The following is a 55,814-nucleotide window of genomic DNA, read 5'->3' on the forward strand; positions in this document are numbered from 1 at the left end:
GATGATCAGCAACGGCACCGGGTTGTTGCTAGCGCGAATGCTGTCGAGCACGTCCAGTCCGTCCTTGCCGGGCAGGCCGAGGTCCAGCAGCACCAGGTCGTAATGCTGGGTGTCCAACGTGGCCAGTGCGGTGAGGCCGTTCTTCACCCAGTCGGTGGCGTAGCTGGCGTCGTTGAGGGCGCCCTGGATGGCATCGCCGATCATCGGATCGTCTTCGACCAGTAATATCCGCATGACCCGCTCTCCAAAAAAATAGCGCGACGGGCAGGGCCGTCGCGCTTGTATTGAAGCATCTGTGCCAGGGTTTGTCCGGCCCCGGATCAGGCGTTGCCCTTCAGCGAGTCGAAGGCCTTGAGCAATTCGTCCATCCGCGCCTTGCAGTCTTTCTGCTGCGGGGCGCTGGCGCGCAAGGTGTCGAGCGAGCGGTCGATGGCCTTGTCCAGCATGTGCCAGTCGCCGGCGGCACGGGGTTTGATCCCGGCTTCGGCCGAGTCCCAGGCGGTTTCCAGATCCTTGATCCGGGCCTTGGCGCCGGGCAGATCGTTTTTATCGACCAGGGCAGCGACGTCGGCGGCGATGTTGCGGAACTCGGACAGATCCCCCAGTTTGGAGGCGGCCTGGCCTTGTGTGCTGACGGCTCCTGCAGCGGCGTTTGCAGCAGGTTTGTCCGCCGGTTTCGAGCAGCCGGCAGCAATGCTCAGCAGGCAGATGGACGAGACGATGGCAACGTGACGAATGAGGTTTTGAATTTGGCGCATGATGATTCCTTGATGAAAGTCTGAAGGTTTACTGAGTGATGGCTTTGCGATTGCCGACGCTGATCTGCGCGACGGTGACCAGCAGGACGATGACGCAGAGGAAAATCGCGCTGGTCCAGGTCGCGCCCATGCCTAGGCCGCCGTAGGTCTTGGCCTGCGTCAGCAGGTCGCCGAGGGACGCGCCGAAGGGGCGCGTCAGGATGTAGGCGATCCAGAACGTCAGTACGGTGTTGGCCCCCAGACGCCAGGCGATCAGGGTGGCCGCGATCAACGCGCCGAAAATCACTGCGCCGACGGTGAAGCCCAGGCCCAGTGCTTCAGTGGCCAGGTCGCCGGCGGCGGTGCCTAGGGCAAAGGTGCAGAGCACCGTGGCCCAATAGAACAGCTCCCGGCGCGGGGTGACGATTTCGCGGATCGACAGGCTGCGTTCGGTCCGGTACCAGATCAGGAAATTCACCACCAGCAACACAGAGAACACCGCCGTGCTGGTGTAGAGGCTGACGTCCAGCATGTCGGTCAGGATGTCGGTGATCTGCGTGCCGACGATGCTCACCAGCACCACGGTCAGCCAGTAGATCCAGGGGGTGTAGGCCTTGGTACGCAACTGGGTGAACAGCGCGATGGCCAGCAGCGCGGCCATGCCGAGGCTGGTCGGGCCGGCGCCGAAACCGGCGTCGACGGCCAGAAAGTCGGCACCGGTTTCACCCACGGTCGTGGACAGGATCTTGATCACCCAGAAGGACAGCGTCACTTCGGGCACTTTGTTGAGCCAGTCGGCTATGGCGGGTTTCATGGGTGGATGGCCTCTCCTGAGCAGCGCTGAATGTGCGCAGGAGAGAAGGTATCCAGTGAAACTTAGCTGAGCCTGAGGGGCGCGCGATTGTCAGCGCAGCGGCACGTAAATATCCGTTTGCCACTGATCCTGCGGGATCTCGGGACTGATGCTCAAGTACTCGAAAAACAGCGGGTGATCGCGCAGTTCTTCGCCGCTGGCGGGCAGCCAGTCACGGTAGACCGGGTAGATGGTTTCACCGATGTGATCGGTGGAACCTGTGTGACGCACCACTGCGCAGCGGCCGGCAGGAATGTTCAGCTCGCGGACATTGAATTCATTCGACGCCACCGCTTCACGGATTTCGCCGCAGATCGCGAAATGAAAATCCTCTGGCGGCGTCGTGTCAGGGTTGCCGTAAGGAATCCCGAAGGTGCGGCTCGATGCCACCGGCGACTGCCCGCTCTGCTGTCGCCACTGGATGAAGCGTTGCACGCTTTGATTGACGAGGCCTGGTGGCCCACGGTGATCGAGCGCCGCGACCTGGACTCCGGGGAAGTCGACGATTCGTACCTGCATGGTAATGCTCCTTGAAAAGTGAGGTATGGCGAAGACCGTGTGCCAGACGCTCCAGTCCGGAGCCTTGCGAAAAGCCCCCGGCGAGGTGCCGAAGGCTCGCTTGAATGCCCTGGAAAACGCTTCGGGACTTTCGAACCCCGCGTCGAGCGTGGCTTCCATCACCGAATGGTCGGGCAGGGTGCTCAAACGGTGCGCGGCACGGCGCAGGCGCATCAACTGCACATAGCGCGAGACGGGCACGCCGACGTATCCCGTGAACTGCCGGTGAAAGTGGAACTCGGAAAAGTTCGCCACCTGGCTCAGCGTTTTCACCGACAGATCGCCTTCAAGGTTGGCGTCGATGTAGGCGAGTACGACGGTGAAGCGCTTCGCGTAGGCAGTTTGCGTCGGTGCGTCTGGCACGGAGTGAAGCTCCTGGAGTAACGGTCGGCCCTAGAATCGTCGAAAGCGGCGTACAGATACCTAGCCGGACTTGCTCAGGGTTTGACCTCTTCAGGCATTACATCCGAACCACCCTGCACGAATCAATCGCGCGCCTGAGCGACGATTGCAAAGTTGCCCGGGGCTTTCTCCAGCAATCCAAGGAATCTCACCAGGTCCACCGTGCTGCCATCGACTTTCAAGTCTTTGGAGGTGAGCGCGTCCTTGAACCCCGCCGTACCGCCCAGCAGTTGCACAAAAAGATCCTTGGTGACGCTCAACGTGGCGTTGGCATTGCTGGCCGGTGCGCCCCGGCGATAGTGCAGCACGGCGTTCTCGATCCACAGCACGAACGATTCCTTCGTATCGGTCAGTTGCAGGTTGAAGGTCCAGTTCTTGCCGTCGGCGGCCGGGCCGTTGAGGCTCGCGGCCATGGCTTCGAGGAAGCGTTCGGTGGGCGTCTGCTTCATCAGCTCGATGAGATCCGAGCGGCGCACGCCTTTTTCCGGCGGGCCGTTGCGCAGTTCCTGGGCGGCGGTCAGGTAGCTGTTGCGCCAGGTGGCCGATTCCGACTGATAACCCAGCTGTTCATAGGTCCTGGCCAGCAGTTCCTTGGCGGCCTTGTCGCCGGGCTGGTCGAGGACGGCTTGATCCAGCAGCTCGGCCACCCAGCGGTATTCGCCTTTGTCATAGGCCACGCGTGCGGCTTCGAGCACTTTGGCGCTGCCGCCCATCAACTCGACGTAGCGCCTGGCGGACTCTCTGGGAGGCAGCGGGTTCAGATGCGCCGGGTTGCCATCGTAGGCGCCGAGGTACATCTGGTAGATCGCCTTGACGTTGTGTCGCACGTCGCCGTAATAGCCGCGGGTGCCGAAGTACGAGGCTAGCGAGTCGGGCAACTGGATCTTCTCGGCGATCTCGTCGGGCGTGTAGCCGGCATTCATCAGTCGCACGGTCTGGTCGTGCATATACTTGTAGACGTCGCGGTGCTTGGTGATGAACTCGCGGATTCGCTCATTGCCCCAGATCGGCCAGTTGTGCTGGCCGAAATAGACTTCGGTGTCGCCCAGTTTATCGAGGGCGACCTGGGCGTAGTCGGACCAGAGCAACGCGTCGCGCACCTTGGCACCACGGATCGGCAACAGATTGTGCATGGTCTGCGCCAGCAGCTCGGCACCGCCGTAGGCTTTGCGTTCGGGGATGGAGAAAGTCAGCTCGGCCGGGGCTTCAGCGCCGGGAATGTTGTGGAACACGAAGGTCACTCCGTCGATCACCAGTTCCTGCGTCGGCTGATCGATGATCTGCGTCGGCGCCAGAATGCCGATGCTGCCGTAGGCGACGTTTTTGCCCAGCCCGGTATCCACCATGCCGGTGGCGCCCGGCGCCAGGTTCTTGCCGAACTGATACATCGAACGGCGCGACATCGCAGGCCCGGCCAACACGTTTTCGCTGGTGGCTTCCTCCATGAAACCGACAGGGGCCACCACGGGAATCTTGCGCTCGGCCACTTCGGCGACCGAGGTGATGCCCAGTACGCCGCCGAAGTGGTCGGCGTGGTCATGGGTGAAGATAACGGCGGTAACGGGCTTGGCGCCGAGTTGCTCGCGGGCAAAGGCGAGGGCAGCGGCGGCGGTTTCCTTCGAGGTCAGTGGATCGACCACGATCCACCCGGTCTGGCCTTCGATCAGCGTCATGTTGGCGATGTCGAAGCCGCGCAACTGGTAGATGCCGTCGGTGACTTTGAACAGACCGATCTGGGCATTGAGCATTGCGTGGCGCCAAAGGCTCGGATTGACGGTCGCGGGCGCCTTGCCTTCGACGAATCTGAACGCATCGAAATCGATCAGCACAGAGCCGTCGGAACCGAGGATCTGGCCTGTCGGGCGGGCGATGAATCCGCGCTGGGCGTCAGTCATGTCCCGAGTGTCGTTGAGGTCCAGGCCCTTGATTGATGCCTCTATCACCGCCGCAGTGGCGGGCGTCGCTTCGCCGCTGGCAACGCTGGGTGGTTTGTCACAGCCGGCGAGGGAAACCAGCGTCAGGGCAATCAGTGTGTGAAAGGTCGGTCTCATTCTTGTTGTTCTCCGATGATCGATTTATCAGAGAGTAGGGAGCCAGGCGCGATGTATCCAATGCATTGTTTACATCCGGACAATGCGTGACTAGCATCGGCCAGATGGACCTTAAACGACTGACACACCTGCTGGCCCTTGCCGATGAACGCCATTTCGGCCGCGCCGCCGAACGCGTGCACCTGAGCCAGCCGGCCCTGAGTCGCAGCATCCAGGCGCTGGAAAGCGAAACTGGTCAGCGCCTGTTCGACCGGGACAGCGGCGACGTACGCCCGACGCCGGCGGGGGAGTTTCTGATCGAGCGGGCGCGACGGTTGCTGTTCGATGCACGCTCGCTGGAGCGGGACCTGGCGCTTTACGGCGATGGCCGGCTCGGCAATCTCGCGTTCGGCGTCGGGCCGTTTCCGGCGGCGATGTTGATGCATCAGGTGGTGCCTCGGTTGCGCCGGGAATATCCGCAAGTCAGCCTGCGGGTAGAGATCAATAACTGGCAGATTCTTGAAGCCCGTTTGCGGGATGAAACGATCGAGTTTTTCGTCGCGGACATTCGCAACTTCTCGGCCGCCACCGATCTACAGATCCGTTCGCTGGGTCAGGCCTCGGCGGGGTTCTTCGTCCGGCCACAACACCCGTTGGCCGGGCGCCTGGTGACGATGAGAGACCTGGAAAAGTACGGTATCGCCACGACGCGCCTGCCGGCCGTGGTGAAGGAGGAGACTGCGCATACCCTGGGCATTTCCGCTCGCCAGGCCTTGCCGCTTGCGCTGGAGTGCGACGATGTGGCGTTGCTCAGGACGGTGGCCTGCTCGACCGATACCATCCTCGGCGTGATTCACGGCGCCGTGGCGGAAGACCTGCACAGCGGCAATCTGATCGAATTGCAGGTCGTGGACCGGCCCGGATTGCACTCCGAAATCGGTGTCGTCAGCCTGCCCAACAGAAGCCTGTCACCGACCGCTCGCTGCGTGATCGACGCCATCGTCGACGAGATGGTGCAACGCAATATCTCGACCTGACCGGCGCTCCGGTCGGCGGCCAAAACGCCAAAGCACAAGACTTCCCGCTCAAAAACCGGATAATGGCGGCCATTCTGTTCAGCTCGCTATTCTGGTAGTCCCCCATGGAAATCAAGGTCAACTTTCTCGACAACCTTCGACTTGAAGCCAAGTTCGACGACTTCACGGTGGTGGCCGACCAACCGATCCGCTACAAGGGCGATGGTTCGGCACCGGGTCCGTTCGACTACTTCCTGGCTTCGTCGGCGCTGTGCGCGGCGTACTTCGTGAAGCTGTATTGCGAAACCCGCAATATCCCGACCGATAACATCCGCCTGTCGCAGAACAACATCGTTGACCCGGAGAACCGCTACAACCAGATCTTCAAGATTCAGGTCGAGTTGCCGGCAGACATCTCCGACAAGGACCGCCAGGGCATCCTGCGCTCCATCGACCGCTGCACCGTGAAAAAGGTGGTGCAGGCCGGTCCCGAGTTCGTCATTGAAGAAGTGGAAAACCTCGACGCCGACGCCCAGGCCTTGCTGATGCCGGGCGCGAACTCCAGCGCGAGTACCTACATTCCGGGCAAGGATCTGCCGCTGGAGCAGACCATCGCCAACATGTCGGGCATCCTCGCCGACCTCGGCATGAAGATCGAAATCGCCTCGTGGCGCAACATCGTGCCGAACGTGTGGTCGCTGCACATTCGCGATGCGCACTCGCCGATGTGCTTCACCAACGGCAAAGGCTCGACCAAGGAAGGCGCGCTGGCGTCGGCATTGGGCGAGTTCATCGAGCGCCTGAACTGCAACTTCTTCTACAACGATCAGTTCTGGGGTCTGGACCTGGCCAATGCGCCGTTCGTGCACTATCCGGACGAGCGCTGGTTCAAGCCGGGCAGCAATGACGAGCTGCCGAGCGAAATCCTCGATCCGTACTGCCTGAAGATCTACAACCGCGACGGCGAGCTGCGCGGTTCGCACCTGATCGACACCAACTCGGGCAATGAAGAGCGCGGCATCGTTTCGCTGCCGTTCGTGCGTCAGTCGGACGGCGAGGTGGTGTACTTCCCGTCGAACCTGATCGAAAACCTGTACCTGAGCAACGGCATGAGCGCCGGCAACACCCTGGCCGAAGCCCAGGTGCAGTGCCTGTCGGAAATCTTCGAGCGTGCGGTGAAGCGCGAAATCATCGAAGGTGAATTCGCGTTGCCGGACGTGCCGCGGGAAGTATTGGCCAAGTACCCGGCGATCATGGCCGGCATTCAAGGCCTGGAAGCCCAGGGTTTCCCGGTGCTGGTGAAGGATGCGTCGCTGGGCGGCGAATTCCCGGTGATGTGCGTCACGCTGATGAACCCGCGCACCGGCGGTGTGTTCGCTTCGTTCGGCGCACACCCGAGCTTCGAAGTGGCGCTGGAGCGCAGCCTGACCGAGTTGTTGCAAGGCCGCAGCTTCGAAGGCCTGAACGATCTGCCGCAGCCGACCTTCGAAGGGCAGGCGGTCACTGAACCGAACAACTTCGTTGAGCATTTCATCGACTCCAGCGGCGTGGTGTCGTGGCGCTTCTTCAGTGCTCAGGCGGAATACGAGTTCGTAGAGTGGGACTTCACCGGCCAGGGTGAAAACTCCAACGTGAAAGAGGCCGAAACTCTGTTCGGCATCCTCAAGGGCATGGGCAAGGAATCGTACATGGCGGTGTACGAGCACATCGGCGCCACCGCTTGCCGCATCCTGGTGCCGGATTACTCGGAAATCTACCCGGTGGACGACCTGATCTGGGACAACACCAACAAGGCGCTGTTCTTCCGCGAAGACATCCTCAACCTGCATCGCTTGAACGAAGAGGAACTCCAGTCCCTGGTCGAGCGTCTGGTCGAAAGCGAACTGGACGACTACACCGACATCACCACGCTGATCGGCATCGAGTTCGACGACAACACCGTGTGGGGTCAACTGACGATCCTGGAACTGAAACTGCTGATCTGGCTCGCCCTGGGACAAATCGAGGAGGCTAAAGAAGCGGTGGAGATGTTCCTTCAGTACAACGACAACACCGTCGAGCGCGGTCTGTTCTATCAGGCCGTCAACGGGGTGCTGGAGATGCAACTGGACGAAGACCTGGAGCTGGCCGACTACGAAGCCAACTTCCGCCGCATGTTCGGCAACGAGCGGATGGACGCCGCGATCGGCTCGGTGGACGGCAGCGTACGCTTCTACGGCTTGACGCCGACCAGCATGAAGCTGGAAGGTCTCGACCGCCATCTGCGACTGATCGACAGCTACAAGAAACTGCACGCGGCCCGGGCCAATGTGACGGCTTCGGTTCGCTGACCGCGCTGACAACAAAAAGCACCTCCGGGTGCTTTTTTTGTTTTTAATGGGCAGCTATCAGTCAGGAGCTCTGCAATGGATCTGAAGTTCAGTCACGTTGATGTACTGGTCAACAACCTCGATGAAGCCTGCGCCTACTATGCGCAGATCCTGAAAGCCAGAATCTCCAGAACCCTCGTCTGGGAGCGGGGCGGTCTGCACGTTCGCTATGCGGTTGCGCTGATCGGCCAGGAGCGTTTCATGCTGGTCCAGCCATTGGCGGGCAACCTCAAGGAGCTGCTGGATTCGTCGGGGGAGGGGATGATCTATCGCCATTGCTATTCGACGCCGGACATCGAGAAAGCCTATGACGAACTGGTAGTCGCCGGCGTGCAGCCCGAAGACGAAAACGGACAGCCATTGGAGCGCGCCAACCTGCAATCACCGTCCGGGACACGCATCATCTGGCTGCCCAAGCGCTTCGGACATTTTTCTATCGAGATTCTTGAAGAGCAGACGCTGGAGGCGTTCATCACATCTGCATTTGCCTGAGTTTTTTAATGGGGACAGATTTATTTTCATGATGAATCTGTCCCTATTGAAGTCCGTGATGCATCCGATTGCGCGCCTGCTCCGTACATTCAGCACCCTCATTCGGAGGGGCGAAGAATTCAGGAGACACACCATGCACTCGCTCATCAAACGCATTGCCATTGCCTGCTTCACATTGCTCTGCCTTGGCGCAGGATCGAGTTTTGCCGCTGACTCCGTGATGGTCGGCGGTGCAGCCATGTACCCGAACAAGACCATCGTTGAAAACGCCGTCAACTCGAAGGATCACACGACGCTCGTTGCAGCGGTCAAGGCGGCCGGGCTGGTTGACACCCTCAACAGCAAGGGGCCGTTCACGGTCTTCGCGCCGACCAATGAAGCCTTCGCCAAGTTGCCCGCCGGCACCGTCGATACGCTCGTCAAACCGGAGTACAAGGCCGACCTGACCACGATCCTCACCTACCACGTCATTGCCGGCACTCACACGGCAAAACAACTGATGGATGACGCCAAGATGCACGGCGGCAAAGTCATGCTCAAAACCGTTCAGGGCGAATCCCTGACCGTCTTGCTGCGCGACGGCAAATTGTGGGTGGTTGACGCCAAAGGCGGGAAGGCTGCGATCACCAGTGCGGACGTGATGCAGTCCAATGGTGTGATTCATGTAGTGGATACGGTGCTGATGCCGAAGTAGTCTTTTTATTGGGGACAGATCTATTTTTAAATAAATCTGTCCCCAATAAGGGGCTTGGAATTGGCCAGTGTGCCCTCATAACAAGGGTTACCTCCAACATCCCCCGAGGGGAAGGACAGACCATGACCAGCCAAACCGAAACTGCCATCCTCGCCGGCGGCTGCTTCTGGGGCATGCAGGATCTGCTGCGGCGTTACCCCGGCGTCCTGCAGACGCGCGTCGGTTATTCCGGTGGCGATGTGCCGAATGCCACCTACCGCAATCATGGCAACCACGCCGAAGCCATCGAAATCGTCTTCGATCCTGCCGTTATCAGTTATCGGCAGATCCTGGAGTTCTTCTTTCAGATCCATGATCCCACCACGCCCAACCGTCAGGGCAATGACATTGGTCCCAGCTATCGTTCGGCGATCTATTACCTCAACGAACAGCAACGCGATGTCGCTGAAGACACTGCTGCCGATGTCGATGCTTCCCGCTTGTGGCCAGGGCGAGTGGTGACCGAAATCGAACCGGCCGGGCCGTTCTGGGAGGCGGAGCCGGAGCACCAGGATTACCTGGAGAGGATTCCGAATGGCTACACCTGCCACTTCATACGCCCGAACTGGAAGCTTCCAAAACGGGCCTGAGATTCAGTAGCAACCTTGTGAAAAAGGAAAACCGGTCTGTTTTTATGAAAAACAGACCGGTTCTTTTTTGTTCGATATGCGGCCTTATGTCGCTCAGGCGCAGAGCGTGCCGAGCGCCGGGTTTCAAGACTTTGTTCGGGAAGATACTTTCACCAAAGGCTGACGCGATCGTGTTGTCGGGCCATGACGATCTGCAGCGGTCATAAACTGAAATGTCTGCGTCAGTTGTGGATTGATTACAGGGCATTTCAAAGAGCGGTTCTGGCACAAGATAGCTATCCCGCATCTTGTCCAAAGGGGCAGTTTTCCTGCGTGCTTGCGTAAATCCCAAGGCGACGATGTTTTTCACCGCGCTGTTCCCGCAGTTCATCGACCAGGGCGCGACGCTGTTGCCACAGTTCCTGATCCTGACGTCGATTTTCATGGCGCTGTCGGTGACGTCTCTGACGCTTTACGCTGCGCTCGCATCCCGGGCCAAAGGCGTGTTGACCCGTCCGGCTTTTTCCCGTTGGGTCAGCCGGGTGGTGGGGTCGACGTTCATCGGCTTCGGCGCAGCGATCCTGACCATGCGCCGGCAGGCTGCCTGAGGGGCAGCCTCTATCTCTAACGTCAGCGGGTCATAAAGCTTCGAATCGCCTGAGTGGTTTCCACCGGTGCTTCTTCCATCAGCCAGTGGCCCGCTTTGGCAATCACCACTTCGGTGACGTTGTCGGCGGCGTTGCGCATCACGATCGCTTCGTTGTTGCCGAAGGACTTTTCACCACCGACGGCCAGGACCGGCATCGTCAGCCTGTTCTTTGACGACGCTTCGTTGTCTACCGCGTCCTGGCGAATGGCGCGGAACTGAGCGAAGGCAGCGTGCATCGCGCCGGGGCGGGCATAGAGTTTGGCGTAATGCTGGCGTGTGGCTTCGTCGACTTTTTTCGGGTCGCCGGCGAACTCGTTCCAGAAACGATCCAGGTAAATGCGCTCACGGCCGGCGACCAGTCGCTCCATGTCCGGGCCTCCAAAATCGAAGTGCCAGAGCATCGGCGAGCGAACGATGTCGTTCCACGGTGCAATGCCCGGAACGGGCGCATCCATCACTACCAGGCGATCGGTCTGTTGCGGATACCGCGAGGCATAGGCGAACGCGACCATAGTGCCGATGTCGTGACCGATGACGACCGAGTGTTCAATGCCCAGCGAAGCGAGCACGGCGCGGATGTCTCCCGCCTGGTTCTTCTTTTCATAGCCACCGTCGGGAATCGACGACAACCCCATCCCGCGCAGATCAGGGATCACCACGGTGTGATCCTTCGCCAGATCGGTGGCAAGTGGCACCCACATGTCCCCGGTATCACCAAAACCATGCAACAACACCACGGCCGGACCTTTGCCGCCGATGCGCGTGTGGATCTTCGCGCCGTCCACGGCAATGTCTTGTGTGCGGAACGAAGCGGGGAACGGTTTTACGTCAGCATGTGCCGGAGCACTCAGGGCCACCAGCAAGGAGGCGGTCAGCAAGGCGCGGATCATCACGGAGACTCCAGAGGAGGTAGTGGATGGAGCGTAGACCGCTTTTAGAACCCCGTCTTTTAGCGTTGAGTGTTTTGCACGGGAGTCTGCCTCTGGCTGACTTGAGGCGTGGTGCAAAGCCTGTCGAGAAAGGTCGAAATCTGCCGTTTGTCACGCAATTGCACCACCGGAATTTCTGGCCCGATTGACTGGCGCACGTTGTCGATACCCGGGCGGTAATCCCGGTCAAAGGTCCATACGAACTTCAGAAACGTCAGGAATTTTCGATCGATTTTTTTCTCTGCAGCCTGTCGCGAGATCCGGGCGAGGGTGGATTTGCCGCTGCCTGCGTTGCCCAGAATCACAATCCGTTGCATGGGGACGTCCTGTCAAAAAAAGCCGGTAATTGTGCAGGTTCCGGATGTTCAATCAATGCGGATTCAGTCGTATTTCTTGCCTGACCCGCCGATATCAGGGAAGCTCCCGCGAATCTGTCTCGGGCAAGTCGGCTGGACGATCGAATCGTTAGGGAAGCGTTGCATGGCGTTCAAGGTGTTGGTGGTCGGTGGGTATGGAAACTTCGGCAGCATCGTCTGCCGGCATCTGGCGTCGATGCCCGATGTTGATCTGGCGATCTCGGGTCGCGATCCTCACAAGTTGCTGCGCAAGGTCGGGGCGTTGCAAGCCGCTTCAGGAAAATCCTGCGCCAGTTGGTGCGGCGATGCCATGGTGCCCGGGTTCCAGTCTGCATTGGGCTCGATGGGGATTGAGTTGGTCATCCACACCGGCGGCCCGTTTCAGGGGCAGTCCTATGCGGTTGCCGAAAGCTGCATCGAGGCCGGGGTTAACTATTGCGACCTGTCCGACTGCCGAACCTTCGTCAACGGTATCGCTGTACTCGATGCGCGCGCGAAAGAGGCGGGCGTGGCGATTCTCAGTGGTTGCAGTTCGGTGCCGACCCTGTCTTCGGCCATCATCGATCAGCAGCGCAATCGCTTTCAGCGCATCGATTCAATCGAACATGGCATTTCCTCTTCCGCGAAGATGCCGGGGCTGTCTACCGTCGAAGGTGTGCTTGCCTACGCGGGCAAGCCGATCAAGCAACTCAAGGATGGTCGGGTTCACGAGGTGCCGGGCTGGCAGGATCTGACGTTGCGCAAAATGCCGCACCTGGGCACTCGCTTGCTGGCCAATGTCGACGTGCCGGATATGGATATTTTCGCCGGCCGTTATGGCGCCCGGACACTCAGCTTCAAGGCCGGTGCTGGTCTCAAGCTTGGCGGTGTCGCCAATGCCTTGTTTGCCCAGGCCCAGAAGAAGGGGCTGATTCGCGACCATACCCCTTGGGCCGCACGACTGCATCGCCTGGGCACCTGGTTCGAGCGGCTCGGCGATGGCAAAAGCGCGATGTACATCGACGTTCAAGGTAGTGGGGTTGAAGGGCAACCGCTGTCCATGACCGCTCAGCTGACGGCATGGAATGACAAGGGCCCGGAAATCCCGAGCTGCGCCGCTGTTGCCCTGGCCGCCAAAATGGCCCAAGGCTATGTGCCTGAATCCGGCGCCCGGCCCTGCGTCGGCGAAATCACCGTCGACGAATACATGGCCGCGATCAACGACCCTGAAAACCTCAGCCTGTCTGTGCGTTTCTCTGACGGGCAGAACTGACCATGCTTTATCTGTGCCTCAAGTACATTCATGTGATCGCCGCGGTTTTCCTGTTCGGATTCGGCATGGGCTCCTACCTTTACCTGATCGCCGCCAGCCGCACCGCCAACCCTCAGGTGATCGCTCACGTGGCGAAAATGGTCGTGCGCTTCGACGCCTGGATCACCACCCCGGCAGGCTTCATTCAGATCGCATCGGGCTATGGGCTGATCAAGCTGGCCGGCCTTCCGTTGACCACGGAATGGGTGCTGACGTCGTTGATCATCTTTCTTTGCGTAGGATCGCTCTGGCTGCCGGTGCTGGTGCTGCAGAAGCGCTTGTACGTGATGGCTTCGAATGCGGTCGAGACCGGAGGAGGGCTCGCGGATGAGTACCGGTCGGTCTACCGGAAATGGTTCTGGATGGGGGTGGCCGGTTTTCTGGGGATGTTCGTGATCGTCTTGATGATGGTGACGAAGACGACGCCCATGCAGGTAGCCGGACTGCTGCTGTAGCGGGGCGGTGGCATATAGGCCGGCGGCCCGACGCGATGCATCGGGCCGCGGCGACATCGTGATTTAAACAGTCACGACAATCTTTCCGACCTGCTGGTTGGCCTCAAGAAAGCGATGCGCCTCTTGAATGTCCTCGAGGGCGAACGTCTTCGCGATGATCGGTTGCAGCGCGCCCGATGCGAGACCGTCGCCGATGAACGCCTTCGCCCGGGCCAGCGCCGCAGGATCCGCGACGACCTCCGCGTAAAGGTAGCCCTTGAGAGTCAGGCATTTACCCAGCACGGTGAACAGCGGGAACGGCGTGGGTTCCGGGCTCAAAGCGCCGTACTCAAGCAGAATGCCGCCCCTGGCCATGCTCTGGGTGAGCTGTTCAAAAGCGGGGCCGCCGATCGGATCGAACACCACGCGTGCGCCCTGGCCATCGGTCAGGGCCATGACGGCGGCGACGATATCCTCTTCATCGCTGACGATGACGTGCGCGGCGCCGGCATCCAGCAAGGCCTGCTTCTTGGCGCGGGTGCGGGTCACGGCGATCGAAGTCGCGCCCACCATTCGGGCAATCTGGAAGGCCGCCAGGCCAACGCTGCTGGAGGCGGCGGTGACCAGCACGAAATCGTTCTTCGTCAGTCTGGCCTGTTCGACCAGCGCGCCCCACGCGGTGACGTATTGCATCCAGGAAGCTGCAGCCTGCTCGAAGGACAGGTTCGACGGGTGTTTGACCGTCAGCTCGGCGGGCACGTTGGCCAGTTCGCCGTAGGTGCCCCATTTGGCGATGTCCAGCGGCGGAATCAGGCTGACTGCATCGCCGACCTTGAACTCGCTGACACCTGCGCCGACGGCAGCCACCACACCGGCGGCTTCATAACCGAGGCGGCTGGGAAATTGCGCTTCCTGCAGATAAGCGTGATTGCGGAACATGACCTCGGCCCGATTCAACCCGAAGGCCTTGACCTCGATTTGCACCTCGCCGGGTGCCGGAGCCGGAATATCGACCGATTCCAGTTTCAAAACGCTTGCGTCGCCGTATTCATGAATCCTGACAATGCGTGCCATGGTTACCTCTTCTGTGATCAATGAGGCCGGTGTGGCCGGCCTGAATTCGCGCCTGTTGCAGTTGCGCGCGTCGTTGCCATGGCCGTCAATTTAGGCTTTGGCTCGGGTCGGATAAAGACCTACGATAGCGCAACACTAGAAACACAGGGTTTCCAATGGATCGCCTCACATTGATGGCCGTCTTCGTCAAAGCGGTGGAGCTTGGCTCCTTCAGCGCGGTGGCCGATGAGCTCAATCTGTCTCCGCAACTGGTCGGCAAACAGGTCAAGATGCTTGAGCAGCATCTGGGTGTCTCGCTGCTCAATCGCACCACCCGCAAACAGAGCCTGACCGACTTCGGCCGCACCTTCTATCAAAGGGCGAAGCTGATCCTGGCCGACATGGACGCCGCCGAAGAAATGGCCGCGATGACCCGAGGCGTGCCCAGTGGCCGGCTCAGAATCAACGCACCTGTCACCTTTGGCGTCAGCACGCTGGCGCCTCGACTGCTGGAGTACATGGTCAGGTATCCGCAGGTGTCGGTGGACCTGACCCTGTCCAACGAACTCGTTGACCTGCTGGAGGGCGGGTATGACGTGGTGTTTCGAATCGGTGAGCTGTCTGACAGCGGTCTGAAGGCATTGCCTTTGAAGCCATATCAAATGGTGCTGTGCGCGGCGCCTGCCTATCTGGCCAGGCGTCCACCGATTACGACCCCGCTGGATTTGCAGGAACATGAATGCCTGGCGTTCGCCTATTCCGACGGTCGCTCCCACATTCGCCTCGAAGGGCCGGACGGTTGCATCGACGTGCCGATTAAAAGCAGATTGACGATCAATCAGGCCGACCCGTTGCTGTCGGCGGTGGTGGCCGGGCTGGGTGTGGTGGTGCTGCCGCTGGAGCTGGTCAAGGATGCGCTGAGAAGCGGAACGCTGGTGAGGTTGCTGCCGGATTACAACGTCCCGGTCTCCCCGATGAATCTTCTTTACGCACCGGACCCTCGGTTGACGCCCAAGCTGCGAAGCTTCGTGGATTTTGCGAGGGCTGTGTTTGGCGCGGGTGCGTGAAGGAAGATTGTGGCCGTCATTTCTGATTTTCTGGCTGGCTTGTAGCCCATTGCTCCCTGGTCAGCCCGTAACACTTGCACCAGGCCGGTGTCGTGGACAGCGTCAGTTCGGCATCATACAAGTGCACCGCACCGATCTTCATGGCGGCTTTTTGTGAGCGGATGTTCGACGGGGCGATGTGGAGATAGACCGTGTCGTATGCCTTGAAGGCGTGTTCCAGCATCAGTTGCTTCAGTTCGCGATTGGTCTCGCCACCCCATTTCGCCCGCACCAGAAAGGTGTACCCGATGGCGATACTGTCCGGCAGGTCGGGCGGTGTGTAATAACTCGACATGCCCACGATCAGCCCCGTGTCGATATCGATGACGGCCAGGGTTTTACCGGTGGCCAGCCGTGCGGCGAAGTACGTTTCGAATATCGGCCGCTCATGGCGGTCGCTGGCGGGGTGGCCCGCCCAGATCTGCGGGTCCGAGGCCGCCAGAAACAGACCTTCAAAATCGTTTTCGGTCAGAGGCCTGAGCCTCAGCGTGCTCCCGCATACGTGATAAGGGGACTGATTTATTTCAGGAACCGATCCGAAAACCCTCTGGCCAGCCTCACCACAGCAACGCTTCAACTTCATCAAATTTACCGGCGACCCTCAAAAAGGTATCCGCCCATCCGCTGCTCATGCCGAGTTCCTGCAACGGTCCGGTCGGTGCGAACAACACGGCGACCTTCAACCGCTCCGGCAAGGTGCCAGCCTTTAAGGAGTGAATCAGGGCTTGCAGTTCTGTTTTCGCATCGAGCTCATCAGCCCAGGACGACCAGCAGAAGTCGTTATCCGGAATCGACACCAACTCGATAACGGCCTCAAGTATGAGGATGAGTGATTCGATATCGGACTCACACTGGGTGGGTCCTTGGAGTAAACGACGCAGGTGACGGGTTTCCATGGGGCATTCCAGATACGGTTTCTAAGTTAAATGAGGCAGGTATTGATTGTGCGAGCCGCACATCCTGTGTCGACTCAACGCCCGAATCAAACCAGATTGGGCCGCAACTCGTGCACCAGATCAATCAGCGCACGCAACCGCGCCGGCACGAAGCGATGGCCCGAGTAATAAAGCCTCAACCCGCCAAACGACGGACACCACGGCATCAGCACCGGCACCAGTGCGCCGCTGGCCAGTTCTTCCTGGATGAACCACTCGGAAATGAAACCGATGCCCAGGCCCAGCACCACGGCCTGTTTGATCGCCAGCAACTCGTTGAACACGAAACGCGTCGGCAGATCCATTTGCAATTTCTCGCCGTCGCGCTCCAGCTCCCAGTGATAGAGGCCGCCGTGGGCCATGCGCATGCCGATGCTCTGGTGGGTGAGCAGATCCCGTGGGTGTTCGGGCACGCCGTGGCGTTCGAGGTACACCGGCGTTGCCACCATGAGCATGCGGATGTCGCCTGACAGCGCCACCGCAATCATGTCTTGCGGCACGGACTCTGCCAGGCGGATCCCGGCGTCGAAGCCCCCGGCGACAATGTCGACCATGCTGGCCTCGCTGACGACGTCGATGCGCACTTCGGGATAACGTCTTGCGTACTGATTGAGCAGCGGCTCCAGCAGCAGGTACGCCGCGCCGTGCGGTGCGTTGATGCGCAGTGTGCCGCTGGGTTCATCGAGACCGACGCTGGCCTCTTCGCCGGCACTCTTGATCTGCGCTAGTGCTGGGGCGATGCGCTCCACATAGCGCTGCCCGATATCGGTGAGGGCAACGCTGCGCGTAGAGCGGTTGAACAGGCGTACCTTCAGGCGCGCTTCGAGGCCGGCCACCGCGCTGCTCACGGCGGTAGTGGACATACCCAGTTCCTGTGCCGCGCCGCGAAAACTGTTGCGTCGGGCGACGGCCAGTACCACTTCCAGCTCGGTCATTCCTGTTCTGTGCATTGATTGTCCTGAAAATAGGGATGTTTCATCAGCCAAAGGATAGCTTATCGGAACAATCAACCCTTCTTAGACTTCGCTTCATCGAGGCTCGCTTCAAGCGGGTCATTTTCAGCGAGGAGTTGTCATGCAGCGCATTGAACACATCTACATCAACGGCGAGTACGTCCTCCCACACGGTCAGGAGTGGTTCGACCTCCATAACCCCAGCACCGAAGAAGTCATCGGTCAGGTTCGATTGGGCGATGCACTGGACGCCCAGCGCGCCATCGCCGCCGCCAAGGCTGCGTTCCCGGCCTGGTCTCGCACAACGCGTGAGGAACGCATTGCCGTCCTGCAACGCATGCATAAGGCCGTGGCGGTCAGAGAGGAAGAACTGCTGGAAGCCATCCTTGAGGAGTATGGCTCGCCTGCGGTTCGCGGGCGCTGGATGGCGACGTACCCGGCGGATGTGATTGTGCAAGCGATCGAAGCGCTGGAGGCGTTCGACTTCGAAGAGCAGGCCGGTATGGCCAAGGTCATTCTGACGCCCGTGGGCGTGACCGGGCTGATCACGCCGTGGAACAGCAATGCCGGCTTCATCTGCAACAAGCTGGCCACCGCACTGGCGGCGGGCTGCACCGCCGTCATCAAGCCCAGCGAGATGAGCGCGTTGCAGACGCAGGTCGTGATCCGGGCGTTGCACGAAGCGGGGCTGCCACCGGGTGTCTTCAACATCGTCAATGGCCGAGGCGACGTGGTTGGCGAGGAGATCGCCCGGCATCCCGACGTGGCCAAAATCTCGTTCACCGGGTCGTCCGCGGTCGGTCAGCATCTGGTCAGAACCGGTGCCGACACCCTGAAACGCGTGACCCTGGAATTGGGCGGCAAGTCGCCCACCGTGGTACTCGATGACGCGGACTTCCAGGCGGTCATGCCGTTGGCACTGCACGCCGGATTCCTCAACAGCGGCCAGGCCTGCATCGCGGGCACGCGCATTCTGGTACCGCGTTCACGGCTCGCCGAGTTCGAACAGGCTGCGAAGGAGGGCGTCGCACAGTTTCAATCGGGCGATCCGCGCAACGCCGACACCGATATCGGCCCGATGGTCAGCCAGAAACAATGGGAGCGGGTGCAGCGCTACATCCGTATCGGTCAGGAGGAGGGCGCGAGGTTGCTGGCGGGTGGCGAAGGTCGTCCTGAAGGCCTGCGCGCCGGATGGTTCGTCAAACCTACGATTTTCACGGACGCCAACAACCAGATGCGCATCGCGCGAGAAGAAATCTTCGGGCCAGTGCTGACGATCATCCCTTACGAAGACGACGCCGATGCGATCCGCATCGCCAACGATACGGATTATGGGCTGAGCGCCCTGGTGCTGGGCCAGAACCCCGAACGCTGTGTGAATATCGCCCGTCAGATCGACTCGGGACGCGTACTCATCAACACCCTGGCCCACGAACCGCGCGCTCCTTTTGGCGGATTCAAACACTCGGGCCTGGGGCGCGAAATGGGCAAGTGGGGGATGAGTGCGTATTTGGAGCCGAAGACGTTGATCACCCATGACGCGGTGAAGTGACCGGATCGCGGGGATCGGAAACCGGGCGAAATTCATTCCTGGTTTCCAGCAGCGCTACGCATGATCGCCCGGGTTTGAAGTTGACCGTCCATGCTGCCCTATCGCAGCATGGCTTCTCCCGAATTCCATGCCTGGAAACTCATGTCTGAACCTTTGGATCTTGATGAATTGTTGGAACATGTCAGTGATGAAGCCTCGTTCATTCGCTTCATCAGGGCGCTGGGGGCTGATTTTGCCCACGAGCGATCATTGGAAGACCTGTCACCTTCAGCGCCCTATGGGGCAGGCGCTTCAGGGTGGGAAAACGGATCCGTTGACTCGTTCCTTGATGCGGCGGCCGCGTGGGCGGACTCGAGCAGCCGATCCTCTTCATACGAAGGTGCGGTATCGAACGTATGGCAGCGTTGCGCAGCCATTCTGCTGGCCGGAAAGTTTTATGAGTGAGCTGCCCGCGACCTTCGCGTCTGACCGGAAGAACCCCATGCCCAGAGTGTTACCGGACAACGAACTCAACGCGTTATTGGTGGAAGCCGAAGCCAACGGTTTAACGCTCAGTGAGCTTGCCGCCACTTGCACGCAGTTCTCTATTGCACCGCGAGATCTGCTGAACGAACTCTCCATAACCATTGCCGAGGGCTATCTGGAGAGATCGCTGGACTATGAGTTTTGCGATGGTGTGATGAACGGAATCATCAATGCCGTGGTTGAGGTCGCCATGACTGAAGAAATGCCTGAGCCCGCCTTCTCGCTCTATCAGGCGTTCGATCTGGGTGAGTGGATCCGCAGTGAAGACCCGCCGGGAACTGATCCCGGTGAGAAATACGCGAGGCCAGTGGTTGAGGACATAATGCGTGCGTTGAGGGGCTGAGGTTCAGTGTCGATTCTGACGGACGACTGACGTGGAATCGGGCTTGCGCTTGCTGTCATCAGTCACACTGACTCCTCCGCCGAACACCAACGATTGCGCCCCAGCCGCTTCGCCTGATACAGGCAGGTATCTGCCGACTTCAGCAACATGGCCGGGGTCACGGCGTCGTCAACTGCATGACGGGTCGCAATGCCGGCGCTGGCGGTGACGTACCCGAGAGGATGCCCGGTGTGTTCCAGTTCCAGCAAGCGGATGGCTTGCAGGATGTCCTCGGCGACTTGAATGGCGCCGGCGTTTTCGGTGTTGGGCAGCAGCACAGTGAATTCTTCGCCGCCGTAGCGCACGGCGAGATCGCCGGGGCGTTTGACCGCTTGCTGGATTACGCGTCCGACGGCGTTCAGGCAGTCGTCGCCGGCGGCGTGGCCATAACGGTCGTTGTAGCGTTTGAAGTGGTCGACATCGAGCATGATCAACGACAGCGACGAGCCCTGACGGCGGGCCAGACGAATCTCGTCCGCCAGCGCATTGTCCAGGCGCCGACGGTTGCCGAGGCCGGTGAGGCTGTCGGTCAGTGCCATGTCGCGCATGGCCTGGTGGGCGGAACGGATTTCCCGTTCCATCGCGATCCGCTGACGCAGTTGGCTCAGTACGATCAGCCCGAAACCGGCGAGGAGCAGAATCAGGAAAATCAGCACGAAGCCGTTTTTCAGCAAATCCCGACGCCACGGCGCGGTGATGGAATCTTTCGACAGGCCGGCCTCCACCACCAGCGGATAGGTGGTCAGGGCGCGATAGCCGTACAGGCGCTCGGTGTCATCGACCACTGCCCGGATCTGGGCAATGCCTTCGTTGGAACTGGGCAGGTAAGTCTTGAAGATCTCGCTGTTCGCCAGGCTTTTGCCCACCACGGAGGCGATGAAAGGACGGCGAACCAGAATCGTGCCGTTACGCATGGCCAGCACCAGTGCGCCTTTATCATCGATCCGGAAATCGCCGTAATAGTCGACGAAGTAACTGACCTTGACCGTCCCCAGCAGCACGCCGGCGAACGAGCCATCGGGGTTGTTCAAACGGCGGGAGATGGGAATGATCAGGTCATGGGTGGAGCGGCTCTCGACCACCTGGCCGATGCGCACTTGCCGATCCTCATGGGTGCGGTGGTACTGGAAATAATCGCGGTCGGCGTTGTTGGCCATTTCCGGGGTGACTTCTTTGTCGGTCACGATCCAGTGGCCGTCCGGCCCGTAGATGAACAGACCGTGCAACTGCGGCATGATTTTCGATTGCTGCACCAGCAGCTTGTGAATGCGCGGGACATCGAGGTTCTGCAAACCGTCACCTTCGACACGCTCGGCCAGCCCGGCGGTGACCACATCGACCTGGCGAATCGTATCTTCGGCGTGCTGGGCCGTGGCGCGGGCCAGGTTGGTCACCGAATCGCGCGCGGACGCAAAAACCGAACGATAGTCACGCCACGTCCGCCAGCTCTCGACCGCCAGAAACGCCACGACCACCACCAGCATGAAGCTTACGGTCAGTCGAAAGGTCGAACCGGCCTTCATCGCTTTGCCGGCGGGGCGCCGCGTGTCGTTCGCAGTGGGCGCTTGTGTGTTGCGTCCGAGCATCAACTTTTCCCTGGATGTCGTTCTGAACGTGTTGCTGGCGAACATTATGACAAGGATCGGCGGGAAGATCGGGACCGCAGCGTGATTGAGCCTCGCTTTGATCGGATTGTCTCGTTTGGGGTGACGGTTAAACGCTTTGCAGGTGATTTATCGCTTTCAGGCGAGTCATTAATCTGTGCCCATCTTGAACGCAAGCGAACTTCCACAACTAAAAAGGGATTCAAAATGAGCACTGCAACCTACAACCGCCTGAACAAAGACGACGCTGTGGTTCTGCTGGTCGATCACCAGACCGGTCTGATTTCGCTGGTACAGGACTTCTCGCCGAACGAGTTCAAGAACAACGTGCTGGCACTGGCCGACCTGGCAAAATTCTTCGAGTTGCCGACCATTCTCACCACCAGTTTCGAACAAGGCCCGAACGGCCCGCTGGTGCCGGAGCTCAAGGAAATGTTCCCGGATGCGCCGTACATTGCCCGCCCGGGCCAGATCAACGCCTGGGATAACGAAGACTTCGTCAAGGCGATCAAGGCTACCGGCCGCAAGCAGATCATCATTGCCGGTGTCGTGACCGACGTATGCGTAGCGTTCCCGACCTTGTCGGCACTGGCGGAAGGGTTTGACGTGTTCGTGGTGACTGATGCCTCCGGCACCTTCAACACCACCGTGCAGCAAGCTGCGTGGAACCGCATGACCCAGGCCGGCGCACAGATGATGAACTGGTTCTCCGTGGCCTGTGAGCTGCACCGCGACTGGCGCAACGATATTGAAGGGCTGGGCAATCTGCTGTCCCAGCGGATTCCGAACTATCGCAATTTGATGAATGGGTATGCGGCGCTGACGGCGCGTCAGGGTTGATCGAGACACTGCAATAAATACAAAAGGCCTGCCCTCAAAAGCAGGCCTTTCGCTTTTTCAGAAACGATCCAGCCTGTAAGGCTCGACACTCGGCAGCTCCACCCCCCGAGTCGCAGCCAGCGGCGATACCATCCGCTCAACCATCTCCGCCGTCACCGCCGCCTGCGTCAGCCCCAGATGCTGATGCCCGAACGCGAGCAGCACCTTGCCGTCGTCTGTCTGATCGATGATCGGCAACGAGTCCGGCAGCGAAGGCCTGAACCCCATCCACGGTGTGGCCGCCTCAACATTCAACTCCTCACGAAACAAGCCCTTGCTCAATCGATGCAGCTGCCAGGCCCGTGCCATGGTTGGCGGTGCTTCAAGCCCGGCGAACTCGACGGTGCCCGCCAGACGCAAGCCTTCGGACATCGGCGTCATGATGAACTTGCGTTCCAGTGACGTGACGGGGAAGGGCAGCCGGTTGTGCTCCTGAGGCAGCATCAGGTGATAACCGCGCTCGGTGTCCAGCGGCACTTTCTTGCCCGTCAGCGCTTTAGTCAGCGTGGCCGAGTGAGCACCGCAGGCGATCAATACCCGACGGGCACCCAGGCTGCCTGTTCCGGTATTGAGCGAAACGCCCTGGGTATGCAGCTGCCCGCCCTCGACCCGTTGCTTCACAAACTGTACGCCGCAGGCCTTGGCGGCGCTGACCAGTTCGCACACCACCCGGTAAGGATCGATGAAGTGCCCGGTACTCGGGAAAAACAGTCCGCCCTGAAGATGTTCGCTCAGTTGCGGTGCGCTGTCCCGCACCGCAGCCGCTTGCCATAAATCGACTGGGACCTGTTGCTGACGCAAGCGCGCCTGCAACGCTTCAATGGCCGGGCGCGAATCGGGACGTTCGAACACCAGCAGCGAACCCTCCACCTTCAGCAGATCAGGTCGCTGGATGTCACCGAGCAACCGGTGCCAGGCCTCCAGCGAACTCTCATTGAGCGCTCGCAGACCTGCCACCGTGCGCTGGAACGGCGCCGAGCGCAGATTCAGCAACAAGCGAGTGAACCAGGGCAGGGCGCAGGGCAGGTATTTCCAGTCCAGGCGCAACGGCCCCATCGGGTCCATGAGCATGGCCGGCAAGCGCTTGAGGATCGACAGGTCGGCAATCGGAAAAACCTGCTCGGTGGCCAGGTGCCCGGCATTACCGAACGATGCGCCGTGGCCGGGTTCCTGCGGGTCGATCACGACCACCTGCAATCCCTGCCGCGCCAGACGCAGTGCGCAGGCAACGCCGATGATGCCCGCGCCGACCACGGCGATGTCATGGGTGAGGTTCGACATGGTTTCAGGCTTCCCTTTGGCCATCGAACAGGCGTCGCAGCGCCAGTGGATTGGCCTGTTTAAGCGCAGTTGGCAGCAAGGCGTCGGGGAAATCCTGATAGCAGACCGGGCGCAGGAAACGCAGGATCGCCGCCGTGCCGACCGACGTGGTGCGCGGGTCGGACGTGGCTGGGAACGGCCCGCCATGTACCATCGCATCGCAGACTTCGACCCCGGTCGGCCAGCCGTTTACCAGCAAGCGTCCGGCCTTGCGCTCCAGCGTCGGCAGCAGTGAACGGGCCTGATCCAGATCCTCGTCATCCAGATGCAGGGTGGCGGTCAGTTGACCTTCCAGCTGTTCCAGAACCTGGCGGATTTCATCATGGCTGGCACATTGCACGACCAGCGACGCTGCGCCAAAAGCTTCGGCGTGCAGCGCGTGATCGGCGAGAAAGTCCGCAGCATCGGCGACAAAGACATGGGCCTGACCCTGGTTCGGACCGGTCCCTCTCTGGCCGACCACTGCAAGACGTGCGCGTGGATTCTCCGCCAGGGTATTCACGCTGGACTCGTAGGCATTGAAGATGCCGGGCGTGAGCATAGTCTGGGCCGGACTGCGCTGAATGAACTCGGCGGCAGCGCCAATGAAGGTGTCCAGCGCCGGTCCCTTGAGGGCGATCACCAGGCCGGGATTGGTGCAGAACTGTCCGGCACCCAGCGTGAGCGAGGCAACAAAACCTTCGGCCAGTACTTGCGGGCGATTGTGCAACGCAGCGGGAAACAACAGCACCGGGTTGATCGAACTCATTTCCGCATACACCGGAATCGGTTCGGGGCGAGCCTGAGCCGCTTTGATCAACGCGAGTCCGCCGCTGCGCGAACCAGTGAAGCCGACGGCTTTGATGCGTGGATCGCTGACCAGCGCAATGCCGACTTCGCGTCCGGAACCATACAACAACGAGAACACACCCTCAGGCAGACCGCAGGCCTTGACGGCCCGAGCCACGGCGCGGCCGACCAATTCGCTGGTGCCGGGATGGGCGCCGTGGGCCTTGACGATTACCGGGCATCCGGCGGCCAGTGCTGAAGCGGTATCGCCGCCAGCGACGGAGAAGGCGAGGGGGAAATTGCTCGCGCCGAACACCGCCACCGGCCCCAGCGCAATCTGGCGTTGACGCAGATCCGAGCGCGGCATCGGCTGGCGCTGCGGCTGAGCGCTGTCGACCCGCACATCCAGCCATTCGCCGGCCCGTACGGTGCGGGCGAAAAGGCGCAATTGCTGGCAGGTACGTCCGCGTTCGCCCAACAGGCGAGGGCGCGGCAGACCGGTTTCGGCCATGGCGCGTTCGATCAACTCATCGCCGAGGGCTTCGATTTCGTTGGCAATGGTTTCGATAAATTCGGCGCGTGCGTCCAGCGCGGTTTCGCGATAACGGTCGAACGCGGCCCAGGCCAGTGCGCAGGCTTTCTCGACATGTTCGGCGGAGCCGCCGGCGTAAGCGGGCTCCAGCGGCGCGTCGGTGGCCGGGTTGATTCCCTGAATGACCTCGCGATTGCCCGAGAGGTTTTGCTGACCGATCAGCAGTTTGCCCGTAAGAGACATGGCATGTTCCTGAAAAGAAAGAAGGCCCGCCGCCGGTAATCACGGCGGGCTGAAACGAGGCTGCGGGTCAGGCGAAGTTCTGTTCCGCCGACCAGTTTTCGTACCAGTGACGGAACAGCACGTACTGGGCTTCCGCGTAACGACGCTGCGAGTCGCTGAGCACATCGGTCTCGTTGAAATGCAGGGTGTATTCCTTGTCGCCGTTGAGCACCATCAGGTGTTTGTAATACAGCACCAGATCCGTGCCTTCGTCGAAGGACGACAGCACTGCCAGCGCCGATTCCAGCTCCCGGGCCTGACGTCGGGCCTTGGCATCCCCCTTGGCGGCTTGCTTGCTCAGAGCCACCAGTTGCAGCACTTCGCGGGGCAGGGCGTTGCCGATGCCGGTGATCGCGCCGGTGGCGTTGCAGTTGACGAAACCGTGTACGACTTGGGTGTCAACGCCGACCATCAGGGTTACGTCATCGTCCTTGGAGGTGATGTTTTCAGCGGCGTAGCGCAGGTCGGCGCCACCACCGAACTCCTTGAAGCCGATCAGGTTCGGGTACTCACGGCGCAGTTCGAAGAACAGGTCGGCACGGGTCGCGAAGCCGTAGTAAGGGCTGTTGTAGATCACTGCCGGCAGGTTCGGTGCGGCTTGCAGAATCGCGGAGAAGTGCGCCTTTTGCGCGGCGAGCGAAGCGCCACGGGACAGCACCCGTGGAATCACCATCAAACCCTGAGCACCGACTTTGGCCGCATGGGCCGCGTGGGACACCGCTTCACGAGTGTTGATGGCGCCAGTACCGACGATCGTTGGAATCCCTGCAGCCACCAGTCGCGCCACGCCTTCCTGGCGCTCGGCCTCGGTGAGCAGCGGCCAGTCACCCATGGAGCCGCAATACACGACAGCGCTCATGCCGATATCGATCAGCTCGCGACCCTTGGCCACCAACGCATCGAAGTCCGGTTTGCGTGCGGCGGTGCACGGTGTCATCAGGGCGGGCATGCAGCCGGTGAAGATGTTGTCGCTCATTATTGTTCTCCTTGGAACGGTCATTCAGATGGGTTTGGGAAAGCAGCGCAGCGGCTCAGATGCCCCACGCGAACGGATCGTCTTCGTCGATCAGCAGCGTGCTGTCGGCGGTCATGTAGGCGCGGCCGGTGATGAACGGGCGCACGCGTTCACCTTCCCGTTCGAAGCGACCTTCGAACTGGCTGCCTGTGATGCTGGCCTGCACCCAGCGCTGGCCGGGCTGAAGTTTTTCATCGGCGGCCAGGCAGGCGAGTTTGGCGCTGGTGCCGGTGCCGCACGGGGAGCGGTCGTAGGCTTTGCCGGGACACATGACGAAGTTGCGGCTGTCGGCGTGGTCGTCATCGGCGAACAGTTCGACGTGGTCGATGACAGCGCCATCCTCGCCATGAATGCCTTGGTCTTCGAGAGCCTTGAGCATTTTCCAGGTGAAGTCGGTCAGGGTTTCGACGTTGTCCATCGTCAGCGTCTGGCCGTGCTCCGACACCAGGAAAAACCAGTTGCCGCCATAGGCGATATCGCCGAGGAAGCGTCCGTAGCCCGGCACCTCGACCGCCACTTGTTTGCGCAATCGATAAGCCGGCACGTTGCCCAAGGTCACGGCGCCGTCCTCATGCAACGTCGCGCTGACGGGGCCGACCGGTGTGTCGATCTTGTGCACGCCTGGAGCGATCAGCCCCAGGTGCTGCAAGGAGGCGATCAGGCCGATGGTGCCGTGGCCGCACATGCCCAGATAACCGGCGTTGTTGAAGAAGATCACCCCGCAGGTGGCGTCCGGCGACACCGGCTCGCAATACAGCGCGCCCACCAGCACATCGTTGCCACGTGGTTCCAGCAGGCAGGCCCGGCGCCAGCGGTCGTGCTGGTTGCGCAGGGCATCGCGCTTTTCGGCCATGGTGTTGCCCGGCAGATCGGGGAAACCCTTCATCACCAGACGCGTGGGTTCACCGCCGGTGTGGGAATCAATGACGTGTACGCGATTCATGTTCGTGTCCCTTCAAGAGGTTTCAATAAGCGCCGGCAGCGCGCGGGTTGGCAGCGGAGGCCGGGGACGGCGAAGCGACTTCGCTTTCATCCTCTTCGGACTCCAGGCGCAGCAGGTGCGCCGGTACGCCAGTGGCGGCGCCCCAGTAATAAATGCCGGTGGCGAAAGCGGCGACGACCAGCGTGTCGAAAGGGTGGGCGAGGATGCCCAGACCACCGAAAGTGCCGAGTTTCGACAGGACGATGGTTACGGTGTAGAAGGCGATCAGCCACGCGGATGAGCGCACTTGATGGGCAAGGCTCAGATGTCTGGTCGGAACGAAACGGCCACACAGCAGGTACACGACAAACATCAGGATTTGCAGGCCGAGCAGCCAGGACACGGTGTCCCAGCCCGACCAGTAGACGATCAGCGCCGCGATGATGAACGACACCGGCCCCAGCACGCCCATGCACTTGACTCGAAACGGGCGCGGCATGTCTGGCGCATTGCGACGCAGCGCGGCGACGGTCACCGGGGCTACGGCGTAGCTCAACACCAGTGCGGCGGATACCACGTTGATCAGCGCTTCCCAGGACGGGAACGGCAGGGTCCAGAACACCGACAGGGCAAAGGTCAGCCACAGTGCCGGGCGCGGGATGCCGGATTTCTCATCGATGCGGGTGAAGACTTTGAAGAAGGTGCCGGTCTGCGCCCAGCCGTAGATCACTCGTGGCGTGGCATTCATGTAGATGTTGCCGCAGCCGCTGGGCGAGATCACCGCGTCGGCAACCACCAGATAGGCCAGCCAGCCCACGCCGAGCGCCAGGGCGATATCGCGATACGGCAGGGCGAATTCCTTGGAAACCCCGGCCCAGCCATTGGCGAGCAGTTCAGTCGGGATGCCGCCAAGGAACGCCGTTTGCAGCAACACGTATATTGCAGTCGACAGCAGCACCGAAAGGATCAGCGCAATGGGAATCGTGCGTTGTGGATTCTTCACTTCGCTGGCCACCGAGATGATCGGGGTCAGGCCGAGATAGGCAAAGATCACGCCGCCGGCAGAAACCGCCATCTCGATGCCCGAGAGCCCGAAAGGTGCGAAACCCTGAACCTGAAAGTTCTCCGGTTTGAAGAAGGTGAACAGCACACCGATCACCAGCAGCGGCACGATGAACTTGAACACGCTCACCAGGTTGTTGGCCTTGGCGAAGGTCTTCACGCTGCGGTAGTTGAGCAGGAAGAACACGCAGAGCAGCGCGAACTGCACTAGCCAGCCCAGCACTGTTGGATCACCGCTGCCGGCTTTGGTCAGGCCGGGAAACCACGCCGCCGCGTACTGGCGAGAGGCAACCACCTCGATCGCCACCAGGCTGGAAAACGCGATCAGCGTGATGAAACCCATCAGATAACCAAGCAGCGGGCCGTGGCTGTAGACCGGATAACGCACCACTCCGCCGGCCCGGGGCAGCGCGGCGCCCAGTTCGCAGTAGACGATGCCCAACAGCAATACGGCGAAACCGCCCAGCAGCCAGGAAAAAATCCCCGCCGGCCCGGCAATCGCAGAGACGTGACTGGCCGCGAACAGCCACCCCGAACCGAAGATCGCTCCGAGCCCGATAAAAGTGAGGTCGATCAATGAAAGCTGTTTTTTGAACTTGCCTTGGCCTGACATGGCGTCGCCTTCTTGTGAGTTATTGGATAGGCAGGTGTATGTCACTGGGACGGGCCAACATTGAACTCATCGGCCGTCGCGTGATTGATGTTTTGCGCAGGGATGGATGACGAAATCAGCACAATTGCACTGAACGACGGCAGGCCTCGACAGGCTGCTGACGTTGCTGCACTCTGCACGCGAACGCCGTTTGGCGGGCCGTTGGCCGATTCACCCGCGAAGGAAAACACCGACGATGCAGAACGCATTTGCGCGCCTGTGCGAGGGCGATGAGCACAATCGCCCCCAGACCCTCGAAGCCTTGGTGGCGGGCGTTGCTGCGCTGTTGCCGATGCTCGACGTGATCCCGAATGCGGTGATTTTCATCAAGGATCCGGACGCGCGTTACGTCCTGGCCAACCGTACACTGGTGCAGCGCTGCGGGTTGAAAGACCTGAAGCCGCTGCTCGGCAAAACCAGTGCGCAGGTATTTCCCGCGCAACTGGGACCGGGCTACACCGAGCAGGATCGGCGGGTGCTGGAAGAAGGGTGGATGCTGGAGGATCAGCTGGAATTGCACCTCTACGGCAGCCGCGAACCGGGTTGGTGCCTGACCCATAAGCGACCGTTGTACAACCGCGATGGCGCGATCATCGGTCTGGCGGGGATTTCGGTGGATCTGCAATCGGCCAGCGAAACCCACCCGGCCTTCGAGCGGCTGGCCGCCGTCGACGAGCACATTCGAACGCATTTCAATCGGCGGGTGACACTGGGCGAGCTGACGCGGATCGCCGGTATTTCGGTGGCGCAACTGGAGCGCTACTGCAAACGCGTGTTCCACCTGACGCCCCGGCAGATGATCCAGAAGGTACGGCTGGAACATGCCCATCGCTTGCTGCACACCGACCTGCCGATCACCGAAGTCGCCCTGCAGTGCGGCTACACCGACCACAGCGCCTTCACTCGCCAATTCAAGGCCTCGACCGGATTCACACCGCGTCAGTACCGGCAGGCGACGGAGCAATGAACGGTTCCCGGGTCATTGCGGATAAACTGAGCCCGTCAGTCCCAAGTTGCGCAGGTAAAACGAGATGAACCGGATACAGATACGCCATTGCGCGTATTTTCTTTGCGCGATCATGCTGACGTTGACGACAGGCTGCTCCAGCAAGGCTCGCTATGCGACCGTGGGTGATCGCTGCTATGCCAAAGCCGTGCCGACGATGGGCGAGGGTGGCCTGGCCTGGGGACAGACCCTGGGCCAGGCACAGAAAAAGTCCATGGATAACTGCATGCGCTACGCAAGCCGCTCCGGCGGTACGCCCGGTACTTGTCAGGTGGTGTTGGCCAAGTGCAAGAATTAACAGGGCGCTATAGCCACCCACATCACATCGACCGAAAAGGACTTCAGTGAATCTTCATCTTGAAATCGAGCGGATTTTTACCGAACAGGCCTTCGCAAGGCCCCTGTTTTATTCCTGCCCGGGAGGACTGCGTTTCGAACTCTCCGAAACCGGAGGAATGATCGAACAGTTCCTGTTGGCCTTGCGAAAATCGACCGAGATCTGTACCGACATTTTCAGTGACGAGCCCACGCTGGTGACGTGCCTGCGCTTTCACTCCGGCGGCCAGCGATTTGCCCATCGAGCGTTGCTTCAGTCCGTTCGATCTGCAGGTATCGAGATACCTGCAGAACGCTCGATCTGGAGTGAACGCACCGATCCGGATGACTGGTTCTGCAAAAGCGAGCCCGAGTACTGGATCAACCTCGCGTTCGAAGTGCCCGCAAGGATGCTTCAGGCATTGCTCTGGTGCGCACTGGCCACGGATTTTGGTGCGATTGCGCCGAATCCACGCTGCGCGATCTACCTGTTCAACCTGAAGGCCGGAGTGATGGTTTTTCCTTACGACGACCGAGGGATGGACGTGGTCGGGCCCAACAAGGATCTGCTTTCAAGGCTGTATCGCCGGCATCATGCATATCTTCTCGATTACGACCGGCCCGCGATGGACGCTGACTTCGCGGGCTTCTTCTGAGCCTGGGTCCAACCCGGGCATTCAGGCCCGGGCCTGATCAGCGTGCGCGTTTCAACGATTGCGAAAGAGCCTGTTTGGCGATCAGTGAGGCAACGTCCTTCGCACCGAAACAGCGGAATCTGACGCTGTACGCGTCGGTGTCGAGACGGACGATCTTCGTCACGAAACCACCTTCGACGGTGACCTTGCGGATCGATGTCATCGGTAGTTCGACGTCGAGTGTCCCGTCCTGAGCCATGCGGTTCATGGCATTGGCGTTCAAGTGAACAGCGTTCTGGGTCACGGTTACTTTGCCGCCCAGAACCCGCCGTAGTGATTTCTGAACCCCTCGAGCACGCCGGCCAACACGCCGACATTGCCGCTGCCGACGACCTCGTAGAACTCGCCCACATCCTCGTAGTTCACTTCGGCGTCGGTCACCAGAAAATTGGCCATCTTCGACTTCAATACTGTTTCGGCCATCCCTGCATCTCCTTTGTTTGATTACAGTCCAGAAACTCAGACGCCTGTTTACCTGACAAAAAACAAAATCACCATGTGTTTACTTCGTTCATTCATACGTCGCAGTTCTCACTGCCCGTAACTGTCTGTCTGGAGTTCTCTCGATGCCCTCGCTCAAAACACTGCCCGCCGCATTGCTGGGGCTGGCCCTTGCCTGTCCGGTCGAAGCCGAGTCTCAGGGCATGGAGTTGGGGCAGGTGCTGATCGGGGCTGAAGAACAGACTGGCGAAGACCTTTCGCTGGAGGAGGCCAAGGCCCGGTTGGCACAGGTTCCCGGTGGCACCAACGTGGTCGATATGCGCCGCCCGATGCAGGGGCGGGTGGCAAGCAATCAGGATGTGCTGGCGTATCAGCCGGGCGTATATGCGCAGTCGGCGGGCAACGAAGGGGTGAAGATCTCGATTCGCGGCTCGGGCATCAATCGGGCTCCCGGTGCTCACGCGTCGGGGTTGTACACGATGCTCGACGGTCTGCCGCTGAGCGGGCCCGGCGGTACGCCCTACGAGTTGCTGGAGCCGCTGTGGCTTGACCATGTGGAAGTGTTGCGCGGTGCCAATGGTTTTGATCGTGGTGCGCTGGCGTTGGGTGGGGCGGTCGATTACATCAGCCACACCGGCTACAACGCGCCGTTGCTGAATGTGCGTTACGTCATGGGCAGCCACGGCTATGCGCAACGGCAAGTCAGCTCGGGCCAGGTGCTGGGCGATTTCGATTACTACCTGTCGATGACCGATGCACACTCCGATGGTTATCAGGATCACACCACCAGCAAGAGCCAGGGTGTGATCGCCAACTTCGGTTATCGCTTCAATCCGAATCTGGAAACGCGCTTCTACATCCGTCACCGTGAGACTGACAACGACCTCGCCGGGCGGGTGACCAAGCATTCCATCGAACATGATCCGCGTGCGGCCAACCCGGCCTACGTGACGCGCAACGACAGCCGCGATCAGCCGGGCAGCACCTTCATCGGTAACAAGACCACGTACTACATCGATGACGATTCGAGCATCCAGACCGGTCTGGTTTATCACGATTACCCGATGGACCTGCGCGAAGGCCCGAACCGCTTGAAGGTCGCGTACACCGATGTCAGCGGCACGTTCGACTACAAGCGCCGCGACACGCTCTGGGGCATGGAGAGCAACAGCACCATGGGCCTGCGGGTGACCAAACACCTGCCCAACGACGGGGCCAGCGAACGGGTGCGAATTCCTACCGGCAACACCGCCCGCTATGCGCCGGGCACGCCTATGCGCAACTTCACTTATCAGGGTTCGGACTCTGTCCTGCACGTGGGCAACGATCTGGAAATCGCCGACGACCTGTGGCTGACCACCGGCCTCGCAGCGATCTACACCCGCCGCGAAAGCGCCGTGACCTATCCCGAAGGTGGCGGCAAGACCAGCCTCGGTGACTGGGACTATGCACCACGTCTGGGCCTGCGTTATCAGGTGACGCCGGATCTGCAACTGTTCGGCAACCTCAGCCGCTCGGTCGAAGCGCCGCATCCGTGGTCATTGATCTACAGCTCCAACGTACGGTTCCCGGCGGGCAGCGGCGCCGCCACCGGTACCCAGCGTGATCCGGTCAAACTGCAGAACCAGACCGCGACGACGCTGGAACTCGGCGGCCGTGGCGACAGCGCACTCGGCGAATGGAGCCTGGCGTGGTACTACGCCCAGGTGCGCCACGAATTGCTCTCGGTATTGCCGGACGCCAACGCCACTATACCTTACGAACTCAACGCCAGCCCGACCGTGCACCAAGGTGTCGAAGCCAGCCTGAACAGCAACCTGTGGTCAGCGAACGATGGTGGCAAGTTGAGCCTGCGCCAAGCCTACACCTTCAGCGACTTCCACTACCGCGACGACGACCGCTTCGGTGATAACCGCCTGCCAGGACTGCCGATGCATTATTACCAAGGTGAACTGCGCTACGACTTCCCGAAGGGTTTCTTCGCGGCAGTCAACACGCAACTGGTGTCGAAAGTCGCGGTGGATTACGCCAACAGCTACTACGCCGACCCTTACGCCACCTTCGGCGCGACCCTCGGTTACAACGCACCGAAGGGCGACTGGCAGACCTGGCTGGATATGCGCAACCTGACCGACAAGCACTACGCCGCTACCGTTACGCCGGGCTACGACGATAAAGGCCTGGACGCCGCACGCTCCACGCCGGGCGAGGGCATGGCGATGTATGTCGGAGTGTCGTGGAGTCTGCTTTGATCCGACGAAAGCGCGGTGATTGAAACCGTTCGATCACCGGACACCCGAACCTTCGTCCAATTGCCCGATCCTGCTCGCCGGCGTACTGTGACCGGTGGTAAGGAGTGACAACATGAAAGACGCAATCCGCCTCGGCGACTCTACCACCCACGGTGGCAAGGTCCTCGAAGCCTTCTCCCAGACCGATCTCAACGGCAAGCCGATTGCCGCGATCGGTCCTGAGGTCAGTTGAGCCCCCGATAGACTGGCCTAAGCTAATGCAAAAAAGATATTTGTTCGGATCTTTATATATCGTTTAGTTTTGATTCACAGATGAATCAAAAGCATCAAACCGACAGACCCCCGATTGCCATGACGGCACACGCTGAATCGATCACAGGCTCTTCAGGTTTGATTCACACGGGAGTGAATCATGCCGCATACCTTGGACATCACCGCATTACCGACCCTTGACCTGTCGCAGCTCGACGGTACGCCGCAGCAGCGCCAGGCCTTTCTCGATGAGTTGCGTCACGCCGCACGGGACGTCGGGTTTTTCTACCTGACCGGCCATGGCATCGACGCCAATCTTCTCAAGCAGGTTCAGGATCACGCCCGCCAGTTTTTCGCCTTGCCCGACAGTGAAAAAGCCGCTGTCGGGATGATCAATTCGCCGCATTTTCGCGGTTACAACCGCGCAGCTTCGGAGATCACTCGCGGCCAGCCGGATCAACGTGAACAGTTCGATCTGGGTGCCGAGCGTGAGGTATTGCCGCTGACGGCCGACAGTCCGCTGTGGGCGCGTCTGCAAGGGCCCAATCAATGGCCCGAAGCGTTGCCGCAACTCAAACCATTGCTGCTCGATTGGCAGCAAGCAATGACCCAAATGTCTTTGCGCCTGCTGCGCGCTTTCGCCCAGGCACTCGCGCTGCCGGAGAACGCCTTCGACCGGTTGTACGGCGACAAACCCAACGAACACATCAAGCTGATGCGCTATCCGGGGCAGTCCTCGACGGCGAGCAACCAGGGCGTCGGCGCGCACAAGGATTCGGGTTTTCTCAGCTTTCTGCTGCAAGACCAGCAGGCCGGACTGCAAGTGGAAATCGAAGAGGGGCGCTGGATCGATGCGTTACCTCGGGACAACACCCTGGTGGTCAACATCGGCGAATTGCTGGAACTGGCCACCAACGGTTACCTGCGCGCCACGGTGCATCGGGTGGTCTCGCCGCCGGCGGGTAGCGAGCGCTTGTCCATCGCGTTTTTCCTTGGCGCACAACTCGACGCGGTGGTGCCGCTGTACCCGCTGCCGACGGTGTTGCTGCGCGAAGCGCGGGGGCCGGCGAGCGATCCGCTCAATCCGCTGTTCCGCGATGTCGGCTGGAATTACCTCAAGGGCCGGCTGCGTTCGCACCCTGATGTGGCGCGTCGCTTCTATGCCGACGCCTTGCTGCCCGAACCAGCGGCTCGCAAGACCGCCAACGCCTGATCCATCACTCGCTAAAGGATTCTCCTCATGTTGAAAACAGCAGGCTTGACCCTGGCCGTCCTCGGCGCGCTGGTGACTTCGTTTGGCGCTCAAGCGCTAGAGCCGTTGCGCGTTGCTGCCGATCCGGTGCCCCACGCGCAGATTCTGGCCTACATCCAGAAGATCGATCCGCAACTGAACCTCAAGGTGATCGAAATCCCGCAGGGCGTGAACTCCAACGAACTGCTGGTGCACGGCGATGTGGACGCCAACTACTTCCAGCATCTGCCGTACCTGCAATCCCAGGAAAAGGCCCTTGGCGAGAAACTCGCAGTGGCCGCGACGGTGCACATCGAACCGTTGGGCATCTACTCCCATCGCCACAAAACCGTCGCCCAGGTACCGGACAAGGGCACGGTCGCGGTGCCCAATAACGTCACTAACTTGAGCCGTGCGCTTTACCTGTTGCAGGACAACGGCCTGATCAAACTCAAACCCGGGTTCAATGACCCGGCGGCCGATCAGGCAACGCCCAAGGACATCGCCGAAAACCCGAAACACCTGAAGATCCTTGAAATCGAATCGCCGCAACTGCCCCGCGCACTGGATGACGTGGACCTGGCGGTGATCAACGGCAACTACGCGCTGGAAGCCGGGCTGGTGCCGGCCAGGGATGCGCTGGGGCTGGAGAAGGCTGAGCACAACCCTTATGCCAACATTCTGGTGACGACGCCGAAACTGGAGAGCGATCCGCGTATCCAGCAACTGGCCAAGGACCTGACTTCGCCGCAAGTGGCCAAGTACATCGCCGAGAACTTCAAGGGCTCGGTGATTCCGGTAGCGGACGCCAAGCCGTGATCGTCGTCGAGCAGTTGAGCAAAACCTATCTGTCATCGCCAACACCGGCGTTGGATCGGGTGTCGCTGAGTATTCCCGATGGCGCGATCTACGGGATTCTCGGGCGTAGCGGCGCGGGGAAATCGACGCTGCTTCGCTGCCTCAATCTGCTCGAACGCCCGGACTCCGGGCGGATAATGCTGGACGGCGAAGACCTCACCGCGCTGTCCGATAGCGAACTGCGTCGTCAGCGTCAGCGCATCGGCATGATCTTCCAGGGTTTCAACCTGCTGCATTCGCGCGATGTGTTCGACAACGTCGCGGTGCCGCTGGAAATTGCCAAAGTCGCCAAACCACAGCGTCATGAACGGGTTCGGGAACTGCTGGATCTGGTAGGCCTGAGCGACAAGGCTGAAGCCTTTCCTTCGCAACTGTCCGGCGGGCAGAAGCAGCGGGTCGGGATCGCCCGGGCCCTGGCGGCGCGGCCGGCGTATCTGTTGTCGGATGAAGCCACCAGCGCCCTCGACCCGGAAACCACCGCGTCGATTCTGGAGCTGCTGCGCGACATCAATCGTCAGCTCGGACTGACCATCGTGCTGATCACTCATGAACTGGACGTGGTGCGATCGATCTGCGATCACGTCGCTTCCATGGCCAACGGAAGGCTGGTGGAGGCGGGGCCGGTCGCCAGATTGCTGGCCACTCCGGATTCCGCGCTCGGTGCCTCGCTGAGGCCCAGTTGCGGTTTGCCGCTGGGTCACGACGCGCCGGGGCTGAGTTTTCTGCGGCAATACGGCGTGCGGGCGGCCCACTCATGAACCGTACCGTCGACTGGATTGAAATCCTGCAACTGGTGCTCAACGCAACCGGTGAAACCCTGTACATGGTGCTGCTCGCCGGGCTGTTCACGCTGTTGATCGGCCTGCCGCTGGGGGTGTTGCTTTTCATCAGTCGCCGTCAGGGTCTGTACCCGTTGCCCCGGATCAATCAGGCACTGGGCGCGATCATCAACCTCGGTCGTTCGCTGCCGTTCGTGGTGATGCTGATTGCCCTGATTCCGCTGACCCGGATGGTGGTCGGTACCACGCTGGGCAGCACGGCCGCCGTGGTACCGATCACCATCGGTGCCTTTCCGTTTTTTGCGCGGATCGTCGAAAACGCCCTGGACGAAGTCGAAAAGGGCCGGATCGAAGCGATCCTCGCTATGGGCGGTGACATCCGCCACGTGATTTTTAAAGTGCTGTTGCCCGAAGCGCTGCCGGCCTTGCTAGCGGGTATCACCCTGACGCTGGTGATGCTGATCGGTTTTTCCTCCATGGCCGGGGTTATCGGTGGCGGCGGGCTCGGCGATCTGGCCATCCGTTACGGCTATCAGCGGTTCAACAATGAAGTGATGGTCGCCACTGTGGTGGTGCTGGTCATCCTCGTCCAGGGCGTGCAGAGCCTGGGCGATCGGCTGGTGCGATCGCTGGCTCATCGACGCTGAGTGTCGGTTGCTGGTTTACTTTTTGAGGGGCGTGACGAGCACCGTTTCGTCGGTGTCGAGCACGAACACCGCCAGCAGGCGCGCGGGCTGGGTGTCGCTGGCGTTGGCACTCACCAGATGCACGGAGCCCGGCTCCTCGACGAAGTTTTCGCCGACGTGGTAGATCTTCTCCGGCTCGCCTTTTACTTTTATGCGGAATGAGCCTTCCAGAACCGTGGCGTAGATGAAGGCGGTTTTCGGATGGGTGTGGGACGGTGATGCCGCTCCCGGCCCGTATTCGACGACCACGCCTCTCATGCTTTTGCCGGGGATGTTGGGAATCGGCCGATCAAAGACTACCGAGACCTTGCCGGCGGGTGGCTCGGCGGCCGACACGGCGCTGATCGACAGCGCTGCGAATAGGGCAGTCAGCAAAAATCGGATAACCATGATTTGTCTCCTTGGCAGACAGGGAAGGGAATGGCGCGAATGACTATCGCGCGGTCGACCGAGCAATCCAGTCTTCAAAACGGATGGCCCCCAGACGCGAGTGCTTGCCGGTGACCAGCGATTGATCGTCGAGCAACGTCCCGTAGTAGCGCGCGTGCACGTCCGGCACGACCTTGCGGTTATCCTGGCTCGCTTGCAGAAAGCGTCGGACCAGTTCGTCCAGCGGCAGCGCTTCAGGCCCGCCGACATCCACTGAGCCGTTGAGCGGAGCGGCCAGGACGATGTCTACCAGCGCCGCCACCACGTCATCAGAAGCAATCGGCTGAATTAGCGCTGGTGGCACATGAAGTTCATCGGCGACAGCAAAGGACTCAGCGATGCCGCCGACAAACTCGAAAAACTGCGTGGCCCGCAGGATCGAGTAAGGCATGCCGGACGCCTTGATCAGGTTTTCCTGGGCTACCTTGGCGCGCATATAGCCGGCCTCGGGCAAGCGCTCACACCCGACAATCGACAGTGCAACATGATGACGCACCCCGGCAGCCGCCTCGGCCGCCAGCAGGTTACGGCTCGAGGTCTCGAAAAAATCGAGGACGGCTTGATCCTCCCACGACGGAGCATTGGCCACGTCGACCACCACATCGGTACCGTCCATGGCGGCTGCCAGTCCTTCGCGGGTGATGCTGTTGACGCCCGTGCTGGGGCTGGCGGCGAGTACGTCATGGCCGCGCTCGCGAAGAAGGGGCACCAGTTTCGAGCCGATGAGGCCGGAGCCTCCGATAACGACGATCTTCATGGGTCTCTCTCCTCGATGACGCCAACTATTGGCGTCGGTGGGATAGAGATTGCCGATGCGAAGGAGCGAAGTCCTTGCGGCGACCTTGGGTTTGCCTTGTCGACCCCTTGCATTTTTGTCCAGCCAGCACCCCGCAATGGACGCAGTGGCGTGTTCAAGTCAGGCGTATTATCGTTCTCGACTTCTCACCACCTGCCGCCGGGAACACGGAGTTGAAGGCGCGTCGCAAAGGGACGTTCGCTGTGCCATTCACGTTTGAAGACTATGTACTTGATCAGGAGCGTCGCGAGCTGACCTTGCGCGGGCAGGTCGTGTCCGTCGGCCCGCAGGTCTTCGATCTGTTGCTGCTGTTCGTCAGCAACCCCGAACGCGTGTTGAGCAAGGACGAGTTGCTCGGCACGGTATGGAGCGGGCGCATCGTTTCCGAATCGACGATCACCAGCCACATCAACGCCGTGCGCAAGGCCATCGGTGATACCGGCGATGAGCAGCGTCTGCTGCGCACGGTCGCCCGCAAGGGCTATCGTTTCATTGGCCGGGTCAGTGCCGATATGACCGAGCCGGTGCCTGAAACCGACGAGGGCTCAACTGCAGCGCCCCACGCACTGGTGCTGCCGGACAAACCCTCGATCACCGTCCTGCCTTTCTATAATCTGAGCGGCGATCCCGAACAGGACTACTTTGCCGACGGCGTCGTGGAGGACATCATCGCGGCCTTGTCGCGTTTGCGCTGGTTGTTCGTCATCGCACGCAATTCGAGCTTCACGTTCAAGGGGCGCACGGTGGATGCCCAGGGGGTCGGGCAGGAACTGGGCGTGCGCTATGTGCTGGAAGGCAGTGTGCGCAAATGCGGAAACCGGGTGCGCATCACCGGGCAACTGATCGACGCCACGAACGGCGCGCACATCTGGGCCGAGCGTTTCGAAGGCACCCTCGACGACATCTTCAAGCTACAGGATCAAATCACCGAAAGTGTCGTCGGGGCCATTGCGCCACAACTGGAACGCGCGGAGATCGAGCGCGCCAAACGCAAGCCGACGGAAAGCCTGGATGCCTACGATTACTACCTGCGCGCCATGGCAAAGCTTCACAGCGGTACCCAGGAGGCCATCGAGCAAGCGCTGCCGATGTTCTACAAGACCCTCGAACTCGATCCGGAATTCGCATCGGCCTATGGCATGGCCGCCTGGTGTCACTTCTGGCGCAAGCTCAATGGCTGGATGACGGATCGGCCGGCCGAGATCGCCGAAGGCATTCGTCTGGCGCGTCTGGCGGTCACGCTGGGGCGCGATGACGCGGTGGCGTTGACGCGCGGCGGACATGCGCTTGCGCACCTGGCCGGTGATGTGGACGCCGGCATCGCCTTGCTCGACCGCGCGCGCCTGCTCAATCCCAATCTCGCACCCGCGTGGTTTCTTGGTGGAATCCTGCGTGCGCTTCGCGGTGAAACCGCGTCCGCCATCAAGGACTTGAACCATGCCGCTCGCTTGAGCCCGCTGGATCCGGAAATGTTCAGAATGCACGTCGGCATGGCCCTGGCGCATTACTTCGCCGGGGACTTCGAGGCCTCGGCAGATTTCGCCGAAAAAGCCTTGGGCAACCTGCCGACGCTGTTGGTGGGGGCGGCGCTGGTGGCGGCCAGCCACGCGCTGGGCGGGCGTCCGGATAAAGCCCGCTGGGCGATGCAGCGCTTGCAGACGCTGAACCCGGCGTTGCGCCTGGGCCACCTCAAGGACTGGCTGCCGATTCAACGGCCCGAGGATTTTGTCCGGTTCATTGAAGGGCTTCGACTGGCGGGGTTGCCGGAGTGATTGCTTGATTGCACCTATTCCGATCCCGCGGACAGCACGGCTGTACCGGGCCTAAGCTAATACCAAAACGGTATTTGTTTGTCGTTTTTAAGATCGTTTAGCTTTTACTGACTCACCAATCAGACTTTCAAATAATAGAACCCTCGATTGCCATGACGGCACGCGCTGAATCGATCAAAGGCTCTGCAGAATTTTCTTGCTGATGGGCGCCACAATCTGGCCCATCGACTTTAAGGATTTGTATGAGTGCGCCTGTCGCCGTGGCCTGCGAGCCGCTGATTCGTGTACGTGACCTGAGCAAGACCTTTGGCTCGAACCGCGCGCTGGATCGGGTCAGCCTGGAGATTTTTCCCGCCGAAGTGGTGGCGCTGCTCGGCGCCAACGGTGCGGGCAAATCGACGCTGGTGAAGATCCTCGCCGGCAGCCAGACCCACGATGGCGGCGAGATCTGGATCGATGGACAGCCCCGGCACTTCAGTTCACCGCTGTCGGCGCGCCGCTTCGGCATCGTCGCGGTTCATCAGCAGATCAACGAGGGCATCGCACCCGGATTGAGCGTTGCGGAGAACCTGCTGCTCGACGAGCTGTGCCGCCCCGACGCCGACTTCTGGCTCAATCGCAAACGCCTGCTGGAGCGCGCCGCGAGCATCGCCGCCAGGCTCGGTCTGGTGCTGCCGCTGGAGCAACCGATCGAACACCTCGGCCAGGCCGAACGGCAACTGGTGGTGCTGGCCCGCGCCTTTGCCCTGCAGCCACGGTTGCTGATTCTCGATGAGCCCACGGCGGCGCTCTCGGATGCCGAAGCGCAGCGCCTGTTCGGCCTGATCGACACGCTGCGCAGCGGGGGCGTGGCGATCATTTATATCTCCCATCGCCTGTCGGATCTGCAACGGGTGGCGGATCGCGCCATCGTCCTGCGTGACGGGCAACTGGCCGGCGAATTCAGTGCCCGGCAATTGCCTCAGGCGCTGGAAGCCATGTTCGGTCAGGCGCTGGAGGCGCATGTTTACACGTCGCGAGCAGCGGGACGCGAAGTGCTGAAGCTGCGCGACGTGAAGCTGCTGCCGCGCACCCGTGCTTTTAACCTGACCCTTCATGATGGCGAAGTAGTGGTGCTGACTGGATTGCTCGGCGCCGGCAAAAGCGAAATCGCCGAAGTGCTGTTCGGTCTGCGCAATCCGTTGTCCGGCTCTCTGCAACTGGACGGCCTCGACTGGCAACCGGGCTCGCCCCGACAGGCGATCCAGAGCGGCGTGTTCTTCGTCGCCGAAGACCGCGCCAGTCAATCGTTGGTGCCGGATTTTTCATTGCGCCGAACCCTGACCTTGCCGTTTCTCGAACGCTTCACCCGTGGCGGTTTCATCCGCAACCGAGCCGAGGCGACGGCGGTGGAGGCGCAAGTCGCGGCGCTGGGAATCAAGACCGCCGGCATCGATGTGCCGATGAGTGCGTTGTCCGGCGGCAATCAACAGAAGGTCGTGCTCGGTCGCTGGCTACTCGGCGAGGGCAGGGTGTTGATTCTCGATGAGCCGTTTCAGGGCGTTGATGTCCGTGCCCGACGCGAGATCTGTCAGTTGCTGCGCGATAGCGCCAACGTTCGCGCGACGCTGGTGATCTGTTCGGATGTCGATGAAGCCCTGGAGATCGCTGACCGGATTCTGCTGGTACGCGATCACGCGGTGGTCGCCGAATACCCGCGTGCCGGCCTGGATCGCTCCACCCTGGTTGCCGCGTTAGCCGGCACCGATCCGCAAAGTTCTTTTGTTCAAGCCGCGCCAAGGAGTAGAGCGAGTGCCTGATTCGAGTTCCCTTTTGTCATCCGTCCCGGCGACATCCGAGCGCTTCGTGCAGGCGCTGATTCGCTACGGCCTGCTGTGGGTGCTGGCATTGATCGTGGTGTTTTTCAGTGTCGCGGAACCGGCGTTTCTGCGGGTCGGCAACCTGTTCAGCATCCTGCAGTCGGTGTCGATTGTTGCGCTGCTGGCGTTGGGCGTGACGCTGACCATGGCTGTCGGCGGGCTGGATCTGTCGATCGGTGCGGTGGCGGCCATGAGTCTGATGATTGCCAGTTACGTGATGGTGGTGCTCGGCTGGGGCGCGGTGCCGGCAGTGCTGATCAGCCTCGCGGGCGGTGCGCTGGTCGGGCTGCTCAACGGCTGGCTGATCGTGAAGATGCGCGTGCCGGACATTCTCGCGACGCTCGGCAGCATGTTTCTGGTGATCGGTGTGCAACTGATTCCCACGGGCGGACGCTCGATTGCGGTGGGCATGACCCTGCCCAATGGCGATGAAGCCGAGGGCGCGTTCAGTGCGCTGTTTCTCGCGCTTGGGCGCGGGCGGCTTTGGGACGTTGTGCCGATTCCGGTGTTGATAACGGCGGTTGTCGCGGTAGCGGTGTGGCTGTTTCTCGAACGCACGCGTATCGGTCGGTTGTTCTATGCGATTGGCGGTAACGAGCAGGCGGCGCGTCTGGCTGGTGCGCCGGTGCAACGCTTCAAGTTGCTCGCTTACTTGCTCTCGGCGCTGCTGGCATCGCTCGGTGGTTTGCTGCTGGCGGCGCGGTTGGGACGCGGTGACGTCAGCTCCGGCAATGGCCTGGTACTCGACGCGCTGGGCGCTGCGCTGATCGGTTTTGCCGTGCTCGGGGCGAAGAAGCCCAACGCGTTCGGCACGCTGGTCGGCGCATTGCTGGTGGCCTCGTTGCTCAACGGCCTGACCATGCTCAACGCGCCGTATTACGCGCAGGATTTCGTCAAGGGACTGGTACTGGTGCTGGCCCTGATGTTCACCTTCGGCCTCGCGCATCGGGCGCGCTGAGCCGGTTCATTGATGCTTCAAGGAAAGATCCATGCACGGTTCAATCAAGCAGTTCGCACGTCATTGCCTCGCGGGGGCGTTGCTCTCGCCCCTGGCCCTCAATGCGCAGGCCAAGGCCTTGCCGGGGGCACCGGCACCGTTCGACAAGGGGCAGGTCCAGATCGCGCTGGTGGGCTATTTATTTTCCGGGGATTTCCCTGAAGCCTATCTGCGCGGCGTGGAGAAACAGACCGAAGCGCTGGGCGCCAACCTGCGGGTGTTCGACGCGCGGCAACAGGCAGCCAGTCAGGGTGAAATGATCGATCAGGCCGCCGACCTTGGCGTCGACGGCATCATCGTCCAGTTGGGGCTAGCGGAAACCCTCAAAGGCCCGATCGACCGGGCACTCGCCAAAGGCATCAAGGTCGTTGCCTTCGACGTCGATCTGAACACGCCGCAGGTAACTCAGGTCGAGCAGGACCACCACGCACTGGCGCGTCTGGCACTCGATCAAGCGGTGAAGGACAACGGCACCCGCTTCGACGCCGGGTATGTCTACATCAGCGGCTTCACACCTATGGAGCGCCGCGACGAGATCTGGCGCCAGGTCAAGACGAGTAATCCGGGGATCATCGAAAAGGCGCGCTTCGGCACGCTCAATCCGCCGATTGCCAATTCGGTGGCCGATCAGGCCAGCGCCGTGCTGCGGGCCAATCCGGGGATCAGCGTGATCTTCGCGCCGTTCGACGAGTTCGCCAAAGGCGCGAAGATCGCCGTGGACGAGGCCGGTCTGAGCCGCAAGGTGAAGATCTACAGCGCCGATATTTCCACCGCCGACATCCAGATCATGAAAGAGCCGGACAGCGCCTGGGCCGCCACCGCCGCGGTCAATCCACAAGTGGCCGGGGCGATCAGTGTGCGCAGTCTGGCGATGCTGATCGCCGGGGAAAATCCGGGGCACAAGGTGCTGGTGCCGCCGACCCTGATCACCCGTCAGCAGCTGCTGGATCTGGACGTGAAAAACGTGCGGGACCTGGGGCAGAAGCTGCCGGCGTTCGGTGACTCCGCCAATGTCGCGCGGGCACCGTGGATTCCCGTGGCGAACTGAGGAGCCGACATGCAAGACAAGGCTGCGCGCCTGCGCAAGAGCCGTTCGCCAAAAGCCGATGTGGCGCTGGGCGAACGGCTGCCACCGGGGCAGGTGCTGACGGAGCGTTTTCCGATCCTGCACGAAGGCGAGGTGCCAGCGTATGACCTGGCGACGTGGTCGCTGCGTCTGTTCGGCGCCATGGCCAACCCGGTCGAGCTGAGCTACGCCGGTCTGCAAGCGCTGCCACAACGCTCGTTGCAATGCGACATTCATTGCGTGACACGCTGGTCGAAGTTCGACACCCGCTGGAGCGGGGTGCACCTGCAAGACCTGTTGCAGACCCTGGACATCCGCCCGACGTCGACCTTCGTCATGGCTCATGCCGATCACGATTACCAGACCAACCTGCGTCTCGATGACCTGTTGCACCCGGAGAGCTTGCTGGCCACCCATTACGACGGTCAGCCGCTGACCGCGCAACATGGTTGGCCACTGCGTCTGGTAGTGGCGGGGCGGTACTTCTGGAAGAGCGCGAAATGGCTGCGCGGGCTCGAATTCGTCGATCAGGAACACCCGGGCTTCTGGGAGCGCAGCGGCTTTCATTTGCACGCCGATCCATTCATTGAACAGCGTTTCAGCGGCGATGCGTTGGACATTGCCGAAGATGCCTGGCGGGAAAAGGACTTCGACTGACGACATTTAACTTCGCACCGGAAAAACACAGATAAATAACGTTCTCTACAACAACGTGGAGTGCGTTTTTTTGTGCGTGATTAGTTATTCGTTAGTTGGGTGATCATGTTGTTTGGTCAACACAAGTGTTGCTCGGACAACACTCCGTTCGTCGGGTATAACCTAAGCGTTATTGGTTCTTTTGCGGCAGGCGACCGCTCGTCTAGCATCGGTAAACAGGGGGTTCTACTAACTTTGGAGTTCTTGCGTTCTAACAGTCGATAGTTGTTCAACGCACTTCGATACCTTTCTGTATATCAAAACTACAGCAGAAATTGCCGTGCACTGATTGCCGACACTTCATGATTCGGCAGCGGCCGGTTATTAACTGCGATTCAAGGAGCTGTCGCATGATTCACCGTTCGCGTTCATTACTCGCCATCGCTGTTGTCAGTGCAATCTGGCAACTTCCTGCGCAAGCCGAAGAGACTTCCGCGCGCGTCGACGATGACACACGGCTGGGTACCGTGCTGGTCACCGGGACCCGGGGCACCGCGCGCACGGTGCTGGATTCGCCGGTGCCGGTGGATGTGTTGACCGCCGAGGACCTGAAGACCGCCGGCGCCAGTGGCGGCGAGCTGGGCCAGGCATTGCAGACGCTGTTGCCGTCGTTCAGTTTTCCGCGTCAGTCCAACTCCGGCGGTGCCGACCACGTGCGCGCCGCTCAACTGCGTGGCATGAGCCCGGATCAGGTGCTGGTGCTGGTCAACGGCAAGCGCCGCCACACCTCGGCAGTGGTCAATGACTCGTCGAAAATCGGTCGCGGCACAGCGCCGGTGGATTTCAACTCGATCCCGATCAGCGCGATCAAACGCATTGAAGTACTGCGCGACGGCGCGGGGGCGCAGTACGGCTCGGACGCGATTGCCGGGGTCATCAATATCATCCTCGACGACGCGCCGGAAGGCGGCGAAGTCTCCACCAGCTACGGCGCCTACCACACCCATCAGGACGCCATTGGCAAAACCACCACCGATGGCCAGAACAGCGTGACCACCGCCAAGATCGGTACGCGGCTGGGCGAGGAGGGCGGTTTCATTCGCGGCGGCACCGAGTACAAGGATCGCAATCCGACCAACCGTGCCGGGTTCGACGGTTTCGCCGATACCCCGGGCCAGCGCAACTACGTGATGGGCGATGGCGTGGCGCGAGACGTCAACGCCTGGTTCAACGGCGAATTGCCGCTGGCCGGGGGCAAGGCCTACAGCTTCGGCACCTACAACCAGCGCCACACCACCGGCGCCGAGTTCTATCGTTACCCGTCCGAGCAACCGCAGTTCTACCCCAATGGCTACCTGCCACAATCCCTTGGCGACAACACCGACATTTCTGCCACCGCCGGTTTCAAAGGCCTGATCGGTGAGGACTGGGACTTCGACAGCAGCCTGACCCATGGTCGCAACCGTTTCGAATCAGCGACCCGTCGCACCCTCAACGTCAGCCTCGGCGCGGACTCGCCGACTCGCTTCGACACGGGTGATTATGAGTTGCGCCAGACCACGGCCAACCTGGATTTCAGTCGCGAACTGCGCCTCGGCGGTCGCTCGTTTGTGCTGGCGGTGGGCGGTGAGTATCGCTACGAGAACTACCTGACGTTTGCCGGGGACGAGGCCTCCTGGATTGGCTCCGGGGCCGATGGCGCCAACGGTCTGCGCCCGAGTGAAGAGTCGGATCTGGATCGCAACGTGTTCGGCACCTACGCCGAATTGTCCGGTGATCTCACCGACCGCTTCTTCGTCGACGCCGCCACGCGCTGGGAACATTACGACGACGCCGGCAGTAAACTCACCGGCAAGCTCAGCGGTCGCTACAAGTTGACCGATCAATGGGCGTTGCGCGGTGCGGTGTCGAACAACTTCCGCGCGCCATCGCTGGCTCAGAGCGGTTTCCAGCACACCACCAGCAACTTCGGCGACGGCGGCACGCTCACCGACATCCGTGTGCTGTCGGTCAATGACCCGATTGCCCGCGCATTGGGCGCGGAGAAACTCGATCCGGAGACCTCGAAGAACTTCAGCCTCGGCCTGACGTTCCAGTTGAACGAACGCTTCGATGCGTCGCTCGACGTGTTCCGCATCGACGTCAAAGACCGCATCACTCTGTCCCAGCGCATCGGCAGCGACGCGCTGGAAAACTACATCAACGACAATTTCGGCGTGCCGGGCGTCCACGACGTCAACTTTTTCACCAACGCCGCCGACACCCGCACCGACGGTGCCGAACTGGTGCTCAACTATCATCAGCCGTTCTACGAAGGGCAACTGGGCCTGACCACCGCGTACACCTACAACCACACCAAGGTCACCAGTACCAAAGGCACGCCGTCGCAACTGACCGCACTGGGGATCGGCAACGACGCGCTGGTCGGCGTCGAGGAGCGCAATACCCTGACCGACGCCGCGCCCAAGGATCGCTTCGTGTTCTCCGCCAACTGGACCAGCGAGCACTGGGGCCTGCTCGGCCGTCTGACCCGTCAGGGCGAGACCACTCGGGTGTTCGATTTTGGCGACTCGCAGCCTGAACAAACCTACGGCGCGGTGTGGCAACTGGACGCCGAGGTGACCTACAAAATCACCCCGAAATTCAGCATCGCCCTGGGCGGCAACAACCTGACCGACAACTACCCGGAACGCTCCGGCTCGGCCATCAACTACGGTGGCAACCTGCCGTACGACGTGCTGTCGCCGATCGGCACCAACGGCGCTTATTACTACGCCACCGCCACTTACGGCTTCTGAGCCTTGCCGCCATGGATGGCGGACCCCTATGCAGGATTGAAGCATGCAGGATGAACCATGAGCAAAACCAACGGCCCCCAACGCCATCTGCCGGTGTTTCAGGCGTTGCTGATCACGCTCGGCATGGTCATCACCACCGACATTCTCAAAACCGCGCCGACCGTTGCCTTGAATGTCGGGCCGGAACTTTTCTATTGGGTCTGGGTACTCGGCGCACTGGCGTCGATGGCCGGGGCCTTGTGCTTTGCCGAGATGGCGACCGCGTTTCCGCATCCGGGCGGTGACTATCATTTCCTACGCACCGCTTATGGAGAACGCATGGGTTTCCTGTTTGCCTGGTCGCGATTTTCGGTGATGCACACTGGGTGGATCGCGTTGTCGGCATTCATGTTTGCCGACTACTTCAATGCGGTCGTACCGTTGGGGCATTACGGATCGGGGGTGTTTGCCGGTGCGATCATCGCCGCGTTGATGCTGCTGAATCTGACGGGCAAACACATTGGTTTCATTACTCAGTCTGTGTTGGTCGGGCTGCTTTCCGTAGGCTTTCTGAGCATCGCCAGTGCCGGGGTCTGGCTGGCGTGGCAAGGGATCGAACCAACGCTGTCCGGCGATCCGGTCGTGCCCGAACGCACGGGCGCGACAGGGTTTTCTGCGGCGATGATCTTCGTGTTTCTGGCGTTCGGCGGCTGGAGCGATGCGGCGACTTTGTCCGCCGAAGTGCGCGATGGTCGACGCGGCATTTTCATCGCCATGCTCGGTGCACTGACGGTGCTGATGGCGATCTATCTGGCGCTGAATTGGGCGTTCGTCCAAGGTCTTGGATTCGAAGGCCTGGCAGCAAGCAATGCGCCGGCGGTGGAACTGTTGAACCGCGCCTTTGGGGCCCCCGGCGTGCTACTGATTCTGCTGATGGTCGGTATCGCGGCTATCGCTACCATCAACTCGACCTTGCTGGTCGGCGCCCGCACTACCTACGCCGCCGCCCGCGATGTGCCGCAATTGCACCGCTTCGGTGAATGGGACGAGCGTGATGGCGTACCGCGCAAGGCGTTGCTGGCGGAAGGGGCGGTGGCGTTGTTGCTGGTGCTGTTCGGCAGTTTTACTCAAAGCGGTTTCAATACCATGGTCGAGTACCTGACGCCGGTGTACTGGTTGTTCCTGAGTTTGAGCAGCCTGGCGTTGATTATTCTGCGGCGGCGCTTTCCCGAGGTGCCCCGGCCGGTCAGGGTGCCGCTTTATCCGCTGCTGCCGCTGCTGTTTTTTGGGTTGTGCTTGTTCATGCTGTATTCCAGCGTGACGGTGGTGGGGGTGGGGGCATTTTTGGGGATCGGGGTGTTGGTGGTTGGCGCGTTGTTGCTGGCCGGATTGAGCCGCCTGGTGTCGACACCTCGGCAGGCTCTTCAACACACCACCGATTAGAACGATACCGCCGCCGGCTGAGACAAACGCAATACCGACAAATCACCCGTAATGCGCTTGTACGCCAAGCGAATCGCCTCGATGTCGCTCTCACGCTTCGGGCTGCTTTCGTGCAGGATAACGATGACCTTGGTCGCAAGCCGTTCGGGCACTTTCGCGCCGTGATCCTTCCACTGTCCATAAGCGTCGAACACGGTGAAGCCGTCCGGGAACCGCGACGTCACTTCCTGATCGAGAAACTCACGCCAGCGCGCCGGGCTCACCACACTGTCCTTGCCTTCCAGCGGCCCCACCGAGAAGTACAACTCGGTGCGCACCCACTGCGCCTGCGCCGGCCGCGTGGCGTCGCCTTGCAGGGTGGAACTGACGGGATCTTTGGTATGCACGGAAACCGGAGAAGGGCTGGCACACCCGGCGATCGCCAGAAACAGTGCTGCCAATAGAAAACGTTGCGGCATGGAACTTCCTTATTGTTAAGAACTGTCCCGAATTATAGAGGGGGCGGTTAATAGCGATAAAAGATTAAAAAGTGAATCGCTGTTGCACTAATGGAATAAGCAGGCAAGGTAAAAATAATGCCCGCTGGTTAGAACGATTATTTCTTTGAGTTATTTGCTTGGTGTTGGATCGAATATCTATGACATGCAAAAAACTGCTGACGCATTTTCCGGATCTGTCATTGCTTCTGATCTGATGCTGCAACGGTTCAAGTCGCACGGAACGCTGCACTTGAAGCGTTTGAACAGCTCTTTTTGCTGTTCGATGGACAGCTTGTTGCGGATTTTCCAACCCTTAGAATCCGTTCCATCAACTTCTCATTCAGTTCTTGAATCCTCAGGGAGCTTCACCATGATGAACGCCATGCAGATGCCAATGCCGATGAATGCCAACATGCCAATGATGCCGATGACAGGCATGCCGATGATGATGGCAACCATGTCCTGCGAAATGAAGGACGACGGCATGATGTGCAAGATGATGCCGGCCGCTGGCATGGACATGGCCATGTTCAAGAACAGCGCTGAAATGATGCAGATGATGATGGACTGCGGCATGCCGATGATGATGCATTGCGGCAACATGAGCATGATGTGCATGTCCCCGGCGGCCATGGCCATGCCGATGATGAACATGATGATGCCAATGCCGATGATGGGCATGCCGATGCCATCGATGAAGTGCGTGATGGAATGCACCATGATGGCTGACAGCATGATGTGCAAGATCATGCCGATGCCGGGCATGAACATGGACATGATGAAAAACTGCTGTGCCTTGATGATGAAAATGATGAACGATTGCAGCATGCCCATGATGATGAGCTGCAACGGCATGCCGATGATGTGCTGCACCTGCTGATTCTTTAGGCATGAAAAAGCCCGACCGGGATGATCCCGGTCGGGCTTTTTGCTGTCTGTCTGTTTGTCAGTCCAGGCGTTCGGGGTAGGTCACCACCAGATACGCCACTGCTTCACTGTCGGCAGGGTTGCGATAACGGTGGGGCTGGTCGGCGTAAAACAGGATCGAGTCGCCAGTCGAAAGCAGATAGCGCTCGTCGTTGACGCTGATTTCCAGTACGCCCTGGGCCACCACCAGATTTTCCTGCACACCGGGGGCGTGGCCGTCGCAGTGGTCCTCGCCCAGCGGGCTCAGACGCAATTCGTAGAATTCCGATTGGCGCGCCATGTCGAAGGGGAACAGTGCACGACTGACGAACGCACCATTGGCACTGACCAGTCGCTTGCTCTGCCTCGCCGACAAAACGGCCACACCTTCGAATGCGCGGTGCTCCAGAAACGCTGCTACCGACACCTTCAAGCCTTTGGCAATTTTGCACAGAACCTTGATCGACGGCACGCTGCGGCCGGACTCGATCTGCGCCAGCATCGCCCGGCTCACGCCGCACTGGCGGGCGAGGGCATCCAGCGACAGATGCCGCTTGCCACGCAGGCGTTGCAGGTTCTGCGCGACGCGCTCGCAGATCGGGTCTTCTTCCAGTGATTCGAGGTTGTTCAGATCCAGCACGGGTTCGTCGGCGCTCGCCAGAAAGCGCGAGGGTTCACGTGCGTTCACGCTTGACGCGGCTCGTCGGAACGAGCGGCCTGCACCCACTGAAAAGCCTGGTAGCCGGCGTTGCGCGCATACATTTCCCACATGGCCCGAGCCCGTTGCTGGGCTTGACGGCGTTTGCGGTAGGCGGCGAAGTCGATCAGGTTGTCGGTTGGATTCATGGCGCACTTCACTGTGATCAATGACGGGATGAACTGAGAGTACGCCGATATTTTTATAACGATAAATACTGATTTTGTATTTATTAATTCTTTTAAGTTATTTAATCAGCGCCCCTCATGCTGTTTGCGATAAGCCCCCGGTTGCACCCCCACCGACTTGGCAAACGCCCGTGTGAACGCGGCAATCGATTGATAGCCCACGGCAGCGCAAGCCTGCTCGACCGTGTGATTGTTCTTCAGCAACTGGCAGGCATGGCGGATGCGCAGTGCCAGCAATACCTGTCCTGGCGACTGGCCTGCGAGTTCGTTGAAGCGTTTGAAAAACGCCGAGCGTGAGAGTCCGATGCAGGCCGCCATGCTTTCCAGTGACCACGGCAGTTGCGGTTGCTCGATCAGTCGGTCCAGCAGCGGCGCGAATTGCGGATTGCGCGCCAGCGCTACCAGACCGCCGAGTGACGGGTTGTCGGCCATCTGCTGGCGCAGCACATACAGAAACAGCAGATGACTCAGCCGCTCCAGCAGCGCCGAAGAGGGCGTCGGCTGGCGTTCGCATTCTTCCAGGATCAACTCGAACAAGGCCCGCGCCGCACTGGAAGAAGGATCTCCCGCTCGCAGGACGATCCAGTGCGGTAGGCCTTCGATGATCAGCGACGACAGCCCCGACTTGAAGTGGAAGAACCCGCAGACCAGCCCGACGCCATCCACTGCCTGTCTGTCCAGAGCCGTCATGGTCATGCGCGGCAAGGTCCGCGCGATGCCTGAGTCTTCAGCGCTGGATAGCCGATAGTTGAGGTCGCGCAGCAGGAACAACGCATCGCCGGCATTCAGGCGTAAGGCCTGAGTCTCGCCCTCGATGTGTAGCCAGCAATGGCCCTGAACGATGAGGTGAAAACTGGCCCGCGCCAGGCCATGCGTGCTGGCGTGCCAGGCGCCGCAATAGCGTCCGACGTGAAACAGGCTGGCGTCGAGTTCGAGGCTCTCTAATAACCAATCAACCAGTGGGCTGGGCGAAATCATCTAATGGAAACACTCAGGAGCAAGTAATCGCTACTTTAGAATATGGATCGGAATTCTTATAACCAACAGACTGGCCAGACACCCCGACTACAGGAGTCCAGCCCATGTCACGCGTCACACTACACACCTTGCAAAGCGCGCCCGAAGCGGCCCGGCCGTTTCTTGAGAATGCGCAGAAGAATTCCGGTTTCATTCCGAACCTGCTGGCCGTTCTGGCCAACGCGCCGGCCGCGCTGGAAACCTACGTTACGGTATCGGTGCTCAATGGCAAAGCCGAGCTGAGCCTGGCCGAGCGCGAAGTGGTGCAGTTGATCGCAGCGACTAACCATGGTTGCGATTTCTGTGTCGCAGGTCATACCGCCGTTGCACTCAACAAGGCAAAACTGCCGCAGGAAGTGGTCAGCGCCTTGCGCGAGCGGGTGACCGTTCCCGAGCAAAAGCTTGAGACGCTGGCGGCGTTCACCCGTGAAGTTATCGCCACCCGTGGCAACGTCAGTGAGCAGACCTACAACCAGTTCAAGGCCGCCGGTTACACCGAAGGCAACGCGCTGGAAGTGATTCTCGGCGTGAGCCTGGCGACCCTGTGCAACTTCGCCAACGTGTTCGCCGATACGCCGCTCAACCCGGAGCTGGCGCCGTACCGCGCGTGACCGGCGGATCGATTCAGGCAGCGTGGTCTATGGTTGACGCTGCGTACAAGGAGAGAAACGACATGCTCGATCCGGCATTGAGTCAATGGCTGGACACTCACGCCCAGGCCCTGGACCTGGGCGAAAGCGATCCGCAGCAAGTGCTGACACAACTGGCGGCGGCCGATGTGCTGCGAGTCGGTATCAGTCCGTCATTGGGCGGCAGCGGCGGCGACATCAGCGACGCCGTGGAAGTGCTGGCCGAAGTGGCCAGCCATTCGCTGGCAGCGGCTTTTGTGTTCTGGGGCCAGCGGGCGTTTATCGAATACCTGCTGCAGAGCCCGAACGTGGCACTGCGCGAGCGGCTGTTGCCCTCGTTGATCAGCGGAGAACTGGCCGGCGCGACCGGGCTGTCGAACGCGATGAAATTCCTCGCAGGCATCGAAGCCCTGCAAGTGCGCGCTCGCACCGAAGGCAACGGCTGGAGCCTCGACGGTCGGTTGCATTGGGTGACCAATCTGCGCAAAAGCGGGTTTGTCGTCGCCGCTGCGATTGAGCACGAGGAGGGCGGCTCACCGTTTGTCCTGGCGATTCCCGGCGAGGCCTCAGGCGTGTTGCGTTCGGCGGATCTGCAACTGATGGGCTTGCAGTCGAGCAACACCGCGGCCATCGATTTTGCCCAGGTGCAGGTCGGTCGCGAGTGGTTGTTGCATGACGATGCGCGGGCGTTTCTGCCGGCGGTGCGTCCGGCGTTTCTCGGCTTGCAATGTGGTCTGGCCATTGGTCTGGCACGGCGCGCCTTGAGCGAAGTGCAAAGCCATTTGCAGGACGGTCGCTCGATCCTGCTGGAGCCGCTGCACGAACAGCGCGAACAGTTGCAACAAACGGTGGAGCAACTCAAACAGGGCCTGCTCGATGGCCGCTTCCTGGCAAGGCCCGCTGCGTTGTTTCAACTGCGCATTGCCCTTGCCGAATCGGCGGCCAGCGCTGTGCAACTGGAGTTGCAGGCCAGTGGCGGCAAAGCCTATCTGACCGAACATGGCAGCGGGTTCGCCCGGCGCTGGCGCGAGTCGGCGTTCGTGCCGATCGTCACGCCGAGCCTGGTGCAATTGCGCGCCGAACTGCAACGGCAGAAACGGGAAGCGGCGGTATGACTCAGCCGTTGCTGCATGCCCGCGACATCAGTCTCGGCTATCCGCGCGCCGAAGGCTGGCACACGGTGCTGGAGGCGTTCGACTTGCAGTTGCAGCCGGGTGAAGTGGTGTCGATCCTCGGCCCCAGCGGCGTCGGCAAGTCCAGTCTGTTGCGGGTGCTGGCGGGGTTGCAACCGGCGCAGCACGGCAGCGTCAGCGTGCTCGGTGAACCGCTGAGCGGTCCGCATCCACGGGTGGCGGTGGCGTTTCAAGACCCGAGCCTGTTGCCCTGGCTGACGCTGGAAAAGAACGTGGCGTTCGGCCTCGACTTCGCCCGTCAACCGCACCTGAGTGCCGAGCAACGCAAGGCACGGGTCGACCACGCCATCGCCGCTGTCGGCCTGGAACATGTCCGGCAGTTTCACCCGGCGCAGTTGTCCGGCGGCATGGCCCAGCGCACCGCACTGGCCCGGTGCCTGGCACGGCAGCCGCAAGTTCTGTTGCTCGACGAACCGTTCGGTGCGCTGGATGAAATCACCCGCGCCGACATGCAACAGCTGTTGCTGCAACTGATCGCCGAGCACAACACTGCAGCGCTGCTGATCACTCACGACATTGACGAAGCCCTGCTGCTTTCCGGGCGGATTCTGCTACTGGGTAACAGCCCGGCGCGGATCCTCGGCGAATGGCGCGTCGACCTGCCTCAGCCCCGCGCCGAGCTGGTGGACGAACTGGGTGCACTGCGTATCGATATCCTCAAAACCCTTCGGCGGGCGAGCCGCAATCCACTTACCCAACCTTTGCCCGAACCGTCGGAGATTGATCATGTGCCTGGACGACTTCACTCACACACGTCGTGACTTCCTCAAACTCAGCGCCTTACTGACCGCAGGCGGCGCACTGCCGCTGCTCAACAGCCTCAATGCCCGGGCTGCGTCGGAGCCGAATGCGCCGGTGCGCATCGGCTACCTGCCGATCACGGACGCCACGCCATTGCTGGTGGCGCACAACAATGGGCTGTTCGAAGCCGAAGGCATCCAGGCCGAGCGCCCGGTGCTGTTGCGCAGTTGGGCGCAGGTGATCGAGGCGTTCCTGTCGGGGCAGGTCAACGTAATTCACCTGCTGTCGCCAATGACAGTCTGGGCCCGTTACGGCAGTAAGGTGCCGGCCAAGGTTGTGGCCTGGAACCATGTCGGCGGCTCCGGCCTGACCGTGGCCCCGGGCATCACCGAAGTCAGGCAACTGGGCGGGCAGTCGGTGGCGATTCCGTTCTGGTACTCGATCCACAACGTGGTGGTACAGCAACTGTTCCGCGATCACGGGTTGCAGCCAGTGAGCAAACCGGCGAACGCTGTGCTGGCCGCCAACGAGGTCAACCTGCTGGTATTGCCACCTTCGGACATGCCGCCGGCACTCGCCAGCAAACGCATCGCCGGGTACATCGTCGCCGAGCCGTTCAATGCGCTGGCCGAAGAACTCAAGGTCGGGCGGGTGCAGCGTTTCACCGGCGATGTCTGGCGCAATCACGCCTGCTGCGTGGTGTTCATGCACGAG

At 60.8% G+C, this 55,814-nt stretch carries 57 protein-coding genes and 2 pseudogenes (2 of these 59 cut by a window edge); 34 read left to right on the top strand and 25 right to left on the bottom strand.

Annotated features, from left to right (window positions below):
• The 5 genes from NH234_RS13160 to NH234_RS13180 all read right to left on the bottom strand — a co-directional run.
• Positions 1 to 234, bottom strand: the beginning of a protein-coding gene (locus NH234_RS13160; RefSeq protein WP_085733959.1) for a response regulator transcription factor. The gene continues 432 nt to the left of window position 1, outside the view; the window shows 234 of its 666 coding nt (coding positions 1-234); it begins with the start codon at positions 232 to 234; its stop codon lies beyond the left edge, outside the window.
• Between the two features lie 86 nt (positions 235 to 320).
• Positions 321 to 758 (bottom strand): hypothetical protein, encoded by a 438-nt coding sequence (locus tag NH234_RS13165; protein WP_085733960.1) that lies wholly within the window; start codon positions 756 to 758, stop codon positions 321 to 323.
• 28 nt (positions 759 to 786) lie between these two features.
• On the bottom strand, positions 787 to 1,551 hold the full coding sequence (locus NH234_RS13170; protein WP_085708503.1) for a hypothetical protein: 765 nt from the start codon (positions 1,549 to 1,551) through the stop codon (positions 787 to 789).
• A gap of 90 nt (positions 1,552 to 1,641) precedes the next feature.
• Positions 1,642 to 2,511, bottom strand: a complete 870-nt coding sequence (locus NH234_RS13175; protein ID WP_367256886.1) for a GyrI-like domain-containing protein — start codon at positions 2,509 to 2,511, stop codon at positions 1,642 to 1,644.
• 122 nt (positions 2,512 to 2,633) lie between these two features.
• Positions 2,634 to 4,601 (bottom strand): alkyl/aryl-sulfatase, encoded by a 1,968-nt coding sequence (locus NH234_RS13180; RefSeq protein ID WP_367256887.1) that lies wholly within the window; start codon positions 4,599 to 4,601, stop codon positions 2,634 to 2,636.
• Between the two features lie 86 nt (positions 4,602 to 4,687).
• Here NH234_RS13180 and NH234_RS13185 point away from each other — a divergent pair, with 86 nt between their 5' ends.
• The 6 genes and pseudogenes from NH234_RS13185 to NH234_RS13210 form a co-directional block, all read left to right on the top strand.
• A complete protein-coding gene (locus tag NH234_RS13185; protein WP_367256889.1) occupies positions 4,688 to 5,617 on the top strand; it encodes a LysR family transcriptional regulator in 930 nt (309 codons plus the stop codon).
• Between the two features lie 104 nt (positions 5,618 to 5,721).
• The gene (locus tag NH234_RS13190; RefSeq protein WP_367256891.1) at positions 5,722 to 7,926 is read left to right on the top strand and encodes an OsmC domain/YcaO domain-containing protein; all 2,205 of its coding nucleotides are present in this window, start codon (positions 5,722 to 5,724) and stop codon (positions 7,924 to 7,926) included.
• A gap of 75 nt (positions 7,927 to 8,001) precedes the next feature.
• Positions 8,002 to 8,457, top strand: a complete 456-nt coding sequence (locus tag NH234_RS13195) for a VOC family protein (RefSeq protein ID WP_367256893.1) — start codon at positions 8,002 to 8,004, stop codon at positions 8,455 to 8,457.
• Positions 8,458 to 8,590: 133 nt separating this feature from the next.
• Positions 8,591 to 9,151 (top strand): fasciclin domain-containing protein, encoded by a 561-nt coding sequence (locus NH234_RS13200; protein WP_367256895.1) that lies wholly within the window; start codon positions 8,591 to 8,593, stop codon positions 9,149 to 9,151.
• 122 nt (positions 9,152 to 9,273) lie between these two features.
• Positions 9,274 to 9,780, top strand: coding sequence for a peptide-methionine (S)-S-oxide reductase MsrA (gene msrA / locus NH234_RS13205; protein WP_367256897.1), 507 nt, complete (start codon positions 9,274 to 9,276; stop codon positions 9,778 to 9,780).
• Between the two features lie 323 nt (positions 9,781 to 10,103).
• Positions 10,104 to 10,367: pseudogene (locus NH234_RS13210) on the top strand (LysE family translocator); the annotation flags it as partial.
• A gap of 22 nt (positions 10,368 to 10,389) precedes the next feature.
• On the opposite strand, the gene NH234_RS13215 reads toward NH234_RS13210, so the two are convergent.
• Together NH234_RS13215 and NH234_RS13220 are read right to left on the bottom strand one after the other, a co-directional pair.
• A complete protein-coding gene (locus NH234_RS13215) occupies positions 10,390 to 11,298 on the bottom strand; it encodes an alpha/beta hydrolase (RefSeq protein WP_085733969.1) in 909 nt (302 codons plus the stop codon).
• Between the two features lie 59 nt (positions 11,299 to 11,357).
• Positions 11,358 to 11,654 (bottom strand): hypothetical protein, encoded by a 297-nt coding sequence (locus NH234_RS13220; protein WP_367256899.1) that lies wholly within the window; start codon positions 11,652 to 11,654, stop codon positions 11,358 to 11,360.
• Positions 11,655 to 11,817: 163 nt separating this feature from the next.
• Between NH234_RS13220 and NH234_RS13225 the strand changes: the two genes are divergently transcribed.
• The gene (locus NH234_RS13225; protein ID WP_367256901.1) at positions 11,818 to 12,945 is read left to right on the top strand and encodes a saccharopine dehydrogenase NADP-binding domain-containing protein; all 1,128 of its coding nucleotides are present in this window, start codon (positions 11,818 to 11,820) and stop codon (positions 12,943 to 12,945) included.
• Positions 12,946 to 12,947: 2 nt separating this feature from the next.
• Positions 12,948 to 13,439, top strand: coding sequence for a DUF2269 family protein (locus NH234_RS13230; protein WP_367256902.1), 492 nt, complete (start codon positions 12,948 to 12,950; stop codon positions 13,437 to 13,439).
• Positions 13,440 to 13,502: 63 nt separating this feature from the next.
• Here NH234_RS13230 and NH234_RS13235 read toward each other — a convergent pair whose 3' ends face one another.
• Positions 13,503 to 14,492 carry a zinc-dependent alcohol dehydrogenase family protein gene (locus NH234_RS13235; RefSeq protein ID WP_367256904.1) on the bottom strand — a complete coding sequence of 330 codons (990 nt, stop codon included), beginning with the start codon at positions 14,490 to 14,492 and terminating at the stop codon, positions 13,503 to 13,505.
• 155 nt (positions 14,493 to 14,647) lie between these two features.
• On the opposite strand from NH234_RS13235, the gene NH234_RS13240 reads away from it, so the two are divergent.
• Positions 14,648 to 15,538: a LysR substrate-binding domain-containing protein gene (locus NH234_RS13240; protein ID WP_367256906.1), complete on the top strand. Its 891-nt coding sequence runs from the start codon at positions 14,648 to 14,650 to the stop codon at positions 15,536 to 15,538.
• A gap of 16 nt (positions 15,539 to 15,554) precedes the next feature.
• Here the strand turns inward: NH234_RS13240 and NH234_RS13245 are convergent, their stop codons facing one another.
• From NH234_RS13245 to NH234_RS13255, 3 genes are all read right to left on the bottom strand, one after another.
• Positions 15,555 to 16,160 (bottom strand): GNAT family N-acetyltransferase, encoded by a 606-nt coding sequence (locus NH234_RS13245; protein ID WP_367256908.1) that lies wholly within the window; start codon positions 16,158 to 16,160, stop codon positions 15,555 to 15,557.
• A complete protein-coding gene (locus NH234_RS13250) occupies positions 16,135 to 16,473 on the bottom strand; it encodes a hypothetical protein (protein ID WP_085733975.1) in 339 nt (112 codons plus the stop codon). The genes NH234_RS13245 and NH234_RS13250 overlap by 26 nt, the downstream gene beginning before the upstream one ends.
• A gap of 86 nt (positions 16,474 to 16,559) precedes the next feature.
• Positions 16,560 to 17,462 (bottom strand): LysR family transcriptional regulator, encoded by a 903-nt coding sequence (locus NH234_RS13255; protein ID WP_367256910.1) that lies wholly within the window; start codon positions 17,460 to 17,462, stop codon positions 16,560 to 16,562.
• A gap of 124 nt (positions 17,463 to 17,586) precedes the next feature.
• Here NH234_RS13255 and NH234_RS13260 point away from each other — a divergent pair, with 124 nt between their 5' ends.
• The 3 genes from NH234_RS13260 to NH234_RS13270 all read left to right on the top strand — a co-directional run bounded on the left by NH234_RS13260 (position 17,587) and on the right by NH234_RS13270 (position 19,885).
• Positions 17,587 to 19,017 (top strand): aldehyde dehydrogenase family protein, encoded by a 1,431-nt coding sequence (locus NH234_RS13260; RefSeq protein WP_367256912.1) that lies wholly within the window; start codon positions 17,587 to 17,589, stop codon positions 19,015 to 19,017.
• Positions 19,018 to 19,107: 90 nt separating this feature from the next.
• Positions 19,108 to 19,461 carry a hypothetical protein gene (locus NH234_RS13265; RefSeq protein ID WP_170929557.1) on the top strand — a complete coding sequence of 118 codons (354 nt, stop codon included), beginning with the start codon at positions 19,108 to 19,110 and terminating at the stop codon, positions 19,459 to 19,461.
• The gene (locus tag NH234_RS13270; protein WP_367256914.1) at positions 19,454 to 19,885 is read left to right on the top strand and encodes a hypothetical protein; all 432 of its coding nucleotides are present in this window, start codon (positions 19,454 to 19,456) and stop codon (positions 19,883 to 19,885) included. Before NH234_RS13265 ends, NH234_RS13270 begins: the two co-directional genes overlap by 8 nt.
• A gap of 62 nt (positions 19,886 to 19,947) precedes the next feature.
• On the opposite strand, the gene NH234_RS13275 is transcribed toward NH234_RS13270, so the two are convergent.
• Complete coding sequence (locus tag NH234_RS13275; protein ID WP_367256916.1) at positions 19,948 to 21,510, bottom strand: diguanylate cyclase; 1,563 nt, start codon at positions 21,508 to 21,510, stop codon at positions 19,948 to 19,950.
• Positions 21,511 to 21,735: 225 nt separating this feature from the next.
• Between NH234_RS13275 and ycaC the strand changes: the two genes are divergently transcribed.
• Positions 21,736 to 22,368: an isochorismate family cysteine hydrolase YcaC gene (gene ycaC / locus NH234_RS13280; RefSeq protein WP_085708478.1), complete on the top strand. Its 633-nt coding sequence runs from the start codon at positions 21,736 to 21,738 to the stop codon at positions 22,366 to 22,368.
• 57 nt (positions 22,369 to 22,425) lie between these two features.
• Here the strand turns inward: ycaC and NH234_RS13285 are convergent, their stop codons facing one another.
• The 5 genes from NH234_RS13285 to NH234_RS13305 all read right to left on the bottom strand — a co-directional run bounded on the left by NH234_RS13285 (position 22,426) and on the right by NH234_RS13305 (position 28,921).
• Positions 22,426 to 23,688 carry an NAD(P)/FAD-dependent oxidoreductase gene (locus NH234_RS13285; protein WP_367256918.1) on the bottom strand — a complete coding sequence of 421 codons (1,263 nt, stop codon included), beginning with the start codon at positions 23,686 to 23,688 and terminating at the stop codon, positions 22,426 to 22,428.
• Between the two features lie 4 nt (positions 23,689 to 23,692).
• Positions 23,693 to 25,270: an aldehyde dehydrogenase (NADP(+)) gene (locus NH234_RS13290; RefSeq protein ID WP_367256920.1), complete on the bottom strand. Its 1,578-nt coding sequence runs from the start codon at positions 25,268 to 25,270 to the stop codon at positions 23,693 to 23,695.
• Positions 25,271 to 25,337: 67 nt separating this feature from the next.
• Positions 25,338 to 26,285 carry a dihydrodipicolinate synthase family protein gene (locus NH234_RS13295; protein WP_367256922.1) on the bottom strand — a complete coding sequence of 316 codons (948 nt, stop codon included), beginning with the start codon at positions 26,283 to 26,285 and terminating at the stop codon, positions 25,338 to 25,340.
• Between the two features lie 55 nt (positions 26,286 to 26,340).
• Complete coding sequence (locus NH234_RS13300) at positions 26,341 to 27,267, bottom strand: 4-hydroxyproline epimerase (RefSeq protein ID WP_367256924.1); 927 nt, start codon at positions 27,265 to 27,267, stop codon at positions 26,341 to 26,343.
• Between the two features lie 22 nt (positions 27,268 to 27,289).
• Positions 27,290 to 28,921: an APC family permease gene (locus NH234_RS13305; RefSeq protein ID WP_367256926.1), complete on the bottom strand. Its 1,632-nt coding sequence runs from the start codon at positions 28,919 to 28,921 to the stop codon at positions 27,290 to 27,292.
• Positions 28,922 to 29,156: 235 nt separating this feature from the next.
• On the opposite strand from NH234_RS13305, the gene NH234_RS13310 reads away from it, so the two are divergent.
• From NH234_RS13310 to NH234_RS13320, 3 genes are all read left to right on the top strand, one after another.
• A complete protein-coding gene (locus NH234_RS13310; RefSeq protein WP_367256928.1) occupies positions 29,157 to 29,927 on the top strand; it encodes a helix-turn-helix domain-containing protein in 771 nt (256 codons plus the stop codon).
• A 64-nt stretch (positions 29,928 to 29,991) separates the two neighbouring features.
• Entirely contained in the window at positions 29,992 to 30,264 is a 273-nt protein-coding gene (locus NH234_RS13315) for a hypothetical protein (RefSeq protein WP_085733988.1), read from the top strand.
• Between the two features lie 46 nt (positions 30,265 to 30,310).
• Complete coding sequence (locus NH234_RS13320) at positions 30,311 to 30,937, top strand: DUF3885 domain-containing protein (RefSeq protein ID WP_367256930.1); 627 nt, start codon at positions 30,311 to 30,313, stop codon at positions 30,935 to 30,937.
• 37 nt (positions 30,938 to 30,974) lie between these two features.
• Here NH234_RS13320 and NH234_RS13325 read toward each other — a convergent pair whose 3' ends face one another.
• Entirely contained in the window at positions 30,975 to 31,220 is a 246-nt protein-coding gene (locus tag NH234_RS13325; RefSeq protein WP_367256931.1) for a hypothetical protein, read from the bottom strand.
• A 2-nt stretch (positions 31,221 to 31,222) separates the two neighbouring features.
• Positions 31,223 to 31,399, bottom strand: a complete 177-nt coding sequence (locus tag NH234_RS13330; protein ID WP_367256933.1) for a hypothetical protein — start codon at positions 31,397 to 31,399, stop codon at positions 31,223 to 31,225.
• Positions 31,400 to 31,542: 143 nt separating this feature from the next.
• On the opposite strand from NH234_RS13330, the gene NH234_RS13335 reads away from it, so the two are divergent.
• The 6 genes and pseudogenes from NH234_RS13335 (at position 31,543) to NH234_RS13360 (ending at position 37,436) form a co-directional block, all read left to right on the top strand.
• The gene (locus tag NH234_RS13335) at positions 31,543 to 33,669 is read left to right on the top strand and encodes a TonB-dependent receptor family protein (protein ID WP_367256934.1); all 2,127 of its coding nucleotides are present in this window, start codon (positions 31,543 to 31,545) and stop codon (positions 33,667 to 33,669) included.
• 112 nt (positions 33,670 to 33,781) lie between these two features.
• Positions 33,782 to 33,898, top strand: a pseudogene (locus tag NH234_RS13340) (PAAR domain-containing protein); the annotation flags it as partial.
• Between the two features lie 183 nt (positions 33,899 to 34,081).
• Entirely contained in the window at positions 34,082 to 35,134 is a 1,053-nt protein-coding gene (locus NH234_RS13345; RefSeq protein WP_367256935.1) for an isopenicillin N synthase family dioxygenase, read from the top strand.
• 27 nt (positions 35,135 to 35,161) lie between these two features.
• The gene (locus tag NH234_RS13350; protein WP_367256937.1) at positions 35,162 to 35,971 is read left to right on the top strand and encodes a MetQ/NlpA family ABC transporter substrate-binding protein; all 810 of its coding nucleotides are present in this window, start codon (positions 35,162 to 35,164) and stop codon (positions 35,969 to 35,971) included.
• A complete protein-coding gene (locus NH234_RS13355; RefSeq protein WP_367256939.1) occupies positions 35,968 to 36,768 on the top strand; it encodes a methionine ABC transporter ATP-binding protein in 801 nt (266 codons plus the stop codon). The genes NH234_RS13350 and NH234_RS13355 overlap by 4 nt, the downstream gene beginning before the upstream one ends.
• Positions 36,765 to 37,436 carry a methionine ABC transporter permease gene (locus NH234_RS13360; protein WP_367256941.1) on the top strand — a complete coding sequence of 224 codons (672 nt, stop codon included), beginning with the start codon at positions 36,765 to 36,767 and terminating at the stop codon, positions 37,434 to 37,436. The genes NH234_RS13355 and NH234_RS13360 overlap by 4 nt, the downstream gene beginning before the upstream one ends.
• A gap of 15 nt (positions 37,437 to 37,451) precedes the next feature.
• Here NH234_RS13360 and NH234_RS13365 read toward each other — a convergent pair whose 3' ends face one another.
• Together NH234_RS13365 and NH234_RS13370 are read right to left on the bottom strand one after the other, a co-directional pair.
• Complete coding sequence (locus tag NH234_RS13365) at positions 37,452 to 37,865, bottom strand: cupin domain-containing protein (protein WP_085733995.1); 414 nt, start codon at positions 37,863 to 37,865, stop codon at positions 37,452 to 37,454.
• Positions 37,866 to 37,908: 43 nt separating this feature from the next.
• A complete protein-coding gene (locus tag NH234_RS13370; protein WP_085733996.1) occupies positions 37,909 to 38,661 on the bottom strand; it encodes an SDR family oxidoreductase in 753 nt (250 codons plus the stop codon).
• Between the two features lie 242 nt (positions 38,662 to 38,903).
• Here NH234_RS13370 and NH234_RS13375 point away from each other — a divergent pair, with 242 nt between their 5' ends.
• The 7 genes from NH234_RS13375 (at position 38,904) to NH234_RS13405 (ending at position 49,250) form a co-directional block, all read left to right on the top strand.
• Positions 38,904 to 40,472 (top strand): winged helix-turn-helix domain-containing tetratricopeptide repeat protein, encoded by a 1,569-nt coding sequence (locus NH234_RS13375; protein WP_367256943.1) that lies wholly within the window; start codon positions 38,904 to 38,906, stop codon positions 40,470 to 40,472.
• Between the two features lie 242 nt (positions 40,473 to 40,714).
• Positions 40,715 to 42,271, top strand: a complete 1,557-nt coding sequence (locus tag NH234_RS13380) for a sugar ABC transporter ATP-binding protein (protein ID WP_367256945.1) — start codon at positions 40,715 to 40,717, stop codon at positions 42,269 to 42,271.
• Positions 42,264 to 43,289 carry an ABC transporter permease gene (locus NH234_RS13385; protein ID WP_367256947.1) on the top strand — a complete coding sequence of 342 codons (1,026 nt, stop codon included), beginning with the start codon at positions 42,264 to 42,266 and terminating at the stop codon, positions 43,287 to 43,289. Before NH234_RS13380 ends, NH234_RS13385 begins: the two co-directional genes overlap by 8 nt.
• 31 nt (positions 43,290 to 43,320) lie before the next feature.
• Positions 43,321 to 44,376: a substrate-binding domain-containing protein gene (locus NH234_RS13390; RefSeq protein ID WP_367256948.1), complete on the top strand. Its 1,056-nt coding sequence runs from the start codon at positions 43,321 to 43,323 to the stop codon at positions 44,374 to 44,376.
• A 9-nt stretch (positions 44,377 to 44,385) separates the two neighbouring features.
• On the top strand, positions 44,386 to 45,051 hold the full coding sequence (locus tag NH234_RS13395) for a sulfite oxidase-like oxidoreductase (RefSeq protein ID WP_367256949.1): 666 nt from the start codon (positions 44,386 to 44,388) through the stop codon (positions 45,049 to 45,051).
• A 389-nt stretch (positions 45,052 to 45,440) separates the two neighbouring features.
• A complete protein-coding gene (locus NH234_RS13400) occupies positions 45,441 to 47,828 on the top strand; it encodes a TonB-dependent receptor plug domain-containing protein (RefSeq protein WP_367256951.1) in 2,388 nt (795 codons plus the stop codon).
• A gap of 57 nt (positions 47,829 to 47,885) precedes the next feature.
• A complete protein-coding gene (locus NH234_RS13405; RefSeq protein ID WP_367256953.1) occupies positions 47,886 to 49,250 on the top strand; it encodes an APC family permease in 1,365 nt (454 codons plus the stop codon).
• Here NH234_RS13405 and NH234_RS13410 read toward each other — a convergent pair.
• Positions 49,247 to 49,708: a DUF3574 domain-containing protein gene (locus NH234_RS13410; RefSeq protein ID WP_085734003.1), complete on the bottom strand. Its 462-nt coding sequence runs from the start codon at positions 49,706 to 49,708 to the stop codon at positions 49,247 to 49,249. The two genes, NH234_RS13405 and NH234_RS13410, sit on opposite strands and share 4 nt — an antisense overlap.
• A 391-nt stretch (positions 49,709 to 50,099) precedes the next feature.
• On the opposite strand from NH234_RS13410, the gene NH234_RS13415 reads away from it, so the two are divergent.
• Entirely contained in the window at positions 50,100 to 50,609 is a 510-nt protein-coding gene (locus tag NH234_RS13415; RefSeq protein ID WP_367257166.1) for a hypothetical protein, read from the top strand.
• A 66-nt stretch (positions 50,610 to 50,675) separates the two neighbouring features.
• Here the strand turns inward: NH234_RS13415 and NH234_RS13420 are convergent, their stop codons facing one another.
• The 3 genes from NH234_RS13420 to NH234_RS13430 form a co-directional block, all read right to left on the bottom strand.
• Positions 50,676 to 51,266, bottom strand: coding sequence for a helix-turn-helix domain-containing protein (locus NH234_RS13420; RefSeq protein WP_170929571.1), 591 nt, complete (start codon positions 51,264 to 51,266; stop codon positions 50,676 to 50,678).
• A gap of 53 nt (positions 51,267 to 51,319) precedes the next feature.
• Positions 51,320 to 51,481: a hypothetical protein gene (locus NH234_RS13425; RefSeq protein ID WP_170929559.1), complete on the bottom strand. Its 162-nt coding sequence runs from the start codon at positions 51,479 to 51,481 to the stop codon at positions 51,320 to 51,322.
• Between the two features lie 105 nt (positions 51,482 to 51,586).
• Entirely contained in the window at positions 51,587 to 52,498 is a 912-nt protein-coding gene (locus NH234_RS13430; protein ID WP_367256955.1) for a cupin domain-containing protein, read from the bottom strand.
• A 104-nt stretch (positions 52,499 to 52,602) separates the two neighbouring features.
• On the opposite strand from NH234_RS13430, the gene NH234_RS13435 reads away from it, so the two are divergent.
• The 4 genes from NH234_RS13435 to NH234_RS13450 all read left to right on the top strand — a co-directional run.
• Positions 52,603 to 53,148, top strand: coding sequence for a carboxymuconolactone decarboxylase family protein (locus NH234_RS13435; RefSeq protein ID WP_367256957.1), 546 nt, complete (start codon positions 52,603 to 52,605; stop codon positions 53,146 to 53,148).
• Between the two features lie 62 nt (positions 53,149 to 53,210).
• Positions 53,211 to 54,281 carry an acyl-CoA dehydrogenase family protein gene (locus NH234_RS13440; protein WP_367256958.1) on the top strand — a complete coding sequence of 357 codons (1,071 nt, stop codon included), beginning with the start codon at positions 53,211 to 53,213 and terminating at the stop codon, positions 54,279 to 54,281.
• Positions 54,278 to 55,120 carry an ABC transporter ATP-binding protein gene (locus NH234_RS13445; RefSeq protein WP_367256960.1) on the top strand — a complete coding sequence of 281 codons (843 nt, stop codon included), beginning with the start codon at positions 54,278 to 54,280 and terminating at the stop codon, positions 55,118 to 55,120. Before NH234_RS13440 ends, NH234_RS13445 begins: the two co-directional genes overlap by 4 nt.
• Positions 55,086 to 55,814: the 5' portion of an ABC transporter substrate-binding protein gene (locus NH234_RS13450; protein ID WP_367256961.1), read on the top strand. Its footprint extends 471 nt past the window's final position; only the first 729 of its 1,200 coding nucleotides appear in the window; the start codon lies at positions 55,086 to 55,088; its stop codon lies off the right edge, out of view. The genes NH234_RS13445 and NH234_RS13450 overlap by 35 nt, the downstream gene beginning before the upstream one ends.

This window comes from Pseudomonas sp. stari2 (genome assembly GCF_040760005.1).
GTDB lineage: Bacteria > Pseudomonadota > Gammaproteobacteria > Pseudomonadales > Pseudomonadaceae > Aquipseudomonas.

Coding starts and splice junctions, on each gene's coding strand:
- NH234_RS13165 (WP_085733960.1), bottom strand. CDS start 758: ATGCGCCAAATTCAAAACCTCATTCGTCACGTTGCCATCGTCTCGTCC.
- NH234_RS13170 (WP_085708503.1), bottom strand. CDS start 1,551: ATGAAACCCGCCATAGCCGACTGGCTCAACAAAGTGCCCGAAGTGACG.
- NH234_RS13180 (WP_367256887.1), bottom strand. CDS start 4,601: ATGAGACCGACCTTTCACACACTGATTGCCCTGACGCTGGTTTCCCTC.
- NH234_RS13190 (WP_367256891.1), top strand. CDS start 5,722: ATGGAAATCAAGGTCAACTTTCTCGACAACCTTCGACTTGAAGCCAAG.
- NH234_RS13195 (WP_367256893.1), top strand. CDS start 8,002: ATGGATCTGAAGTTCAGTCACGTTGATGTACTGGTCAACAACCTCGAT.
- NH234_RS13200 (WP_367256895.1), top strand. CDS start 8,591: ATGCACTCGCTCATCAAACGCATTGCCATTGCCTGCTTCACATTGCTC.
- msrA (WP_367256897.1), top strand. CDS start 9,274: ATGACCAGCCAAACCGAAACTGCCATCCTCGCCGGCGGCTGCTTCTGG.
- NH234_RS13215 (WP_085733969.1), bottom strand. CDS start 11,298: ATGATCCGCGCCTTGCTGACCGCCTCCTTGCTGGTGGCCCTGAGTGCT.
- NH234_RS13220 (WP_367256899.1), bottom strand. CDS start 11,654: ATGCAACGGATTGTGATTCTGGGCAACGCAGGCAGCGGCAAATCCACC.
- NH234_RS13225 (WP_367256901.1), top strand. CDS start 11,818: ATGGCGTTCAAGGTGTTGGTGGTCGGTGGGTATGGAAACTTCGGCAGC.
- NH234_RS13230 (WP_367256902.1), top strand. CDS start 12,948: ATGCTTTATCTGTGCCTCAAGTACATTCATGTGATCGCCGCGGTTTTC.
- NH234_RS13235 (WP_367256904.1), bottom strand. CDS start 14,492: ATGGCACGCATTGTCAGGATTCATGAATACGGCGACGCAAGCGTTTTG.
- NH234_RS13240 (WP_367256906.1), top strand. CDS start 14,648: ATGGATCGCCTCACATTGATGGCCGTCTTCGTCAAAGCGGTGGAGCTT.
- NH234_RS13245 (WP_367256908.1), bottom strand. CDS start 16,160: ATGAAGTTGAAGCGTTGCTGTGGTGAGGCTGGCCAGAGGGTTTTCGGA.
- NH234_RS13250 (WP_085733975.1), bottom strand. CDS start 16,473: ATGGAAACCCGTCACCTGCGTCGTTTACTCCAAGGACCCACCCAGTGT.
- NH234_RS13255 (WP_367256910.1), bottom strand. CDS start 17,462: ATGCACAGAACAGGAATGACCGAGCTGGAAGTGGTACTGGCCGTCGCC.
- NH234_RS13260 (WP_367256912.1), top strand. CDS start 17,587: ATGCAGCGCATTGAACACATCTACATCAACGGCGAGTACGTCCTCCCA.
- NH234_RS13265 (WP_170929557.1), top strand. CDS start 19,108: ATGCTGCCCTATCGCAGCATGGCTTCTCCCGAATTCCATGCCTGGAAA.
- NH234_RS13270 (WP_367256914.1), top strand. CDS start 19,454: ATGAGTGAGCTGCCCGCGACCTTCGCGTCTGACCGGAAGAACCCCATG.
- NH234_RS13275 (WP_367256916.1), bottom strand. CDS start 21,510: ATGCTCGGACGCAACACACAAGCGCCCACTGCGAACGACACGCGGCGC.
- ycaC (WP_085708478.1), top strand. CDS start 21,736: ATGAGCACTGCAACCTACAACCGCCTGAACAAAGACGACGCTGTGGTT.
- NH234_RS13285 (WP_367256918.1), bottom strand. CDS start 23,688: ATGTCGAACCTCACCCATGACATCGCCGTGGTCGGCGCGGGCATCATC.
- NH234_RS13290 (WP_367256920.1), bottom strand. CDS start 25,270: ATGTCTCTTACGGGCAAACTGCTGATCGGTCAGCAAAACCTCTCGGGC.
- NH234_RS13295 (WP_367256922.1), bottom strand. CDS start 26,285: ATGAGCGACAACATCTTCACCGGCTGCATGCCCGCCCTGATGACACCG.
- NH234_RS13300 (WP_367256924.1), bottom strand. CDS start 27,267: ATGAATCGCGTACACGTCATTGATTCCCACACCGGCGGTGAACCCACG.
- NH234_RS13305 (WP_367256926.1), bottom strand. CDS start 28,921: ATGTCAGGCCAAGGCAAGTTCAAAAAACAGCTTTCATTGATCGACCTC.
- NH234_RS13310 (WP_367256928.1), top strand. CDS start 29,157: ATGCAGAACGCATTTGCGCGCCTGTGCGAGGGCGATGAGCACAATCGC.
- NH234_RS13315 (WP_085733988.1), top strand. CDS start 29,992: ATGAACCGGATACAGATACGCCATTGCGCGTATTTTCTTTGCGCGATC.
- NH234_RS13330 (WP_367256933.1), bottom strand. CDS start 31,399: ATGGCCGAAACAGTATTGAAGTCGAAGATGGCCAATTTTCTGGTGACC.
- NH234_RS13335 (WP_367256934.1), top strand. CDS start 31,543: ATGCCCTCGCTCAAAACACTGCCCGCCGCATTGCTGGGGCTGGCCCTT.
- NH234_RS13345 (WP_367256935.1), top strand. CDS start 34,082: ATGCCGCATACCTTGGACATCACCGCATTACCGACCCTTGACCTGTCG.
- NH234_RS13350 (WP_367256937.1), top strand. CDS start 35,162: ATGTTGAAAACAGCAGGCTTGACCCTGGCCGTCCTCGGCGCGCTGGTG.
- NH234_RS13360 (WP_367256941.1), top strand. CDS start 36,765: ATGAACCGTACCGTCGACTGGATTGAAATCCTGCAACTGGTGCTCAAC.
- NH234_RS13365 (WP_085733995.1), bottom strand. CDS start 37,865: ATGGTTATCCGATTTTTGCTGACTGCCCTATTCGCAGCGCTGTCGATC.
- NH234_RS13370 (WP_085733996.1), bottom strand. CDS start 38,661: ATGAAGATCGTCGTTATCGGAGGCTCCGGCCTCATCGGCTCGAAACTG.
- NH234_RS13380 (WP_367256945.1), top strand. CDS start 40,715: ATGAGTGCGCCTGTCGCCGTGGCCTGCGAGCCGCTGATTCGTGTACGT.
- NH234_RS13390 (WP_367256948.1), top strand. CDS start 43,321: ATGCACGGTTCAATCAAGCAGTTCGCACGTCATTGCCTCGCGGGGGCG.
- NH234_RS13395 (WP_367256949.1), top strand. CDS start 44,386: ATGCAAGACAAGGCTGCGCGCCTGCGCAAGAGCCGTTCGCCAAAAGCC.
- NH234_RS13400 (WP_367256951.1), top strand. CDS start 45,441: ATGATTCACCGTTCGCGTTCATTACTCGCCATCGCTGTTGTCAGTGCA.
- NH234_RS13405 (WP_367256953.1), top strand. CDS start 47,886: ATGAGCAAAACCAACGGCCCCCAACGCCATCTGCCGGTGTTTCAGGCG.
- NH234_RS13410 (WP_085734003.1), bottom strand. CDS start 49,708: ATGCCGCAACGTTTTCTATTGGCAGCACTGTTTCTGGCGATCGCCGGG.
- NH234_RS13415 (WP_367257166.1), top strand. CDS start 50,100: ATGATGAACGCCATGCAGATGCCAATGCCGATGAATGCCAACATGCCA.
- NH234_RS13425 (WP_170929559.1), bottom strand. CDS start 51,481: ATGAATCCAACCGACAACCTGATCGACTTCGCCGCCTACCGCAAACGC.
- NH234_RS13430 (WP_367256955.1), bottom strand. CDS start 52,498: ATGATTTCGCCCAGCCCACTGGTTGATTGGTTATTAGAGAGCCTCGAA.
- NH234_RS13435 (WP_367256957.1), top strand. CDS start 52,603: ATGTCACGCGTCACACTACACACCTTGCAAAGCGCGCCCGAAGCGGCC.
- NH234_RS13440 (WP_367256958.1), top strand. CDS start 53,211: ATGCTCGATCCGGCATTGAGTCAATGGCTGGACACTCACGCCCAGGCC.
- NH234_RS13445 (WP_367256960.1), top strand. CDS start 54,278: ATGACTCAGCCGTTGCTGCATGCCCGCGACATCAGTCTCGGCTATCCG.